This window comes from Pseudonocardia sp. DSM 110487, assembly GCF_019468565.1.
In the GTDB taxonomy this organism is placed as follows: domain Bacteria; phylum Actinomycetota; class Actinomycetes; order Mycobacteriales; family Pseudonocardiaceae; genus Pseudonocardia.
In genome coordinates, this window is sequence record NZ_CP080521.1 from 10,053,716 (window position 1) to 10,109,534 (window position 55,819).

Below are 55,819 nucleotides of genomic sequence, written 5' to 3' on the forward strand. Positions count from 1 at the left end.
CCGAGCGGTACGCCCTGCTCGAGGACGCGCTCGCGGCGCTACCGGTGCTGTGGGGGCCGGGAGGCAAGCCGTTCCGCGGGCGGGTGCTCGACCTGCCCGACACCTCCGGCTATCCACGGCCGCTCCAGGAACACGTGCCGATCGTGCTCGGCGGCGGGGGCGAGCGGCGCACTCTGCCGCTCGCCGCCCGCTACGCCGACGTCGCCAACGTGCTGGGTGACCTGCCGTCGGTCGCGCGCAAGGCCGCCGTGCTCCGCGAGCACTGCGCCCGCACCGGCCGCGCCGTCGAGCTGTCGCACCTCACCACCGCGCTGGTCGGCTGGGATAGCGCCGAGGTGGCCGCGCTCGTCGAGGCACACCGGCCACGGGCCGTCGACCCCGGCCGGTACGCGCAGCAGGTGCATGCGGGCACCGTGGCCGACCAGGTCGGACGGTTCCGGGAGCTCGCGGAGATCGGCGTGGCGGAGGTTGCGGTCCGCCTGCCCGACCTGCGCGACCCGGCCCCGGTGGCCCGGATGGGCGAGGTCATCGCCGCGTTCAAGGTGTGAGCACGAGGCGCCCCCGCAACCCGCCGGACGCCACCATTCGGTAGGCCGTTGCGGCGTCGTCGAGCGCGTGCACGCCGGCCACCCTCGTCCCGATGACCCCGTCCTCGACCATGCCTGCGAGCCGGCGCAGCCGGTCACCGTCGGCGCTGACGAGCACGGTGTGCACGCGGATGCCACGCAGCGGCGCGGGCGGCGGGGTGGCCACGAGGTGGGCGAATCCGCCCCCGTTGCGCACGGCCTCCTGCGCGGCGACCCCGACGAGCGCGGCGTCGACGACGCCGTCCACCCCGCCGGGCACCAGCTCCCGCACGGCGGTGGGCAGGTCGGCGCCCCGGGGGATGACGTGCTGCGCACCCAGCTCGCGGACGAGCGCTTCGTCGGCCGCGGCAGCGCCGGCCACGACCTCCAGCCCGCGGTGCCGGGCCAGCTGCACGGCGTACCCACCGACCGCGCCAGCGGCGCCGGTGACGAGCAACGTGGCTCCGGCCGGGAGCGCCAGTGCCTCGAGCGCCTGGTCTGCGGTGAGGGCGTTCAGCGGGATCGTCGAGGCCGCGACCGGGTCGAGGTCACGCGGGGCCGGCGCGATCGCCGAGACGTCCAGGACGACGTGCTCGGCGTGGGTCTTCAGTGGCCTCCCGAGCAGGTCGGACAGGCCGATCACCGCGGTGCCCAGCGGAATGTCCACGCCCGCGCCGACCGCCTCGACCGAGCCCGCCACGTCCCAGCCGAGACCGAGTTGGTCGCGCGGCGGCGTGAGCCCGATCCGGACGAGTCCGCCGCTCGCCGTGCCCACGTCGACCGGGTTCACCGCGGCAGCGGCCACCCTGATCCGGACCTGCCCCGGTCCCGGGTCGGGAACAGGGGTCTCGATCAGCTCGACCGCATCCGGCCCGTCGAGCCGCCGGGCCACAAGTGCACGCATGCGACCACTATCGGAGAGCTACTCTCCAACGTGAAGAAGGCACCTGGAAGTGCGTACCGCACCCGGAGGAGAGATGGCCACCCGAACCGCGAGTGAGCGCCGCGCGGAGGCGGCGCGCCGGTACGACGCGTACATCGCGTCCTGCCCCACCCGCCAGCTGCTGGACCGGATCAGCGACAAGTGGGTGACGCTCGTGCTGTCGGCGCTGGCGGACGGGCCGCGGCGGTACTCGGACCTGAGCAGGCGCATCGCGGGCGTCAGCCAGAAGATGCTCACCCAGACCCTGCGCTCGCTCGAGCGGGACGGGCTGGTCAGCCGGGCCGTTACGCCGTCGGTGCCGGTGCGCGTCGACTACACGCTCACCCCGCTCGGCGGCACGCTCATGCCGTTGCTGGCCCACATCAAGGAATGGGCGGAACACCACATGGACGAGGTCGCCGCAGCCCGCGCAGGCCACGACCGCCCTAGTTCCTCCGCGCCAGCCCCGTGAACACCGTCAGAGCGACGAGAACAAGCACGACGGTGCCGGTCAGCGCGGTGATCCCGACGGCGCCGGTGAACGCGGCGCGCGCCGAGTCCAGCAGCTCGGCCGCGGGCACCCCGGTGAGCCGGTCCGCGACGCCGACCGCTCCGCCCAGCGTCTCGTGGGCCGTCGCGGCGTAGGTCGGTCCGACGCTGCTCGGCACCTCCACGCCGGCGCGGTACACCGCCGAGAGCACGCTGCCGAGCACGGCCGTGCCGAGCACCGCACCGATCTCGTACGCCGTCTCGGACACGGCCGACGCGGCGCCGGCCCGGTCGGCGGGAGCCGCGGCGAGGATCGCGTCGTTCGTGACCGTCTCCGACAGCCCGATCCCGGCCCCGACCAGCACGCTCGCCGCCAGCAGCACGGCGACCGAGTGGTCGGCGCCCATGAGCGTGCACAGCAGGTACCCGGACGCGGCCAGCAACAGCCCGGCAGGGACCAGCGCACGCAGCGGGAACCGGCGGCCCAGCCGCGCGGCCGCCAGTCCGGCGAGCATCGTCATGACGAACCCGGGCAGCAGCACCAGCCCGGCGTCCATCGGCGTCAGCCCCCGCACCAGCACGAGATACTGCGCGGAGAAGAAGAGTAGGCCTGTGAGGGCGAACATCGTGGTGGCGTTGGCCAGCGCCGAGAGCCGCAGCACCGGGGAGGCGAACAGGGTGACGTCGAGCAACGGCTCCTCACCCGCGGCACGCCGGGCCTCCGCGCGGCGTACGAAGAGCACACCCGCGACGATCGCGACGAGCAGCGCGAGCGCCGCGATCGGGGTGATGCCGTCGTGTGCGACGAGCTTCACCGCGAGCACGGCGGGTGCCATCGCGAACAGGGAGAGCAGCACACCGAGCGGGTCGAGCCTTCCGGGGTGCGGCATGCGCGACTCCGGGAGCAGCGCAGGGGCGAGCCCGAGCAGGACCAGCATCACCGGCACGTTGACCAGGAACACCGAGCCCCACCAGAAGTGCTCCAGGAGGAGCCCGCCGACGATCGGGCCGAGCGCAGATCCCGCCGCGAACCCGGTGGCCCAGATCGCGACGGCGAACCTGCGCTGGGCCCGATCCCGGAAGAGGGTGCGCAGCAGCGCGAGCGTGGCGGGCATCAGCATGGCGCCGAAGAACCCGAGCAGGGCGCGGGCGGCAACGAGGTGCGCCGCGTCCGTGGCGAAGGCGGCGAGGAGCGAGACAGCGCCGAACCCGGCCACACCGACCATCAGCGTGCGGCGCCTGCCGACCCGGTCGCCGAGCGTGCCCATGGTCACCAGCAGACCCGCCAGCACGAGCGGGTAGACGTCCACGATCCACAGCAGCTGCGTCGCCGACGGCGACAGCGCGGCGCTGATCGCCGGCAGGGCGAAGCCGAGCACGGTGTTGTCGATCGTGACGAGCAGCGTGGGCAGGAGCAGCACGGCGAGCGCTGCCCACTCGCGGCGGCCGGCACGGGTGGGGCGGGGAGCGATGACGGTCAACGGTGTTCCTCGGAGTAGCGGGCCCTTCGACTGTACCGTCTAGACGGTTTGGAACGCCTGGTCATTCCCATCACGGCCGGCGGCCTAGACTCGCCGGGTGCCGAGCGCCCGTGACCGCGTGCTGGACGCCTACGAGACGCTGCTGATCGAGCACGGCGGTGCGGCCGTCACCCTCGATGCCGTCGTCGCGGCGGCAGGCGTGTCGAAGGGCGGGCTGCTCTACCACTTCGCGTCGAAGGAGGCCCTCGCCGCAGGCCTGCTCGGCCGGCTGCGTGAGCGCAGCGCGGCCGATGCCGAGGCGATCCGCAGCGCACCGGACGGCGCCGTCGCGTACTACGTCCGCACGTCAGCGCCCGGAGGCGCATCCCCCGGCGGCCTCACCCGCACCTACCTCGCCGTCCTCCGGCTCGCCGACAGCACCGCGGCCGGGCAGGCCGTCCGGGACGCACTCGCCGAGGTGGACGCCGACGGGTACGCCGCCCTGCTGGACGAGCTGCACGACCCGGTGCTCGCCTGGCTCGCGCAGCTCGTGGGCGACGGGCTCTACCTGCGCACGCTCACCGGCACCCCGCTGCCAACCGACCTGAGTGTGGACGACCTACTGGCCCGCATGCGCCAGTACGCGCCCAGGCAGGCGTAGCCGCGGACGAGGGATGCGTCGGAGGGCGGGCAGGGGCGCTCGCACACCGATTTCGGTGGCGGCACACCGACTGCTGTCGCTGTATGAGCGCAGAAGTCGGTGTGTGAGCCTCGCTACCGGGGCGCCAGCGGCGTCCTTCTGCATCTCGGATCGATCACCGGCGGCTGATCCCGTCCGCGCGCCCGCACCTGCTCGGGGCCGCGCCTGACCTGCAGAATCAGCGGCCCGCGACGACGGCCTCCCGGGCGATCACCGGGAGCGGGATGGGTAGCCGGTGGACCGTGACGTTCCAGTACCGGCCGTCCGGATCGCCGGCCCGCCATGCGTTCGCCAGCCGGGTGGTGGCGTCGGCGTCCACGCGGCGACGCGGCCGCGGACGCATGCCGCAGCGCCTTCGCACCTCTCGGTCCAGCGCCCGCCACGCGTCGTCCGCCGTGCTGTGCACGCTGACGGTGGCGGCTTCGTCCGCGTCCCCTACGAGCAGGGTGTATGCGCTCACAACCTCGAACGACACTCCTCGCCCCTTCCCGGTCCTACGACCCGGCGACGACGTCGGCGCTCTGTCGTCGAAGTAGTCAACGCCAAACCGGGCACTGCGGATGCTCGTTGGGACCGCGACGCGCCGACCGGTGCGCCGAGCGGGGTCGAACGGCTGTTCCCGCGGTGACGCCCGCCACGTCGGCTAGGCCGTTCGGGCGAGCCGCCGTTCGGCGATTCGTCAGCGCCCGAGCGACACCGACGACATGTTGAACTCCGGAACCCGGGCCGGCGGCATGGCCGTGCGCGTGAACCAGTCCTTCCACTCCCGCGGGATCGTGCGTTCGGTGGCGCCGACCTCGGTGGTGCGCCGCACCACGTCGAGCGGCGAGTAGTTGAAGCGGAAGTTGTGGTCGACCTCACCCACCACCTCGCCGCGCTCCACGAGGTAGACGCCGTCGCGGGTGAGCCCGGTGAGCAGCAGCGTCGTGGGGTCGACCTCCCGGATGTACCAGAGGCAGGTGAGCAACAGGCCGCGCTCGGTGCGGGCGACGAGGTCGGCGATCGAGTCCGTCGAGCCGCCGGTGAGGAGCAGGTTCTCGCCCGCAGGCGTGAACCGGGTGCCGAACTCCGCCGCCTCTGCGCGGGAGTAGACCAGCTCGCCGATCGTGCCCTCGCTGACCCACTCCGTGCGCCGGGTGGGCGCACCGTTGTCGAAGACCGAGATGCCCTCGCCGGAGCGGGTGGCGGTGACGAACGGCTCGTACTCGAGGCCCTGCGCGGACGGATCGCTGGCGAGCGTGAGCGGCAGGGCGGTGAGCTTCTCCCCGACGCGCGGCCCGTCCGGTCCGGCCAGCGCGCTGCGCCCCTCCTGCGCGGGCCTGCCCTCCATCGACCAGACGAGGTACACCATCAGGTCCGCGACGGCCGACGGCGGCAGCAGGGTCTCGTACCGGCCTGCCGGCAGGGTGACGCGCCGGGTGCTCCATGCCAGCCGCCGGTCGGCCTCCGCGGCGAGCGCGCGCACGTCGACGTCGGTGAAGTCGGCGGTGGACACCCCGGTCCACGCCGAGCCGTTCAGGTCATGGGTCTTCGCGTTCAGCTCCACGGAGCCGGTGGGCTGCACCCAGCGCCTGCGGACGCCGGTGGACGTGCCGAGCCACACCGTGGAGAGCTGGTGGGAGGCGAAGCCGTACTGGCGGTGCGGGCCTGCCAGCACGTCCGCCAGCCCTTCGGCGAACGCGCCGAACACCCCGATCGACGTCTCGACCGCGGGGTCCTCCCACGACGGATCGCCGCCGTCGGGGGCCGGCAGCGGTGCGGCGTCCTTCGCCGGCCCCGCGTCCCGCGCCGCGGCCTCGGCTGCGCGCACCAGCTGCTCGAGCTGGACCTCGTCGGTCACCGCGACGCTCGAGCTCACGACGCCGGCCGCGATGCCACCCTCGACCGCGACGAACGCGATCACGGTGGTGCGCCGGGATGTGGTGTGCCCGTTCGTCGTCATCGTCGAGTTGGCCCACCGCAGTGCCGCCTCGCTCGACTCGCGCACGAGCACGGCGCACCCGTGCAGGTGCCGCGCCGCGGACAGGGTGCGCTCGACGACCTCATGGGCCCTCACCGGCCCTCCTCCTGTGTGTTCAGCACGTTCACGCCGCGGAACCGGGCGGCAGGGCACCCGTGGCTCACCGCCGCGACCTGCCCCGGCTGGGCCTTCCCGCAGTTCATGGCTCCTTGCAGCTGCCAGGTGGACGGTCCGCCGACGGCGTCCATCGAACCCCAGAAGTCGGTGGTCGTGGCCTGGTAGGCCACGTCGCGCAACTGCCCGGCGAGCTTCCCGCCCTCGATGCGGAAGAAGCGCTGGCCGGTGAACTGGAAGTTGTAGCGCTGCATGTCGATCGACCACGACTTGTCGCCCACGACGTAGATGCCGCGGTCGACGCCCGCGATCAGCTCGTCCACGCTCGTGTCCCGCTCCGGGTCGGGCTGCAGAGACACGTTCGCCATCCGCTGGATCGGCACGTGGTGCGGCGAGTCGGCGAACGCGCAGCCGTTGCTGCGGTCGAGCCCGAGCCGCGGTGCGAACGTGCGGTCGAGCTGGTAGCCGACCAGCACGCCGTCGCGGACGAGGTCCCACCGGGTGGTGGCGACGCCGTCGTCGTCGTAGCCGATGGTGGCGAGGCCGTGCGGGACCGTCCGGTCGCCGGTGACGTGCATGAGCTCGGAGCCGTAGCGCAGCGTGCCGAGCTTGTCGGGCGTGGCGAAGCTGGTGCCCGCGTACGCCGCCTCGTAGCCGATGGCGCGGTCGTACTCGGTGGCGTGGCCCACCGACTCGTGGATGGTGAGCCACAGGTTCGTCGGGTCGATCACGAGGTCGTAGGCACCCGGCGCCACCGATGGCGCCTTCACCTTCTCGGCGAGCAGCTCGGGCATCCGGGCCAGCTCGTCGTCGAAGTCCCAGCCGGTGCCGGTGAGGTACTCCCAGCCGCGCCCGGCGGGTGGGGCCAGCGAGCTCATCGTCTCGAAGCCGCCCGCCGCGCGGTCGACGGCGGTGGCGACGACGGACGGACCGATCCGCACCCGCTGCTGGACGATGCTCGTACCCGCGGTGTCGGCGTAGAACTTGTTCTCCCGCACCTGCGATACGGCCGCGTGCACGTGGTCGACCCCGTCGGACGCGAGCAGCCGCCGCGACCACTCCGTGAGCAGCGCGACCTTGTCCCGCACGGGGACGGTGAACGGGTCGACGTCGTAGGCCGACACCCACTCCGCGCCTGCGTACACCGGCTCGTCGGCCCGCACGACCCGCTCGACGGCCACCGGCGCGAGCGTGCGCGCCACGTCGACCGCGCGCTCCGCGGTGGCGGCGGCGCGCTCCGGCGTGAGCTCGACGTGGGAGGCGAAGCCCCACACCCCGTCGACGATCACGCGGACCGCGAGGCCGACGGTGGTCGTGTCGCTGACGCCGGTGACGGAGCCGTCCCGCAGGTCGATCCCCTGGGACCGGATCCGTTCGACGCGCAGGTCGGCGTGCTGGGCGCCAAGCGCTCGGGCACGGCTCAGTGCGGCGTCGGCCAGCGCGGACAGCGGGAGCGCGCTGAAATCCTCCGGGATGATGCGATCGGCGGGCACCTGACCAACCTACTGATCTCCCGGGTCGTCGGGAGCGGAGAACCAGCCGCCCACCGGCTGCTCGCGGACGGTGGCATCCGGGCCGATCCGCAGCACCTGGTCGGCGAAGCGGTCGCCGTCGAGGTCGATCGCGACCACGAGATCGATGCCGTCGACGGTGACGAGGGTGTCCGGTGCGCCGTCGCCGTCGGTGTCGAACCCGGCACCGACCTCTGCTCCGATTTCCGGGGCCTCGTCCGGCACCCGCCCCGGCTCATCCACGGCTGCCTGCCCTCTCGGCGGCGAGCGCCGCCAGCTCGCGGTCGACGGCGGCGCGCCTGCGGAGCACGGCGGCGTCCAGCGCGGCGGAGGCGCCGGGTTCGAGCTCGACGAGCCTGCGGTCCAGGTCGGCCTCGATCGCGGCGGCCGCCGCCCCGACGACCTGCTCGAACCTGCGGTGCAGGCGGTCGCGTTCCGCCGCGATCCGCCGGGCGCGGGCCGCGACGACGAGCACGGTGAGGGCCACGCCGACGGCGAGCGGCGCGAGCGCGGGACCACCGAGCGCCGGCAGCCCGACGAGCGGCAGGACGGCGATGGGGAGAAGGGCGAGCCGCCCGAGCGCCGCCGCATCGATCACGCCGGCGAGGAGCGTGGGGCCGGATGGCGCGGGATCCGGGGGTGGCGGCGGACCCGGCGGACGCGGCGCGGGCAGGCGAGGCCAGCCGGGCTCCATGTCGAGCCCGCGCTCGGTGGCGATACGGCGCAGTGGCGGGCTCAACTCAGCCGCCCATCGGGCCGCGACCGTCGCCGCGATCGTGTTCACCGCCGCCGTGACCTCCTCGAACAGCCGGTCCCGCGCGCTCCGATCACCGCGCCGGACGTGCTCGGCGGCCTCCCGCCGCAGCGCCGCGAGTTCGCCGGAGGCGTCGCGCGCGGCCGCGAGGCGGCTCAGTGCCAGGCAACTCCGCAACTCGCCGCGGTGACCACCGGCGAGCCGCTCTCGCAGTTCGCGCAGCTCGCGGCGGCGGGCCAGCACGGCGTCGGCGTAGCGGTCCGGCATGGCAGGCAGGCTGCCAGCCGCACGCGGCGTCGGGGCGGGATCGGGCCGGAACGTGTGCGGGTGCGAACGCTTTCCCCTACCTCGCGGCGTCGGGTTCGGCTTCGGCTTCGGCCACGAGGCGGGCGTACCGGGTTCCGGCCGCGAGCAGGACGAGGCCCGCACCGAGGAACGCCGCCACGCGTGCCAGCCCGTCGAGTGCCACGAGGTCGAACAGCACGAGCTTGGCCACCGCGGCCGCGACCAGCACCATTCCGGCGACCCGCAGCGCGGGCCTGCGGATCCCCCTGGCGAGCAGGACGAGCGCCATCACCGTCCACGACACGCTGACGAGCGCGTGGCCCGCGGTGAAGCCGGTGCGGTCGTCGGACACGAGCAGGGCGAGCGTGACCACGAGCGAGGTCGCACCGTAGAGACCCACGAGGCCGACCGGCACCCACAGCGGGGCGGATGCGGGATCCGAGCGCACCAGCCCGGCCCGTGCCCCTGCCACCAGCAGTGCCACCGCGAACACCAGCACGAGTGCCGACACCGCGACGCCGACGACGAGCGGACCGGTGCCCGGGCCGGCATAGGCGAACGCCGGGTGGTGGACGAGGCCCTCGAGCGGGGCGTCACGGCCGAGTGCGATCAGCACCGCGACCACGCCGTACGCCGTGCCGATCGCGAGCGGCAGGCGGGCCCGCAGCTGCGCCGCCAGCACCGTGGCGACGATCGCATGGCCGAGCAGCACGACCGTGGCCGTGGATCCATCGAGGGCGACGAGCGTGGCCTGGAACAGCGCCACCGCGGCGGCGGCGATGGCCACCACCCGCACCGAACGGCTCGTTCCCGGCACCGCAGCGAAGGCGGCGAGCGCGACCACCGCGACCGCGGCGACGGCGGCGCCGCTCCACCCACCCCGCACGAGCGAGCTCACCAGCACCGGTATCGGCGCCGCTGCCACCAGCGCGCCCACCGAACCGGCCGGCAGCACCCGTGCCGCGGGTAGCGCGGTGGCGAGGGCGGCCACGAGCACACCGATCGCGACGGCGACGGTGGGCACGCGTTCCGGCTCGTCCGCAATGGCTCCCACGACCGCCCCGTACAACACCGGGCCTGCCGCCGCGACGAGCGCGAGCACCGACCAGCGCCGCCGCAGCACCACCGGCAACGCCGCGAGCTGCAGCGCCAGCACGAGCGCGACCAGCAACCAGCCCCACACGAGGACGGGGGCGAGCACAGCGGCACCGACCACCACACCGCCGCCGAGCAGCTGGGCCTGCCACCGGTCGGCGAGCCCGAGCCCGCCGGCCGCAACCACGAGCGCCACCAGCAGCGCGGGCGTCGGCGCCAGGAACCCGTATAGCGCGGTGGCGGCCGCCACCGTGAGGTAGAGCGTGGCGAAGCCGGTGCCGGCCAGTGCGAGCGCACCGACGCGGGCATCGACCTTCCGATGCAGGCGCAGCGCGAGACCGATCAGCACGCCACCGAGCAACGCGCCACTCGTCACCCGGCCCTCCGGGCTGAACCAGCCCCTGGACGCCGCGAGCGCAAGCAGCAGGACGACGCCGAGCAGCGTCACGCCGCCACCGGTCCAGGCGAGCACCCGGGCGCCCGACATCTGCGATCGCGGTCGGGGCGCCCGCGGCCCGCCCCCGGGGGCCGCGGGCGCCTGTACCGACCCGCCCGTCCCCCACGGGCCGGGCCGTCCATGGGCGACCGGCGCCGTCGCGCCTGGCGCGGGCGGCGCGGACCAGCCGGGTGCTCCGGGGAACCCCTCCGTCCCCGGAGCACGCGTCGCGTCCACGGCCCGCAGCCGCAGCAACTCGGCGCCCAGCCCGTCGAGCCGCCTGCCCAGCAGGTTCAGCTCGGCCGCCAGCGCCATGTACGGATCGGTGCCCATGGCGAGAATCATTCGCGCTCGGGCAGCCCGGCGGATTCCGTAGCGCTACCTGCCCCGGGTCACGAAACGGTAACGGCAACTGGGGGTCGGCGGCGCGTCCTCAGACCCCGCACGAGCCCCAGCGGGCACAGTTACGGGGAAGACCAGCTGCTCCCCGCGCCGCCACCCGCCCGAGTGACGACGTCGCGCTGGGTGCGGGGCCGCGCCGCGCGGGGGCGGCGCGGCCCACTCGGCAGAGCGATTCGAAGAAAGGGGCAACCACTCAGCGCTTCCGTGCGTCATCAAGAACGTGACCACGGTCCAGCGCACAGCGACGACCCACCGGAGCGACAGCCCATCCGGGCGACCCGCTCCCCATGACCCGCAACCCGTGCGGGACGGCCTCGTTGTCCCGTTGGAGCGGACCCGTCTGGAGGATGTGTGAGCGCCGTTTCATCCGCCCGTGCGGCCGCCTACGGCGGCCCGGCTCCCTCCGAGCTGCACGCGCAACGCCCGACACGCGTGCCGCGGCCGCACGCGCAGCGCAGCCGCACGCCGTTCCCCACCGTCTCGGTGGTCGTCCCCACCCGGAACGAGGCGCGCAACCTCGAGATCGTGCTCCCCGCGATCGCAGCGGTGCGTCCCACCGTCCACGAGATCATCGTTGTGGACGGCGATTCCACCGACGGCACGGTGGAGACGGCCAAGCGGGTGCTGCCGTGGGTCCGCGTGATCAAGCAGACGCGCAAGGGCAAGGGCAACGCCATGGCCTGCGGGTTCACCGCTGCTACTGGTGACGTCATCGTCATGTTTGACGCCGACGGGTCCGCCGACCCGTCCGAGATCCCGGCGTTCGTCGCGGCACTGGTGGCGGGCGCGGACTTCGCCAAGGGCAGCCGGTTCACCCCGGGTGGCGGCAGCGACGACATCACGCTGCTGCGCAAGAGCGGCAACGCGGGTCTCAACGGCGTCGCCAACGCGCTGTTCGGCACCAGCTACACCGATCTCTGCTACGGCTACAACGCCTTCTGGGCAGACCTGCTCCCGCTGCTCGACCTTCCTCCGATCGACGCACCCGCTCCGGCCGACGGAATGCTCTGGGGCGACGGCTTCGAGATCGAGACGGTGCTCAACTGCCGGGTCGCCGCGGCCGGACTGAAGATCACCGAGGTGCCGTCGATCGAGCGGCAGCGGGTGTTCGGGGATACCAACCTGCGCACCTTCGCCGACGGCGCGCGCGTGCTGCGTACCCTTCTGGCCGAGCACCGGCGGGCAGACCGCCGGAAGTCCGACCGCCGCAGCTGAGCCGCGGTCGCCCGGTAGGAGGAGACCACCCGTGGAAAGTCCGGCCGTCACGGCGACCGTCGTGGTCTGCGTGTACACCGAGAAGCGGTGGGACGACATCGTCGCTGCCGTCGCCTCGGTCGCAGCGCAGGACGTGGCGGCGGCGGAAACCCTCGTGATCGTCGACCACAACCCGGCACTGCTCTCCCGCGCGCAGGAGGAGTTCGGTGCGCACGGCGTCCGGGTGCTGCCGAACGCCCACAAGCAGGGGTTGTCCGGCGCGCGCAACACGGCTATCGCCGAGGCGGTGGGCGACGTCGTGGTGTTCCTCGACGACGACGCGGCGGCCCGGCCCGGCTGGCTCGCCGCGCTCCTCGCGCCCTACAGCGACCCGACCGTCAAGGCCGTGGGCGGGGTGGCGCACCCGCGCTGGCCGGTCAACCGGCCACGCGTGCTGCCCGGTGCCGCGCCGTACGACCCGAACGCCACCGGCGAGCTCGACTGGATCGTCGGCTGCACCTACACGGGCCAGCCGGTGCGCCAGGCCGAGGTGCGCAACCTCATGGGCTGCAACATGTCGTTCCGACGCGAAGTGTTCGAGCGGGTCGGCGGCTTCGCGGAGGACATCGGGCGCATCGGGAAGAACCCCCTCGGTTGCGAGGAGACCGAGCTCTGCATCCGCGCCCGGCAGCACTACCAGCGGGCGGGCGAGAAGGTCCGGATCGTGTTCGAGCCGGCCGCGGTCGTCGACCACCGGGTGAGCCCCGATCGCGTCGAGTGGGCCTACCTGCGCCGCCGCAGCTGGGCGGAAGGCCTGTCGAAGGCAGCCGTCTCCAAGCTCGTGGGCAGCGACGACGCTCTGTCCACCGAGCGGAGCTACGTGTCGAGGGTGCTGCCCATCGCCGTGCTGCGCGAGCTCAAGGAGGGCCGCGTGTCGTCCGCTGCCGCCGTCGTCACCGCGCTGGCCTGCACCACCGCAGGCTACGTGCGCGGCAAGCTCCCCGGCGCCACGTCCGGCGTGCGGCTGCCCGCCGCCGCCCCGCGTACCGGTGGCTGAGGCGCCACACCGGCCGATCCCCAGCTTCGTCCACCACCGCAGCCGCCTCACCGAGGGCCAGCAGCACGCGTGGGACCGCTGGTGGCCCGAGCGCGGCCGCGACGTCGGCGACATCCTGAGCGACGCCGAGCCGTACGACCCTCCAGCCTGGTTCGGGCGCACGGCCCCGCTGGTACTGGAGATCGGCTCCGGGATGGGGGAGTCGACGGCCGCGCTCGCCGCGGCCGCACCGGAGCGCGACCACATCGCCGTCGAGGTGTACGAGCCGGGGCTCGCCCAGCTGCTGATGCGGCTCGCCGACGCGGGGCTCACCAACGTCGCCCTGCTGCGCGGCGACGCCGTCGCGCTGCTGCGGGAGCGGGTGCCGCCCGCGTCGCTGGCCGGGATCCGGATCTTCTTCCCGGACCCGTGGCCCAAGCGTCGCCACCGCAAGCGCCGCCTCGTCCAGCCCGGCTTCATCGCGCTCGCGGCGTCCCGGCTGGAACCCGGCGGCCTCCTGCACCTGGCCACCGATTGGGACGACTACGCGGCGCAGATGCGCACCGTGTGTGACGCCGAGCCTGCGCTCGAGAACACGGCAGCTGATCAGCCCGGTGGCTGGGCACCGCGCCCGGACTGGCGGCCTGTTACGAAATTCGAGCAGCGGGCGCACCTCGAAGGGCGGACGGTGCGTGACCTCCTTTACCGCGTCCGTCACGCGGAAGCACGTCGCGGCAACACACCGTAACCGTGTAGGAAGGTCGACGGCCCCTATTCGGGGGCCCCGATTGAGGGGTCGGCTGGAGAAGGGCTGCGGGTTGACACTGATCGCAACGAACGCTGCAGTCCCCTCGCCTCGCACAGATCAATGCCCCGTCACCCACACCCCGCCCACCCCCTGCGCCGTCGACCCGGCGGAGGCGCAAGAGTTTCTGACCCAGTTCCACGCCGAGACCGAGCCGTCCGATCCGCTCGCCAGGCGGGTCTGGCAGATCCGGGATGAGATCGACGCCACCGGCACCTACGCGCACACCCCCGAGGAGCTGGCGTTCGGCGCCCGGCTGGCGTGGCGCAACGCCGCCCGCTGCATCGGCAGGCTGTACTGGAAGAGCCTCTACGTGCGCGACCGCCGCGACGTCACCAGTCCCGCAGCGATCGCCGCCGAGTGCGGCGAGCACCTGCGGGCGGCCACCCGCGATGGCCGGATCCGCTCCACGATCACCGTGTTCGCCCCTGATCGGCCCGATGCTCCCGGCCCGCGCATCCACAACGACCAGCTGATCCGCTACGCCGGGCATCGGACGCCCGCCGGTGACGTGCGCGGCGACGGCAAGTACGCCGATTTCACCGACCGCGCCGTCGCCCTCGGCTGGCCACGGCCCGATCCCCCGGGCAGGTTCGACGTCCTGCCGCTGATCGTCTCCGCGGGCGACGGCGAGCCGCAGGTCTTCGAGGTCCCGCCCGACGTAGTGCTGGAAGTTCCGCTGTCCCACCCGGACCACGAGTGGTTCGCCGAGCTGCGACTGCGCTGGCACGCGGTGCCCGCGATCAGCAACATGCCGCTCGAGATCGGCGGCGTGACCTACCCCGCCGCCCCGTTCAACGGCTGGTACCTCGGCACCGAGATCGGCGCCCGCAACCTCGCCGACGTCGACCGCTACGACCTCCTGCCGGTCATCGCGGAGCGGCTCGGCCTCGACACCAGCTCCGAGCGGACGCTCTGGCGCGACCGCGCGCTCGTCGAGATGGTGCGCGCCGTGCAGCACTCGTTCGACGCGGCGGGCGTGACGATGGCCGACCACCACAACGAGTCGCGGCGGTTCCTCACCCACGTCGAGCGCGAGGAGCGGGCGGGCAGGCGCTGCCCCGCCGACTGGAGCTGGATCGTGCCCCCCGTCTCCGGCGGCCTCACGCCCGTCTACCACCGCTACTACGACGACCCCGACCCCGCCACCCGCCCGGCCTTCCTCCTCCCGGCCCCTCGTCCCGCCACCTGATGCGCATCCACAGCGCGACTCGCGCGCACTCACGGCGCGACTCGCGGGGCGGTCTCAGGGCGGCGGTGGCAGGCCGGGGACCTGGCGGGTGCGGCCGCGGAACTCGGCCACCGGCTGGTCGCCATCGCGGATGGTGACGTCGTAGAGCCCCGACCTTCCGACAAGGGCCCGCTCGACCGCCTCCGCGATGAGCTCGGCGCCGAGCGCGACGGGACGCAGGAACGTGATGTCCGCGCCCACCGCGACGGCCGACGTCCCGTAGCTGTTGCCCGCGTAGGCGAGCGCGGCGTCGGCGAGGAAGAACAGGTATCCGCCATGGCAGATGCCGTGCCCGTTGACGTGCCGCTCCTCGACGGTCAGCGCCACGCGCGCCCGGCCCGGTCCGACGTCGAGCAGGCGCACGCCCACCCCGCGGCCCGCGGCGTCGGCCCGCTCCATCGCCGCGGCGGCCTGCCGGGCGACATCGAGCTCGTCAGCCATGTCGGATTGCCTCCGCCTCGGTCCGTCGGGGCTCGCGGGCCTTCACGGCACGCTCACCGGGGTGAGATCCACGTCTCGTGCAGGTGCCGCGACCGCAGGCCGTACGGCGCGCCGGCGTGCGGCTCCAGCAGCACGGTGCTGCGCCGGCCCGTCCGGCCGGCAGGCCCGTCCTGCCACTCCTCGTACGTGACGACGACCCCGCCGCCATCGGCGTGGACGAGCGCGACCTCGGAGATGCTGATGCGCAGGCCAGGAGCGGTGCCGTACGCGCCCTCGAAGCCGGGCAGCAGCTCGTCCACGCCGAGCAACGCGCCGTCGGGCGCGACCATCGTGAAGCCGGGGGCGTGCGCGTCGGCGAATGCGGCGAACGCGGCAGGGGTCCGCGGTAACCGCCCACCGAGCCAGTCCTCGATCACCCGATGCAGATCGCCGATCTGTGCGGCGCAGCGATTGCGCAGCTCATCCATCACCGCCGGATGCTATCCGGATAGGGTCGTCCGATGATCCCGACCGCGACGGTGCCCCCGGCACCGCGCGTGCTCCTCGTGTGGGACGCGCCGAACATGGACATGAGCCTCGGCTCGCTGCTCGGGGCCCGCCCCACGGCGGCGTTCCGGCCCCGGTTCGACGCCGTCGGCCGCTGGCTGCTCGAGCTCGCGGGGCCGGACGCGGTGGCAGAGGCCACCGTGTTCACGAACGTGGCGCCGGGCAGCACCGAGGTCGTGCGGCCATGGGTCGAGGCGCTGCGCAACGTGGGCTTCGCGGTGTTCGCGAAACCGAAGCTCGCCGACGACTCGGACGTCGACGACGACATGCTCGCCCACATCAAGCTCCGCGCCTCGGAGGGCGGACTGCAGCGGCTCGTGGTCGCCTCCGGCGACGGCAGGGCGTTCCGCGAACCACTCGAGGAACTCGACGCCACGGGTACGGCCGTCACGGTCATCGGGTTCCGCGAGCACGCGAGCTTCGCGCTCAACTCCGAGGTGATCGAGTTCGTCGACCTCGAGGACATCGACGGCGTGTTCCGCGAGCCGCTCCCACGCATCACGCTCGACACGCTGCCCGACGGCGGGGCATGGCTGCCGCCGTTCCGCTCGCTGCGCTCGCTGCTGGAGCCCCGGCGGTGACTCCCACCCGGCTCGTCGCGCCGGTCGTGCTGCCGTGCGATCCGCGTTGCTCGGTGCTGCGCAACGCGGTGGTGGATGTCGACGAGGACGGCCGGATCGCGTACGTCGGGCCGCGCGCCACCGCGCCGGACGGCACGGGCCCGGTGCGGATGCTGCCGGGCGCGCTGCTCCCCGGCCTGGTGAACACCCACGCGCACACCCCGATGATCGCGCTGCGCGGCATGGGTGGGGACCTCCCGCTGCTGCGCTGGCTCCAGGACGTGATGTGGCCCGCGGAGGGCCGGCTCGAGGCGGCGGACGTCCACGTGGCGATGACCTCGGGGTGCGCCGAGCTGCTGCGGACCGGCTGCACCACGAGCGTCGAGATGTACTTCTTCACCGACGCCGTGATCGACGCGGTGTCGGCCGTGGGGTCACGGGTTGTGCTGACGCCGGGCATCATCGCCGCGCCGGGATGGGATCGCCTCGGCACATGGGAGCAGATGCGCGACGACGTGTCCGCGCGGATCGACGCGGTCGGCGTCCGGTCCGGGCCGGGCGAGCGGATCGAGCTCGGCTACGGCCCGCACGCGGCGTACACGCTCCCGCCCGATGCGCTGGCCTCCGTGGCCGAGCACGCGCGCGCCCGCGACGCCCTGATGCACATCCACGTGGCCGAGACGGCGGAGGAGGATCGCGCGCAGCGCGCGTCGCACGGCTCGGTGCCCGCCCTGCTCGACGACGTCGGCGCACTCGGCGGGCGAGTACTCGCCGCGCACGGCGTGCACCTCTCCGAGGTCGACATCGCCCTGCTCGCCTCCAGGGGCACCGCGGTCGCCCACTGCCCTGGGTCCAACGCCAAGCTCGCCGCCGGGGTCGCCCGTGTGACCGCGCTGCGCCGGGCCGGGGTGCGCGTCGGTCTCGGCACCGACGGCCCGGCGTCCGGTGACGACCTCGACATGTGGGCGGAGGCGCGCCTCGCCGGCCTGCTCGCCCGGGTCGGCAGCGGGGACGCCGCGGCCCTGACCGCCGCCGAGCTGCTGTTGATGTCCACGCGGGACGGCGCAGCCGCCATCGGCCGCGAGGACCTCGGGGCGATCGAGGCGGGGCGCTGGGCCGACATCGTGCACGTGGACCTGGACGACCCGGCCTTCGTAGCCCCCGATGACGACGCCCAGCTGCTGTCCAACCTCGTGTGGGCAGGCGGGTCCCGCCTGGTGCGGGACGTGTGGGTGGCAGGGGAGCAGGTGCTCGCCGACGGCGAGCCGACGCGGGTGGACCGGCGAGCCGCCACCGTCGCGCTGCGGGACGTGGCGGCCCGGATCCGCGGCTGACGGGACACCCTGCCGCAGGTGAGTTTCCGGTGGTCGCTATCGCACCCGGCGGTGCCGGCCCGTCTCCGGGAGCTCACGGCGGCTGCGGGGCGGCACGCTCGGGATCGGAGCGGTGAGCGGCTCGCTGTCGAACTCGTCGGCCGGATCGGCCTCGTAGGCGGGTTCGTGCTGCCGGCTGCGCCAGCCGCCGCGCGTCAGTGCATGGAAGATCGGCGTCAGCTCGGCGTCCTCGTTGTGGGCGTGCCGGCCTGAGACCGGTCCCCACTCCTCGTCGGCGCTCGGATAGCGGGTGGCCGCCCACCAGTCGAGGTCCGTCACCAGCTCGGACACACGCCACCTCCGTCGTGGTCTCCATGCACCGGGAATCCTGACTCCGGCCTCACCCTGCTGGGCCGTTCAGCGCATCTACCACCCACAACGGGGACCCCCATGAGGGGAAACGGTTGGATCATGCCCGTTACAGCGACGGGAGGCGATTCCGCTCGATCGGGTGGATCCGGCGTGTCGAGCCCCTCGGCCGAGTAGTCGGGCAACACGCGCAGCGTTCGCGGATCAGGCAGCCAAGAATCAGGCGGCGGTGTCGAGCTCCTCGACGGTGTCGAGGTCCAGCGGGAGGGAGGCCGCTGCGACGTTCTCCTCCAGGTGCGCCACGTCGCTCGTGCCCGGGATCGGCAGCATCACCGACGAGCGCTGGAGCAGCCACGCCAGCGCCACCTGCGCCGGGGTGCCGCCGAGCCGCCGTGCGGTGGCGTCGAGCGCGCCGCCCGGCTCCGCGAGCCGTCCGGCCGCGATCGGCGCCCACGGGATGAACCCGATGCCCTGCTCGGTGCAGAAGCGCAGCACGTCGTCGCTGCTGCGGTCGGCGATGTTGTACCGGTTCTGCACGGTGGCGACGTCGACCACGAGGCGGGCCGCCTCGATCTGGTCCACACCGACCTCGGACAGCCCGACGGCGGCCACCTTGCCCTCCGCCTGCAGCTCTGCGAGCGCGCCGAACTGCTCGTCGGCGGGCACCTGGGGGTCGACCCGGTGCAGCTGGAACAGATCGATCCGCTCGACGCCGAGCTTGCGCAGGCTCTGGTCGCACTGCTGGCGCAGGTATTCCGGTCGGCCGTAGGCGTGCCACTCGTTGGGGCCGGTGCGCAGCAGGCCGGCCTTCGTCGCGATCGTCAGCCCGTCGTACGGGTGCAACGCCTCGCGGAGGATCTCCTCGGCCACGTCCGGGCCGTAGGAGTCGGCGGTGTCGAACAGGTCGACACCGAGGTCGGCCGCGCGCCGCAGCACGGCCACCGCGGCGCCGCGATCGGCAGGCGGACCCCACACGCCGGGGCCGGTGAGCCGCATCGTGCCGAGGCCGAGACGGTGGACCGGGCGCCCCTGCTCGCCGCCCAGCCGGAAGCGGCCGGATGCGGCGGCGGGGCGGGTGTCGGAGAGAGTGCTCACCCGGCACACCATTGCACTGAGCCGGACCGGCCCGCCGCAGAACGTGACAGGCGCCTCGCCGAGGGTCATAACGGTCACCCGGTGGTGCCACATGCCGGAATGAGAGCGCCGTCGATTGCCGGGCCGGGACGAGCGCACTACCGTTCCGGCGTGGCCAAGATCGTGCCGTTGCCGCAGGCCGTGTCCGAACTCGTGCACGACGGCGACACCGTCGCGCTCGAAGGGTTCACGCACCTCATCCCGTTCGCCGCAGGCCACGAGATCATCCGCCAGCACCGGCGGGATCTCACGCTGGTGCGGATGACGCCCGACCTCGTCTACGACCAGATGATCGGGGCGGGCTGTGCGTCCAAGCTGGTGTTCTCCTGGGGCGGCAATCCCGGCGTCGGGTCGCTGCACCGGATGCGCGACGCGCTCGCCAACGCATGGCCCGTCCCCCTCGAGATCGAGGAGCACAGCCACGCCGGGATGGCCAACCGGTACGTGGCGGGCGCCTCCGGCGTGCCGTTCGCGGTGCTCCGCGGCTACAGCGGAACCGATCTGCCCAACCACACCGACACGATCTCGACGGTGCAGTGCCCGTTCACCGGTGAGCGGCTCGCCGCCGTCGCCGCGCTCAACCCCGACGTCGCGATCGTGCACGCCCAGCGTGCAGATCGAGACGGCAACGTCCAGCTGTGGGGCATCACCGGCGTGCAGAAGGAGGCCGTGCTCGCATCCCGCCGGTCGCTGGCCACCGTCGAGGAGATCGTCGACGAGCTGACGCCGGTTCCCGGTGCTGTGGTGCTGCCAGGGTGGGTACTCGACGCGGTGGCGACGGCTCCCGGCGGCGCCGCGCCGTCGTACGCGCACGGGTACTACGAACGTGACAACGCCGCGTACCGGGCGTGGGACGCCATCAGCCGCGACCGGGAGGCGTTCCTGCGCTGGCGACGCACGATCGAGGAGGAAGCGGCATGAGCGCCGACGTTCGTTTTCCCGCGGAGGCGCCAGCATGACCGGTACCGCAGAGCCCGTCGCCGGGACGCAGCAGGCGCCGACGTGGACCGCCGACGAGATGATGAGCATCGCGGCCGCCCGAGCACTCCGCGACGGCCAGGTCTGCTTCGTCGGGATCGGCCTGCCGTCCACGGCCGCCAACCTCGCCCGCAGGCTGCACGCCCCGCGGCTGGTGCTGGTCTACGAGTCGGGCACCCTCGATACCAAGCCCGCGGAGCTCCCGCTCTCCATCGGCGACGGCATCCTCGCCGACTCGGCGCTCGCCGTCGTCGGCGTGCCGGAGATCTTCAACTACTGGCTGCAGCCGGGCCGCATCGACGTCGGGTTTCTCTCGGGCGCCCAGGTCGACCGGCTCGGCAACATCAACACGACGGTGATCGGCGAGTACGACGAGCCGAGCGTCCGCCTGCCCGGCTCGGGCGGTGCCCCCGAGATCGCCGCATCCTGCCGCGAGGTGATCGTCGTGATGCGGCACCGGATGCGGGCCTTCGTCGAGCAGGTCGACTTCGTGACCTCCGTCGGACACGGCAGCGGCCGCGGCGACCGGGAGCTGCTCGGCCTTCGGGGCGCAGGCCCGGTTCGCGTAATCACCGATCTCGGTGTGCTGGAACCGGACCCCGACACGGCGGAGCTGGTGCTCACCGCGCTGCACCAGGGCGTGACCGTGGAGCGGGTGCGCGCCGAGACCGGGTGGCCGCTGCAGGTCGCCGCCGATCTCGTCTTCACGGCGCCGCCCAGCACGACCGAACTGGAGACGCTGCGCGGGATGCGCACCGTCGGCGAGAAGGAGACTTCGTGAGCGTCGACCTGCATTACGTCGACGAAGGCCCTCGCGACGCGCCCGTGCTGGTGCTGTCGGGCTCCCTCGGCTCCACGCTGGAGATGTGGCAGCCGCAGGTCGCGCCGCTCACCGAACGGTTCCGCGTGATCCGGGTGGACCACCGCGGGCACGGTGGCTCTCCGGTGCCTCCCGGGCCGTACGCCATCACCGACCTCGCGGGCGACGTACTCGCCCTGCTCGACCGCCTCGGCCTGGAGCGGGTGGCGTGGTGCGGGCTCTCGATGGGCGGGATGGTCGGGATGTACCTGGGCTCCGAGGCGCCGGAGCGCGTCACGAGCCTCACGCTGTGCTGCACGACCTCGAACTTCCCGGACACCACGGTCTGGAAGGAACGCATCGCGGCGGTCTCCTCCGGTGGCACCGCGCCGCTCGCGGAGGGGATCGTGTCCCGGTGGTTCACCCCGGACTGGGCGGCGGCACACCCCGACACGGTCGCCGAGGCGGCCGCATGGGTGGCCGGCACCCCGGACGATGGTTACCTCGCCTGCTGCCAGGCCCTCGAGGTGTGGGACCACCGCAACCGCCTCGGCGCGATCACCGCCCCGACACTCGTGATCGCCGGGGCGGCCGACCCGTCGACGCCCGTCGAACCGCACGCCCGCACGATCGTCGAGGGCATCCCCGGCGCCCGGCTGGAGGTGCTGGAGGCCGCCCACCTCGCGACGATCGAGGCGGCGGACGAGGCGACGAGGCTGATCACGGAGCACGCGGCCGCCCACCGGGCCTGACGCTAGTGTCCCGAACCGAAAGTCCGGTTCGGGGCACTAGGCGGCGGGCCGACCGGCCAGCACCTCCTCGTACGTCGGCGCCTTCTTCACCAGGCCGCTGTCCAGGTGGAACGTCCGGGCGGTGTCGTAGGAGGCGCGCTCGACCTGCGGGGTACGAGGGACCTCCCGCCCCAGGATCGGGACGAGCGCGTCCAGCGCGGCGGCATCGGTGTTCTCGAGGTACCGGCCGAGCAGGTCGCGCGCCTGCCCGGCGTCACCGTGGATGTCGGACAGTGCCCTGCCGATCGCCCGGTTGAACGCCGCGAGCTCGGCCGGCTTGCGGTCCAGCAGCTTCTGGGTGCTGAACACCACGCCGTGCAGGGCGCCGCGCAGCGTGGGCACGTCGCCACGAACCGGCGAGATGTAGGCCTTCCCGATGTTCGCGGCCTCCACCTGCTGGGCGATCGGTTGGAAGAACGCCAGCGCGTCGACCCGGCCTGCCATGAGCGCCCCGATCGCCGCCGTCGCGGCGCCGCCCAGGTTGACCAGCGTCGAGTCGACCGCCGCGTTGCGGCCGATGCTCGTGAACAGGTGGTTGACGAGCGCCTCCGTGCCGCTGCCCGGACCGGTGATCCCGATCTGCTTCCCGACGAGCGCGGCGATCCTGTCCTCGAGCGTGGCCGGCTCCTCGAACGACCGGGGTACGACGATGTCGACGTAGTACTCGGTGACGAGGCTGGTCACGATCCGCGTACCATCGTCGATCTTGGCCAGGTTGAAGGCGTCGGTGATGACCCCGGCACCGAGGTCGATGCTGCCGCCCTTCAGCGCGGCGGCCACCTTCGCACCGGTGCCCAGCCGCGGCCGCTCACCGAGTTGCACACCCTCCGCCGCGAAATATCCCTTCTCCTCGGCGACGAACAGCGGGAAGAACGCCACGGAGTTGCTGATCTGGCCGATGTTGAGCACGCCCTGCGGGGTGGTCGACTGGCGCGTGGCACACCCGGCCAGCAGCAGCGGCGCCGCGGCAGCGGCCTTGAGGATGGTCCGCCGGCTAGTCATCGGTCGGCTTCCACCGGTTGACGCGCCGCCCGATCAGGCCGACGAACACGTTCAACACGCTCGCGATCACGCTGAGCACCACGAGGGTGGCGAACACGCCCGCGGTGTCGAACTGCGCCGCGGCGTCGTTGATGAGGTAGCCGAGCCCGCGGTTGGACGCCACGAGCTCGCCGATCACCGCACCGATCAGGGCGTAGGGGATCGACACCTTCAGTCCGGTCAGCACCCCGGTCATGGACGCAGGCAGCACCACCTTGCGGGCGATGTCCCGGCGGGTGCCGCCCATCAGGCGCACCGCGTCGATCAGGCCGCGGTCCACCTCGCGCACCCCTGCTGCGGTGTTGAGGAACACCAGGAAGAACACCGTGACCGCGGCGAGCAGCACCTTCATGTGCATGCCGATCCCGAACCACACGATGAACAGCGGCGCGAGCGCGACCTTCGGGATCGAGTACAGGGCCATCATGAACGGGTCGAGCACGCGGTACAGGAGGCTCATCGACGCCAGCACGAACCCGGCGAGCGCGCCGGCGGCGGCGCCGAGGAGGAACCCGTAGACGATCTCCTGGACGGTGATCCACGTGTTCGTCCACAGGGTGCCGTCGGCGCTCCACTCGGCGAGCCGGCCGACGATGTCGCTCGGCCTGCTGATGAACGTGCTGTCGATCCACCGGTCGGCCGCGATCTCCCACAGCACCAGCAGCACGGCGAGCAGCCCGATCCGGGTGGTCCAGACGACGGTGGTGGTGCCGTACCGCTGCCACCACGTGCGTTCCAACCCGACGCGTACCGGCCCCGCGTCAACGGCAACCGTCATGGCTGCTCCTCCTCGGGCGACTCGTTCTTGAGTGCCGTGGACAGCTCCCTGTGCAGCGCCACGAACTCCGGGTCGACCCGCAGGTCGTCGGCCGAGCGCGGACGGGCCAGCCCGATCTCGCGGTCGAGCAGGATCCGGCCGACCCGCCCGAGCACCACGACCCGGTCGCCGAGCAACAGCGCCTCCTCGATGTCGTGCGTCACGAACACCACGGTCTGGCCGCTGCCCTGCCACAGCCGCAGCAGCTCCAGCTGCAGCTCCATGCGCAGCTGCGCGTCGAGCGCGCCGAACGGCTCGTCCATCAGCAGCGTCTCCGGGCTGCCCGCGAGCATGCGCGCGAGGCCGGCCCGCCGCCGCATCCCGCCGGACAGCTCGCGCGGGTAGTGCTTCTCGAACCCGGCGAGGCCGACCCGCTGCACGAGGTCGGTGGCGACGGCCCGCCGCTTCGCGGTGTCGACGCCGCGGATCTCCAGCGGCATCTCGACGTTGCGCAGGACGTCGCGCCACGGCATCAGCGTGTCGTGCTGCGTGAGGTAGCCGATCTGGATATCCGGCCCGGCCAACCTGCGGTCCCGGTACCAGATCTCGCCGGTGCTCGGCGGGGTGAGCCCGGCGAGCATGTTGAGCAGGGTCGACTTGCCGCAGCCACTGCGCCCCAGGATCGTGACGAATGTGCCCTCCGCGATGCTCACGCTGAGCTCGCGCAGGGCGACGATCGCCTCGTCGCCCTTGGCGAACCGCTTGGTCACAGCATTGGCTGTGAGGACCGCGGTCACCGCTGGTCTCCCGGTGCGTCGGGCAGCGGGTCTGCCCCGACCAGCCAGCGGCTGTTGTGGACGGTCATGAGCCGCACCTCGTCGTCGGTGAAGCCGGCATCCAGCAGCCGGTCGGCGGCCAGCGCGAGACCGTCCTCGACCGGTGGGTTGAACGGTTGGCCCAGGTCGCTGGAGATCACCGAGTGCCGCGGCCCGACTTCGCGGATGTTGCCGAGCCACACGTCCCAGGACACCTTGCCCGTGTACGGCGTTGTGTAACAGCGTTCCAGCAGAGCGCCCTTCTCGGCGAGCGCACGCTGCCGCTGCACACCGATCCGCTGGGAGGTGAACTCCGGATGCGTCACGACGATGCGCCGCACGCCTTCGTCGAGCGCCGCGTCGATGACCGCGACGGACTCGTCCTGGTGCACGTGCCCGGTGGCGAGCGTCATGTCGTGCATGGCGACGAGCCGCAGCACCTGCCGCGTGCGCTCCAGCACCTTGCCGTCCGCGTCGAGCACGTCCACCGGGTCGGCGGCCATGCCGGCCGCGGCGAGGTCGGCCTGCAGCTGCGCCCACATCGGCGGCTTCGCGCCCTCCGGCTCCTCGGCATGGCAGGCACGCTGATTCGCGCTGTCGACCGTGGGCAGCCACACGAACCGCGCGCCACCTCGGCCCGCGATCTCCACCGCGATCGGGTTGAGCCCGCCGACCGACGCGTTGAGGGTGATGGCACCGAGCGCGTCGACGCCGGGGCGGGCCCGCCGGACCACCTCGGCACGTTCGGCCGTCGACGTGTAGTGGGACTTGAGGACGAATCCCGCCATGCCGACGGCTGCGAACCGCTCGGCGAGGGTGACGTCGTCGATCCGCCGCCGCATCACGTCGGGAGCGACGTGGATGTGCACGTCGTAAGCGCCTCGCACCAGCTCGCGCGCATGGGCCGATGGCTCTGGGTGCTCGGTCATGGAGCTCCTTCGCTTCAATTCTCGCCAAAATTGTTGACAATCATGGTGGCAATGTCAAGGCTCGGCGGGGAGGAGAGGAAACCGATGAGAGCAACCATCGCCGTGCTCGGCCTCGGCGAGGCCGGGGGCGCCTTCGCGCGCGACCTCGTCGCCGCAGGCGCGGCCGTACGGGGCTACGACCCGGCCGTCCCGGCCCCGGACGGCGTGCTCGACACCGGTTCCGAGGCCGAGGCCGCCAAAGGCGCCGACCTCGTGCTGAGCGTGAACAGCGCATCGGCCGCGCTCGACGCGCTCGAGGCGGGCCTCGCCACGGCCGCGATGTGGGCCGACCTCAACACCGCATCGCCCGGCACGAAGCGCAGGCTCGCCGAGATCGCGGCGGCGCACGGTGTGCCCTTCGCGGATGTGGCGATCATGGCGCCCGTTCCGGGGCACGGGCTGCGGGTTCCGATGCTCGCCACCGGCCAGGCGGCCCACCAGGTGACGGAGATCCTTCGCCCCTTCGGAGCATCGGTCGAGGTCATTACCGGACCGGCCGGCCTGGCCGCCGAACGCAAGCTGCTGCGCAGCGTGTTCTTCAAGGGAATGGCGGCCGCCGTAGTGGAGGCGCTGACCGCGGCCCGGGCCGCCGGGTGCGAGGACTGGCTCCGGGAGGTCATCGAGAACGAGCTGGCCCGGGTGGACGCCGCCACTGTGGAGCGGCTGGTCAGCGGTTCCCACCGGCACGCCGTGCGGCGCACGGCGGAGATGGCCGCGGCGGCCGAGATGCTCGGCGAGCTCGGAGTGCCCGCGGACGTCGCCGCCGCGGCTCGCGATCACCTCGCCCGACTGTGACGACCGTCACCCCACCCGCATGACAAGAGCCGGTGAGCGGTTCCGACCCCTCCACATGAGTCAGCTACTGAGGGTCCAGAACTTCACCGTCTCACGCGACGGCTTCGGCGCAGGCGAGGGCCAGAGCCTCGAGCGGCCATTCGGCCATGCCGATCCCCGGGAAATGATCGCCTGGGCCGGCGCAACCGCGAGCTGGCCCAACCGGACCGACCCCGGTGGAAGCCGCGGCCTCGACGACTACTTCACGAGGGACTTCACCAACAACATCGGCGCCGAGATCATGGGCCGCAACAAGTTCGGCCCGCAGCGCGGTCCCTGGCGCGACCACGAGTGGCTCGGCTGGTGGGGTGACGAGCCTCCGTTCCACACGCCGGTGTTCGTGCTGACCCACCATGAGCGTCCGTCGTTCACGCTCTCCGACACGACGTTCCACTTCGTCGACGGCGATCCGGCCACGGTGCTCGAGCAGGCGAAGGAGGCGGCGCAGGGCAAGGATGTCCGGCTCGGTGGCGGGGCCACCACCATCCGGGAGTTCCTCGACGCCGACCTCGTCGACACCCTGCACGTGGCGGTCTCCCACGTCGAGCTCGGATCCGGGGTGCGGCTCTGGAAGTCGCCCGACGAGCTGCTCAACCGGTTCCACCTCGAGGTCGTGCCCAGCCCGAGCGGCGTGACCCACCACCTGTTCTGGCGCCGGTAGCCGTCAGCTCGGCTGATCCGCAGCGGGGCGCGTCCACCACACCGCCTCGCCTCGGGTGAGGCCGGGGAGGGTGCGCTGCACCGCGTCGAGCCGGCGGGCCGGAACCGTGCCCGCGAGCCGCCACCGGGCGGCATCGCCCGCGGTCTCCGCGATGCGCGCCCCGAGCACCGTGATCCGCGCGACGACCTCGCTGAGCACGTCGGCCGGGATCTCCAGCTCGAACGCGTGGTACGGCTCGTACACCCGCGTGCCCGCCCGCTCCAGCGCCCTGGCCAGCACCAACGCGGTGAGGCACCGGAAGTCGGCGGCCACGCTCGTCGGCGCGTCGAAGCCGGAGCGCACGAGCGTGACGCGGCAGTCGGTCACCGCCCACCCCTGCGGTCCCCGTCTGCTCGCGAGGTGCACGGTCTCCTCGATCGCGGTGTGGAACGCCCGCGGGAGCGCCCCGAGCTCGGTCTCGTACCGGAACGTGACACCGCTGTCCCGGGGCCCGGGCTCGACGCGCAGCCCGACCGTCGCCCAGTAGCGGCCCAGCGCCGGCCCGCGCCTGCCGAACTCCTCGACGGCCTCACCCACGCCCACCGGCCGTTCGACACACACGATCCGGCTCGGCGTGAACTCCGCTTCGACACCGTGCTCGATGGCGAGCCGCTCGGCGATGACCTCCTTCTGCACCTCGCCGTACAGCAGCACCTCCGTGGCGCCGCCCGGCACCACATGCGCGTGGATCAGCGGATCCTCGTCGGCCAGGCTCGTGAGCGCGGCGTGCAGGCGGCCCGCGTCGGCCGGGTCGCGGGGACGGACGGTCGTGCGCAGGGTCGGGCGAGCGAAGCGCGGGCCCGCCTCGTCAGCAGCGACGCCGCCGAGCCGGTCGCCCACCTTCGGCTCCAGCCCGCCGAGTCGGCCGATGTCGCCGGCCACGAGCCGCTCGGTGCCGTTGCGCCCGACCACCCGGAGGGACGTGACCTGTGCGGGCAGCTCATCGCAGCCTCCGTCCTGGCGGCGCCTGCGGATCACCACACGCTGCCGCGGACGGACCTCACCGGCGAAGAGCCGCACGTAAGCGAGCTTCTGCCCGGACGGCTCCCGCTCGACGGCGAAGACGGTGCCCCGCGGCCCGGCGGCCGCCACGACCGGCGCGGGAGGGAGCAGTCGCACGATCCCGTCGAGCAGCGCCGGGATGCCGGCCCCGCTCAGCGCCGAGCCTGCGAACAGGGGCTGGACCCGCCCGGCCGCGGTGCCCGCGGCGAGTGCGTCCGCCACCTCGGCGGCCGTCGGCGGCGGCCCCTCCACGACGCGCGCGAGCACGCGGTCGTCGGTCTCGGCGAGCACCTCCGCGATCTCCGGCCGGTCGAGCGGTTCGGCAACCGCGGAGGCCACCCGTGTTCCGAGTGCGGCGATTCTCGTCATCTTGACTACATTCGGGGCGATCGTGCGCCTGACCTCGGCGAGCAGCTCGTCATCGCGGGCACCTCGCCGGTCGATCTTGTTGGCGAACAGCAGGGTGGGCAGCCGCATCTCGCGGACCGTGCGCATCAGCACGCGCGTCTGCGCCTGCACGCCCTCGACGGCGGAGAGCACGAGCACCACCCCGTCGAGCACGCCGAGCGCGCGCTCGACCTCGGCGATGAAGTCCGGGTGGCCGGGCGTGTCTATGAGGTTGACGTGGGTGGCGCCGACAGTGAACGCCGCCACCGCCGAGCGGACGGTGATCCCCCGTTGCCGCTCGATGGCGCCGGTGTCGGTCTGGGTGTCGCCGCCGTCGACGCTGCCGAGGCGCGCGATGGCGCCGGTGTCGTAGAGCAGGCGCTCGGTGAGGCTGGTCTTACCGGCGTCGATGTGAGCGAGTATCCCGATGTTGAGGGGCATGGGTGACGAAGTCCTCGAATACCACGATGCGATGGGGACGCTGGGGTGTTCCGAGGAGTTCGCGCATCGAAGGGCTCCCGCCGCCGGTCGTTCGGACCGGGGGATCGTGACGAGGCGCTACCGACCGGGCAAGCGAATTAGCCGTGGGCCAGGTCGGAGAAGCGGCTGTAGTGCAGCTGGTGGGCCACGGTGATGGTGCTCGTGGGGCCGTTGCGGTGCTTGGCCAGGATCAGGTCGGCCTCGCCCGCCCGCGGGTCGTCGCGCTCGAACGCGTCGGGGCGGTGCAACAGGATGACCATGTCCGCATCCTGCTCGATCGACCCGGATTCGCGCAGGTCAGAGAGCTGCGGGCGCTTGTCGGTGCGCTGCTCCGGGCCACGGTTCAGCTGGCTCATCGCCACCACAGGCACTTCGAGCTCCTTGGCCAGCAGCTTGATCTGCCGGGAGAACTCCGACACCTCCTGCTGCCGGGACTCGACCTTGCGCCCGGACGTCATCAGCTGCAGGTAGTCGAGGATGACGAGCTTGAGGTCGTGGCGCTGCTTGAGCCGGCGCGCCTTGGCGCGGATCTCCATCAGCGTGAGGTTGGGCGAGTCGTCGATGAACAGCGGCGCCTCGCTGATCTCGCTCATGCGCCGCGCCATGCGCGTCCAGTCGTCGTCGCTCATCCGACCGGCGCGCATGTCGGCCAGCCGGATCCGCGCCTCCGCCGACAGCAGGCGCATGACGATCTCGGACTTGCTCATCTCCAGCGAGAACACGACGCTGGTGAGACCGTGCTTCACGGAGCACGACCTGGCGAAATCCAGTCCCAGGGTACTTTTCCCAAGCCCAGGCCTAGCAGCCACGACGATCATCTGGCCCGGGTGCAGGCCGTTGGTGACGGCGTCGAGGTCGGCGAATCCCGTTGGCACGCCGAGGGCCACGCCGCCGCGCGAGGCGATGGCGTCGATCTCGTCCATCGTGGGCTGCAGCAGCTCCTCGAGCGGGACGAAGTCCTCACTGGTGCTGCGGTCGGTGACCTCGTAGATGGCGGCCTGCGCGCGGTCGACGACGTCGTTGACCTCGGCTCCGTCGGCCCCGTGGTACCCGAGCTGCACGATGCGCGTGCCGGCCTCGACGAGCCGGCGCAGGATCGCCTTCTCCGCGACGATCTCGGCGTAGTAGGCCGCGTTGGCGGCGGTGGGCACGGTGGCGATCAGCGTGTGCAGGTACGGCGCGCCGCCGAGCCGGATCAGCTCACCGCGACGCTGCAGCTCGGCGGACACGGTGACGGCGTCGGCAGGCTCCCCACGGCCGTAGAGGTCGAGGACGCAGTCGTAGACCGTCTGGTGGGCCGGCTTGTAGAAGTCGTCCGGCCGCAGGATCTCGACGACGTCGGCGATGGCGTCCTTGGACAGGAGCATGCCGCCGAGCACCGACTGCTCGGCGGTGAGGTCCTGCGGCGGCTGCCGGTCGAACATGCCGGATGGGTCGGCCCCGTCACCCGCCGGGCGGACCGAGCGCGGCCTCCCCGTCGCCGGTCGGTCGTCAGCCAGAGCCATACGCAGCGTCACCCCCTGCCGCCATTGTATCGAACAAAGGTTCGATAAGCTCGACGACGTCCGGATGACCTCCCGGAAAACGGGAACTGTCGGCCGGGTCGAGTCCTCGTACCCCGGAGGCAGGTTAAGCGCCTCGTCCGACCCGACCAAACCGGACTGTGCGCGAGGCTGTGGACCGCCTGGGGACGGATCGGTGCCGGCCAGGGAACATGTAATGAGCAACCTGTGGAAGACGTGGGGACAACTCGTCAATCAACCACTTATAGGCAGGTCAGGGCACTATAGGAAGGTGTGGACAACTTTCTCCCGCGACACGCCGGACACGAACGGCTCGGCGTGTCGCCACCCCGCGGAGATCGCCCACTCGCCGCGTCCGACCGATCACTCGGCGATGCCGGCGTCACTTCTCGGCGCGCCACCTGGACGAGTGATCCAGCACCTCTCACCCGGGTGCAGAAACGTGAACGGGGCGGAACCTGGATCTCGGATCCGGGTTCCGCCCCGTTCACAGTGAGTGATTGCGGATCAACCGCTCATGATCGCCAGAACCGGCGGGCCGTGAAGGGCGCCGGCACGTAAACGAAAGCGAGCCGTGTCCGCGGAAATCGCGGACACGGCTCGCTCACTGGCACGATGCCGTGGTCAGTTCGCGACGACGGTCAGGTCCAGTTCGGTGGTGACCTCCGGGTGCAGCCGCACGGTGACCTTGTGGGTGCCGACGGTCTTGATCTGCCCCGACACCTCGACGGCGCGCCGGTCGAGCGCGGGCCCGCCGGCCGCACGGACGGCCTCGGCGACGTCAGCGGACGTGACCGAACCGAACAGGCGTCCGGAGTCACCCGCTGCCTTCGCCCTGACCGTGAGGCTGAGCGCGGCGAGCTGGCCCGCAACCTCCTTGGCGTGGCCGAGGTCGCGGATCTGGCGGGCGCGCTGTGCGCGCTGGATGGACGCCACCTGCTTCTCGGCTCCGCGAGTGGCCACGACGGCCAGCTTGCGGGGGAGCAGGAGGTTGCGGCCGTAGCCGTCCTTGACCTCGACGATGTCGCCCGGTGCGCCCAGGTTGGGCACATCGGCGGTGAGGATGAGCTTCATACCGGTACTCCCCCTCAGCGCGCGGTCGAGGTGTAGGGCAGCAGCGCGACCTCGCGGGAGTTCTTGACCGCGACCGCGACGTCACGCTGGTGCTGACGGCAGTTGCCGGTGACCCGGCGGGCCCGGATCTTGCCGCGGTCGGAGATGAACTTCCGCAGCAGGCCGGTGTCCTTGTAGTCGATCTCCTGGGCCTTGTCCTTGCAGAACGCGCACACCTTCTTCTTCGGCTTGCGCAGGACGGGCTTCGCCATTGGTGGTTCTCCTGGTTGTTGCTATGCGTGAGGTCAGAAGGGGGGCTCGTCGTCGGCGACGGGGCCACTGCCGGCAGGCGGCGCGGATCCCCACGGGTCATCGGCGGGAGCGCCGCCGGAGTACCCGCCGCCGCCACCGCCGCCACCGCCGCCGCCACTGCCGCCGCCGTAGCCCCCGCTGCCGCCGCCCCGGTTGACCTTGTTGACCTTGGCCGTGGCGTAGCGGAGCGACGGGCCGACCTCGTCGACCTCGAGCTCGACGACGGTGCGCTTCTCGCCCTCGCGGGTCTCGAACGACCGCTGACGCAGGCGCCCGGACACCATCACGCGCATCCCGCGCGTGAGCGACTCGGCGACGTTCTCCGCCGCCTGCCGCCAGACGTTGCACCGCAGGAACAGCGCGTCGCCGTCCTTCCACTCGCCGGACTGGCGGTCGAAGTTGCGCGGGGTGGACGCCACCGTGAAGTTGGCGACCGCGGCCCCGGACGGGGTGAAGCGCAGCTCGGGATCGGCGGTGAGGTTGCCGATCACCGTGATGACGGTCTCGCCGGCCATCTCGCGCGCGCCCTCAGCCCGCGGTGGCGGGCGTGGCCCGCTTCGGCTCGGTGGCGGGAGCAGCAGGTGCAGCAGCACGCGCTGCGCTCTTCTTCGGCTCGCGCCGCATGACCTTCGTGCGCAGCACGGACTCGTTGAGGCCCAGCTGGCGGTCGAGCTCGGCAACGGTGGCCGGCTCGCAGGTGACCTCGAGGACGGCGTAGATGCCCTCCGCGTGCTTCGCGATCTCGAAGGCGAGGCGGCGCTTGCCCCACACCTCGATCTTCTCGACGGTGCCCTTGTCTGTGCGCACGACGTTGAGGAACGTCTCAAGGGACGGCGTCACAGTGCGCTCGTCAAGGCTCGGGTCGAGGATGACCATCAGCTCGTAATGACGCATGAGAACCACTCACCTCCTATGGACTGGAACGGCCGCGGTCCTTCCGCGACAGGAGGTTCTCATCGGACCCCGACAGAATCGCCGCCATCGGCGGCGCACACGGCGCTCGGCGAGCGCCGGTCGGGGTGACGCATCGAGGCTACCAGCGCGAACGCCGCGGCCCGTGCGCGGGACCGCCGTTCCCGATCGCACACGCACCCATGGCACCGCTGTCGGGGCTGGTCACTACTCTGGCTCGCATGCTCATCGGGGCACACGCTCGCGAGGACGACCCGCTCGTCTCGGCAGCGGAACGCGGAGCCGACATCGTGCAGCTGTTCCTCGCCGACCCGCAGAGCTGGAAGAAGCCGCCGAGCCATCCACAGGCCGCGCAGCTGCGGGAAAGCGATCTCACCGTCGTCGTGCACTCGCCCTACCCGGTCAACCTGGCCTCGCTCAACAACCGCATCCGCATCCCCTCGCGGAAGATCGTGGTGCAGCACGCGGAGCTCGCCGCCGAACTCGGCGCGATCGGGCTCGTCGTCCACGGCGGGCACGTCACGCAGGGCGAGGACGCCACGAAGGGCTTCGAGAACTGGCGCAAGTTCATCGAGCGGCAGATGGACGAGGGCGGGTTCGCGGTCCCGATCTTCATCGAGAACACGGCTGGCGGGGAGAACGCGATGGCCCGCCGGTTCGAGGACATGGCCCGCCTGTGGGACGCGGTGGGCGAGTTCGGTGTCGGCTTCTGCCTCGACACCTGCCACGCGTTCTCCGCGGGCGTGGAGCTGGTGGACGTCGTCGACCGCGCAAAGGCCATCACCGGCCGGATCGACCTGGTCCACCTCAACAACTCGCGTGACGAGTTCGGCTCCTCCCGCGACCGCCACGCCAACATCGCCGACGGCACGATCGACCCCGAAGCCCTGGTGGCCGTGTGCGCCGCGGCGGGCGCACCTGTCGTGGTCGAGACGCCTGCCGATGGCCAGGCCGCCGACATCGCCTTCCTGCGTGAGCGGCTCGGATCGTGACGCCGGTCGTGGCGGAGCCCGTCAGCGGGTCGGGGCCGTGACCGGCGCCGCGGTGAGCACCGCGCCGGGCGAGCAGGTGGCGGCCGCTGTGCACCCGGTGGCCCGCACCGGGCGCATCGTGCTGGCGGTGCTCGTGCTGCTCACCGGCATCACGCTGCTGCTCGGCTTCGCGAACAAGGCCCGCTGCACCGGCCCCGAGTTCGACGAGACCGGCCGCAGCACCCCCGACTACGGGGTCCGCATCGAGCGCGACGTCTGCTACTCCGACATCCAGCACCTCTGGATCGGCCGCGACATCGACCACCACGTCTTCCCGTACGTCAGCGGGTCGATCACGGCAGACGGGCAGCTCCTCGGCGGCTCCGTGGAGTACCCGGTGCTCACCGGGCTGCTGATATGGGGGGGCGCGCTGTTCGCCCACACCGACGCCGGCTTCCTGCTCGGATCGGCGCTGCTGATGGCGCCGTTCGGGCTGGTCACCGGATGGCTGCTGGGCCGGCTCGCGCGCTGGAGGGCGCTGCTGTGGGCGTTGGGGCCGCCCCTTGTGCTCTACGCGTTCCACAACTGGGACCTCCCGGTGGTGGCCTGCGCCGCGGCCGCCGTGTTCGTCGTGCACGGCTGGCGCACCGACCGCACGCTCGCCCAGCGCGGCACCGTGGCGGGCGTGCTGCTGGGGCTGGGCTTCGTGTTCAAGCTGTACCCGGGCGCGTTCGTGCTGCCGCTCGCGCTGTACGTACTCGCGACGGCGCGGCCCGGCCGGTTGGACTGGCGGGCAGCGGTCCGCGTGCCGCTCGCGACGGCGGCCACCGTGGTGCTGGTGAACGTGCCGTTCATGCTGGCCGGCTACGAGGGCTGGCGGGCGTCGTTCACCTTCCAGCAGCTGCGCAAGGTCGACTTCACCACCAACTCGATCTGGTTCTGGGGGTTCCGTCCCGAGTCCGACCCCGACAACGTCGACTTCCAGTCGACGATGGACTGGCTCTCGCCCACGCTGGTACTGCTGTCGTTCGCGGTGGCCGCCGCGGTGGGCTGGTGGCGGTACCGCCGCGACGGGATCTACCCGTGGGTCGGGGTGAGCGCCGCGATGCTGTGCGGCTTCCTGCTGCTGCACAAGGTCCACTCGCCGCAGTACACGCTGTGGCTCCTGCCGTTCTTCGTGCTGGTGCAGGTGCCGTGGTCGCTGGTGGTGGCCTACCTGCTCACCGACCTCGCGATGGGGATCGGCATCTTCCGCTGGTACTACCAGCTCCACAACGACATCCCCTCCGGCATCTACGACGGATTCGCGGCACAGGCCGTCACCATCGGGGTGTGGGGCAGGGCGGCGTTGTTGGTGGCGTTGTTCGTCGTGTTCCTGCGCATCCCCGACCGGCTCGCCGCCGTGCCGCCGCCGCGGCGCACGCCACAGGCCGAGTCGGTGCCGACCGCGGGGGACGCTAGAGCTCTTTGAGGGTCTGCAGCACGGGCGTCGTCTCGATGGCGCGGATGGCGTCGAGCTCAGCGACCGCGATCCTCGGTGCTGTCTTCCTTCGCGGCCTCGGCGACCCTCCCGCGGCGACGACCGCCGTCGAGCGGACATTCTGGATCGCGCTGGCGCTCACCGCCCTCACGGCCGTCCCTGACATGATCATGGTCGCCCCCGCACACCCGATCGTCGCCAGTCCCGGTCGGCGACGGCGTTTCGCCGCCGGAATGTCGGTCCCTCGCGGTACGGTGCGAACCACAACATCTAGTGGCGATGTCACGAGAATCACCTAGATGTGGCATCGGAAAGGAAAATCGGCCCGTTCATGGCGCTTCCCGAACGCACCAGCGACCCAGCCCCGTCGGCACGGCAGCGGATGCCCCGCTACCGCCGAGGTACCACGACCTCGTTCGAGGTCGCCGGCACCGAGTTCTGCGTCATCGCCAATGCTGACGAGCACGGGTCGCTCGGCGAGGTGTTCGCGAGGTTCGGCAAGGAGGGCTCCACGACGGCCGGTCTCATGGACCTGCTGTCGATCGCCATCTCGCTCGGCCTGCAGCACGGTGTCCCGCTGGAGACGTTCGTGACGAAGTTCCGGAACCAGCGCTTCGAGCCGATGGGGATGACGGACGACCCCGAAATCCCCCACGCCACCTCCGTGGGTGACTACCTCGCCCACCGGTTGGCCCGCGACTGGCTGGATGTCGACTCCCGCAAGGAGCTCGACCTCCTCACCCCCGACGAGGAAGCCGAGCTGCCCGCCGACGCCTACGCACCCACCCCGCTGCGCCGCCCGGCACGGGTGACGCGGCCGTAACGCCCTGTCCGCTCTACCTCCAGGCGAACACCGGCTGCTCGAAGTGGGCGACCCGGGTCGCGCGGCCACGTAGCACCACCTCGCGGAACTGGTGGAGCACGGCGGCCGTGGGCGCGTGCACGCTCCGGCCGAGGATCGGAAGCTGGATCACGGGCGCGTCCGACTCGGCGATCGTGACGAACCGCGGCTCCACGTCGATCACGTCGAGCGGCACCCGGTGGACCTCGGACACCTCCACCGGGTTCGGCCGGAGCACCGGCTCGGTGCCCGCCCACAACACCACCGGGGTGATCAGGTATCCGGATCGGGTGGCGTAGTCGTCGAGGAGGCCGAGCTCGGCGTCGGCGTCCAGCACGAGGCCGAGCTCCTCGGCGAGCTCGCGGCGGGCCGCTGCCCCCGGGGCCTCACCCGGGTCGGCGCGGCCGCCCGGCAGCGCCCACTGGCCGGCGTGCCCGCGCAGGGTCGCCGCGCGCCTCGTGAGCAGGAACGCCGCACCGTCCGCGACGACGGTGATCCCGACGGCCGCCTGCTTCAGGTCCGGCCGATCGAGCGGCCTGCGGGCGAAACGGCGCAACGCGGCGTCGGCCTGATCGCGGGTGAGGAGCACACCGGCAGCCTGCCAGCCATCAGCGGGTCGCGCTGACCACCTGCGACGATGGTGTGGGCACGGCAGCAGGCCAGTCCGGATCCGCCTCCGGCCGCCTACCCGGCGCCGCGCGCACCGGGTCGGTGTCCGGGCGGAGCACCGAGCGCACCACCAGCACGCACAGCAACACCACGAACGCGTCCCGGACCACGACGGTGCCGAGGAACCAGTCCGGTGGCAGGCCCTTGTTCGCCGGGGTGAGGTAGTAGTACATCCGCGGGGCCCACACGAGGGCATCCACCGCCATCCACGCCAGCAGCAGCCGCCAGCGGGGGAGCGCGAGCACGGCAAGCGGCACGAGCCACAGGGAGTACTGCGGGCTCCACACCTTGTTGACCAGCAGGAACGTCGCCACCGTGAGGAAGGCGAGCGACGCCACCCTCGGCGGCTGCGGTGCGCGCAGCGCGACCACGCAGATGCCGACGCAGCACAGCACGAAGAGCACGGCCGACACGGCGTTGAGCACAACGGGTTGTTCACCGTCGGCGAGCTTGCCGTCGAAGCCGGCCCAACCGGTGAAGTACTGCACGACGAAGTAGAGCGAGTCGGGGTCGGCAGGACGGGTGCGGTTGAGCCGGAAGAACTCCGCCCATCCCGTGGGGTACAGCAGCGCAACCGGCGCGTTGACGAGCACGAACGCACCCACGGCCGCGCCGATCGTGCGCAGGGCAGTGCCGATCCGGCGTCTGCGTACCGCCACGAGCAGGACGGGAAGGAGCAGCATCAGCGGATAGAACTTGAAGGCGCCCCCGATGCCGAGCAGTACGCCCGCGAGCAGCGGTCTGCGGCGGGCGAAGGCGAGCATCCCCGCCGTGGCGCAGGCGACGGCGAGCGCGTCGAAGTTGGTGAACACGTGCACCGCGACGAGCGGGGAGAGTGCGACGAGCGCAGCGTCCCACGGCCGGTTCGGCCGAAGCGCGCGCACCGCCCACACGACCACGAGCCACGCCAGCGCCAGCCACGCGGCACTGATGTCGAAGTACACGACGACGGGCAGCGCCGTCGGCAGGATCGGGACCACGCCCGCGGCCCACACCCACGCGTCGGCGAGCCGCGCGTTGGCGTACTGGAAGTACCCGGTGAGCACCGGGTACTCCATGTACCGCACCTGCTCGTCGTCGGTGCCCTCCCCGTCGATCCACGGATCGCGGTAGGGAACGGCACCGCGGTCGAGCCCCTCGATCCCCCAGAGCGGGACCGTGTCGGAGTAGCACATCGCGACGTACTGGCGGTTGTTGCGCCAGTCGAGCGCGACGGTGCCGTCATCGGTGGTGTACTGCTGCAGGCACGGTGCCTTGCCCAGCCAGCCCAAGGCCAGCACCGCCACCGCGAGCAGCAGGACCACGCGCAGCGGCGTCCAGAACCGGCTCCGGCCGACCAGGGCGTGCCGGCCGAGCGGCCCGCCGACCACCCGGCTCGCGGCGGTGGCGAGCGGCTCGGTCCACGTGGGGATGACGCGCGCGGGCGGGGCGTCCGGCTCCCGAACCCGCGGACTCACCCGACGGGACCGCTGTCGGAGGTCTCGTTGAGCGCCGAACGGTTCGACTGCCCGCGGTTCGACGACGACCCCGACGTGCCCGTGCCGGAAGTGCCACTGTCCTGCGTGCCTGCGGACGTGGGCTGGTCATTGCTGCCGCTGCCGCTGCCGCTGTCGTCGTCGCCACCGGAGCGGCCCGAACGGGAGTTGTTGTCGCTGGAGGAACCGTTGTCGTCGTCGGACGACCTGTTGGAGTCGCTGTCGCGGTCCTCGTCGCTGTCGCTGTCGGAGTTCTCGTCCTCGTCCTCGTCGTCGGGCGAGGACGATTCATCGGAGACGTCGCTGGTCGGCGGCGTGCCCATCGGCAGGAAGGTGGAGAACGGCTCCGTCGGGTCGTCCTCGGTGGCCGTCTTCATGAACTCGTGCCAGATCTTGCCGGGCAGGCCACTGCCGAAAATCGGCTGCTTCTGGGCGTCGCGGATCGGCTCGCTCTTGTCCGTGCCCACCCAGACAGCCGTTGCCTTGTTCGGGGTGAACCCGACGAACCATGCGTCCCGGTTGTCACGGGCGCTGCCCTCGAGCTGCGCGGTGCCCGTCTTGGCCGCGACCTGCTGGTTGGGAAGGGCGTAACCCTTCTTGGGAGCCACCCCGAGCATCGCCTCGATGACGTTGCGCGCCACCTGCTGCGACATGACCTGCCGCCCGTCGTCGCCGGATCGCTCGTACAGGACCTCGCCGTCGGCCGCCTCGACGCGCGACACGATGTAGGGCTCGTGGTAAATGCCTTCCGCGGCGAACGTGGCGTAGGCGGATGCCATGTCGATCGGGTGCACCTCCTTGTCGCCCAGCGAGACACCGCCGTTCGCGTTCTGCAGGAGGTCGTCCGGGATGCCGGCCTGGTGGGCCGCCTTGACGACGTTGTCGATGCCGGTCTGGATACCCAGCTCGTAGAACCAGGTGTTGATCGACTCGGTCATCGCGTACTCGGCGCCGCACAGGGTGCAGCTGACGCCTTCGACGTTGCGCACCACGCCGGCCCGGCCTGGGAACGCCCGCGGTCCGCTGCCGTCGAGCTGGGTGCCCAGCCCGAAGTTCGGTTCGTTCTCCAGCGCGGCGGCCAGCACGAAGGGCTTGAACGACGACCCGGGCTGGCGGAAGGCCTCGCCCGCGTAGTCGAGGGCCAATCCCTCGGTCCCGCCGTAGTAGCTGATGATCGCCCCGGTCTTCGGGTCGATGGAGACCAGCCCGGAGCGCAGGTTGTCGGGCTGTCTCGCCATCTGCTTCTTCACGGTGTCCACGGCCTCGGCCTGCAGCGGCTGCTGGACCGTGGTGGTGACCGTGACGCCGCGGGTGTTGATGACGTCCGAGGTGATGCCCTTCGCCTCGAGCTCCTTCAGGGCGCGCTCGTAGATGTGGTACCGGTCGTCATCAGGGATGCCGCCACCGGTCTGGTCGGGGATCTCGGGAAGCTGCGGGAACGTCTGCGCTGCCCGCTCGCCGCGGTCGAGCCAGCCCTGCTCGACCATTCCGTCGAGCACGAAGTTCCACCGTTCCTGCGAACGCTCGGGGTTTTTCGCCGGGTCCCAGCGCGACGGGGACTGGATCACCCCGGCGAGCATGGCGCCCTCCGACACCGTGAGCTGACCGACGTCCTTGTTGAAGTACGCCTTCGCCGCCGCCTGGATGCCGTACGCACCCCGGCCGAGGTAGATCGTGTTGAGGTAGTTCTCGAGGATCTCGTCCTTGGTCTTCTCCCGGGAGATCTTGACCGCGAGGACGACCTCCTTGTACTTGCGCCACGCGGAGAAGTCGTCCTCTCCGGTGGAGACCTTGATGTACTGCTGGGTGATGGTCGAACCGCCGCCGACTCCACCGGTCAGCTGGTTGTAGACCGCGCGAGCGATGCCGACGAAGTCGAAGCCGGGATTGGAGTAGAAGGAACGGTCCTCCGCGGACAGCACGGCGTCGCGCACGTGCTTCGGCACCTTGTCGAGTGTGACGGCGACCCGGTTCTCGTTCTCCGGGCGCACGGTGGCGAGGTCCTCGCCGCGCGCGAACTTGAACGTGGCCACCTGCGCGAGCGCCACGTCCTGCGACGACGGCACGGGGAACATGAACCAGCCGACGACGAACGCGACGAACGGTCCGATCAGCAGCAGCCCGAGCACGACGTAGGAGATCCGGCGCACCCGCCGCCACGGCGAGACCTTCTTCCGGCCACGGCCCGCAGCGGAGGGCCGGCGCGGGCGTTCGGCCACCGCGGTGCGGGCACCGTGACCGGACACGACGGCCGTGGGATCACCGTCGTCGTGGGTGAGCAGAGGTACCGCCGAGTTGGTGTCCGGCGTGCGCCTGCCGGACGCGACCGGCGGACCATCGGCGCGGTAGCGCTGCGGGGTGCCACGGGAATCCGGTGGCGGTGCCTGCCGGCGCTGCGGGCCACCCGGCCCGCCGGGGCCGCCATGGCGGGGCGGCGGGCCGCCGTACGGTTGCCGGGGGCGGCCCCTCGGCGCGTCGAACCGGGGGTCGCGCTGATCACTCACCGCTGCTCCGGGGGTTCGGGGGAAGGGTTTGCGGTCACTCGGCGGCGGTCCTGCGTCGGTCGGACCTGCGGCTGTGGGGAGCGTCGCCCGTGCCCATCACGTAGGACAGGACGAGATGATTCCAGCTGCAGGTGCGGCAGACCTCCACCACGTACACGGAGAAGTCGGCGTAGACGTTCGCCAGCTGCTCGATCTCCTCGGGCTTGCGTGCTGATCCCGCGGCGTGCTTGAGCTCGTCGCCGAAGATCCACGAGACCTGGGTGAGTCGTTCCTTGCGGCAGACCGGACACGCGCGATCGGTGGCTTCGCCGTGGAAACGCGCTGCTCGGAGCAGGTACGGGCTCGCATCGCAAACCTCGGCGACACCGACCCGACCGGAGTGGACGTCGGCGAGCAGCGCACGGCGCTGCAACGCGTAGTCGACCACCTGCCGCTGGGTGCGCACCCGGTCAGGGTACGCGGAGAGCGCCGGCGATCGTGGAGAACGCCTCCAACCGGCCCGATCGATCGACGACGGGTCGTCCTGACGCGCTCTCGGGACTGCAGGCAGATGTATCGGCTCGATATACTGGGGCATGCTATCGGCGCGTGCCATCACAGCGCGGCAACGGAGGTGAGGTCGTCGTGCTCGAGCTGGCGATCCTCGGCCTGCTCCAGGAGGCGCCTGTCCACGGCTACGAGCTGCGCAAGCAGCTCGCGCTCCGGCTGGGCAGCTTCCGGCTGTTCTCCTACGGGTCGTTGTACCCGGCGCTGCGCCGACTCACCCGTGCCGGCCTGATCGTCGAGGATCCCGACCAGCCCCCGCCGGAGTCCGGCGCATGGCCGCGGCGGAGCCGGCGTGTGTATCGGATCACTGCCGAGGGCAAGGAGCGCCTCGCCGAGCTGCTGTCCGAGTCCGGACCCCACGCGTGGGACGACGAGGGCTTCGGCGTCCACCTCGCGTTCTTCTCCCGCACGCCGGCCGAGGTGCGGATGCGGATCCTCGAGGGCAGGAGGCGTGCCGTCGAGGAACGCAGGGAGGGGCTCCGCGCGGCCCTCGGCAGGGCCCGCGAGCAGATCGACAACTACACCCAGCAGCTCCACCAGCTCGGCCTCGACGCGTGCGAGCGGGAGGTGCGGTGGCTCAACGAGCTGATCGCCACCGAGCGTGCGGCGCGGGACGGGGTGGAACCCGCAGACCAGGAAGACGAGAGAAGGAGCCGCCATGAGTGAGGTCCGTGTCGCCGTCGTCGGCGTGGGTAACTGCGCGGCGTCGCTGGTGCAGGGCGTGCACTACTACGCGGACGCCGATCCGGCCACGCGCGTCCCCGGCCTGATGCACGTCGACTTCGGCGGCTACCACGTGCGCGACATCACGTTCGTGGCCGCGTTCGACGTCGACGCCAAGAAGGTGGGGCGCGACCTCTCGGAGGCGATCACCGCCAGCGAGAACAACACCATCAAGATCTGCGACGTCCCGCCGCTCGGCGTCCCGGTGCAGCGCGGCCACACGCTCGACGGCCTCGGCCGGTTCTACCGCGAGACGATCGACGAGTCCGACGACGAGCCGGTCGACGTCGCGCGTGTGCTCCGCGATACCCGTGCCGACGTGCTGGTGTCCTACCTGCCGGTCGGCAGCGAGGCGGCCGACCGCTTCTACGCGCAGGCGGCGATCGACGCTGGGGTGGCGTTCGTCAACGCGCTGCCGGTGTTCATCGCCTCCGACCCCGAGTGGGCGGAGAAGTTCCGCGTCGCGGGCGTGCCGATCATCGGTGACGACATCAAGAGCCAGGTCGGCGCCACCATCACCCACCGCGTGCTCGCCCGCCTGTTCGAGGACCGCGGGGTGCAGGTGGACCGCACGATGCAGCTGAACGTCGGCGGGAACATGGACTTCCTGAACATGAAGGAGCTGGAGCGGCTGGAGTCGAAGAAGGTCTCCAAGACCCAGTCGGTCACCTCCCAGGTCGACCGCGAGCTCGGCAAGGACAACGTCCACATCGGGCCGTCGGACTACGTCGCGTGGCTCGACGACCGCAAGTGGGCCTACGTGCGGCTCGAGGGAAGGGCGTTCGGCGACGTGCCGCTGAACCTGGAGTACAAGCTCGAGGTCTGGGACTCGCCCAACTCCGCGGGGATCATCATCGACGCCGTGCGGGCGGCCAAGCTGGCCAAGGACCGGGGCATCGGCGGGCCGGTGCTCTCCGCGGCGAGCTACTTCATGAAGTCCCCTCCCGAGCAGTACAGCGACGACGTCGCCCGCCAGGCGGTGGAGGAGTTCATCCGCGGCGAACGAGAGCGCTGACACCGCTCCGCGTACGTCGGCCCCGGCCGTGGCCCTGTCGCCACGACCGGGGCCGATTCGTTTGCAGACCACCAACCTTTCCGAAAGCACCGGATCCGTTCCATTATGGAAGGGGTTTCACTCGTCTGCTCCAATAACGAACGCATCACGGCACATCTCGTGTCGCAGGTCACCGGGTTGCACAGATCAACTCGTTGATGGAGCAGTACGAGCGTCCGGGACGTGCCCTATTCGGTGCAGTGAGCGGTGAGCAGGTTCACCGGATAGCGCCTGCATAATTGAGATGTTCGTCATGGCTGGGCATCGAAATGCGTTCGTAATGTGCCAGACGGCCCTGCGCCACCGACGCTCAACCAGGGCGGCGGGCGCAGGGTCACCGCCGGACAGGCGGGATGCGGCACGGCCCGGATGCCAAACCAGGGGCCGTGCACGGCGCGTCCCGCCGGCTCCGCGGGCTTCCCCCGGCCCGCTGGGACCCCGTCCGTCGGTGCTACCCCGAGGACCACCGTGCCCAAGCATCTCCCCGCTCTAGCGCTTCGCGTCGCCGTCGTGACCACCACTGCTGCCGCCGCCTCCGTCTTCGCGGTGCTCCCCGCCACCGCCGAGGGCACCCCTGCCGCCCCCGTTGCGCTGGCCGTCACCCCGGTCGTGAAGACCGCGCCCTCCCTCGTAGAGCCCGCCGTCGCGGGCGCGCCGGCCGCCGCGACGCGGGCCGCGGCTGTCGACCTCGCCAAGAGCAAGGTCGGCTCGCCGTACCGGTACGGGGCGACCGGTCCGAACGCCTTCGACTGCTCCGGCCTCGTATCGTGGGCGTTCAAGAAGGCGGGCAAGTCGCTGCCGCGTACCAGCCGGGCACAATCGAAGGTCGGTACGCCGGTCTCGCGCGACGAGCTGCAGCCCGGTGACCTCGTCTTCTTCTACAAGCCGGTCAGCCACGTCGGCATCTACATCGGCGACAACAAGATCGTGCACGCGAGCACCCGCAAGAGCCCGGTCAAGATCTCCGACATGAGCCGGATGAAGTTCAACTCCGCGCGCCGCATCTAGTGGCCCCCGGCCGGACTTCGTGATCATCGTCTGATCACAGGACTCGGGGAGCATCCCGGTACGGCGGAGCAGCCGGCGCATCCCGTGTCGGTCGACGCAGCCGGTCGCGGTGCGTTCCGCGGAACGCACGGGCGGCCCTGCCTCGGCGCCGTACCACTTCAGATCATGGAAGCGAAGATCGCGAATAGCGGTTGTCCATGGCTGCCGGCACAGCCATGAGCAACCGATACTTCGGATCATGGGCGAGGATGCCGCCACCTCTGCTCAGCTCGGCCATGAGGCTCCCGTCGCCGGCGCAGCGCAGCTGTTGCGCAACGCGTCCGGTGCGGGCGCCGGGCCACTCGGACAGGCACGAACCGCACGGTGGTCTCGAGCCCCACCGGGCCTACCCCCAGTGCCGCGCAGCTGCGTACATCGAAGGGGCCAGTCCCGGATCTGTCGGCAGATCGATGCTCGATACCACCTGCGCTCGTACCATCGGCTGGGTGAGCTCCGAGGCCGACCGCAGCCGCCTGCGCATCTCCGACGCCGACCGCGCCGCGACGGCCGAGCGGCTGCGGATCGCGCTCGACGAGGGCCGGCTCGACCTCACCGAGTACGACGACCGGGTGCGCTCGGCGTACGCCGCAACCACCTACGGCGAGCTCGAGCCCATCACGGCCGACCTGCCACCGGTGACCGTGCCGGCGGTGAAGGAACCGGCCGCGCCCGTGGAACGCCAGAAGTGGCTCAACGAGTGGCGCGAGTGGCTCGGCGGCGCGGTCATCATGATCGCCATCTGGGGCACGACGTCGCTGGTGTCCGGGTCGCTGCACGCGTTCTGGCCCGCGATCCCGCTCGGGATCTGGGCCGCCGTCCTCCTCGCAGGTGCGCTCGGCAACAAGGAGAAGGACGCCTGAGGCGCTATCGCGCGGCGTCGGCGGCGATCGCCAGCAGCGAGAGCGCGTCGTGATCCGGCGTGCCCTGCGCTGCTTGGTGGACGATGATCCGCGTGCTGCCGTCGCCCGTGCGGAGCACCTCCCACGTCAGGGAGATCGTCCCCACCGTCGGGTGGTGGAGGACCTTCTGCGCGCCGATCTTGCGACGGACGTCGTGACGCTCCCAGAGCGCTGCGAACTCCGGACTCGCCGCGGACAGTTCCTCGACCAGCGCGGTGACGTCGGGCGCGTCCGGGTCGCTGGCGAGCACGGTCCGCAGGTCGGCCACCGCTCCCGCCGCCGAGGACCGCCAGTCGTCGAACAGCGCCGGGGCGTCCCGGTGCCGGAACATGTAGCGGATCGTGTTCCGGCGGGCAGGCGGCCACTCCGCGAATCCGTGGTAGAGCGCGAGGCCCTCCGCGTTTGCGGCGAGGACGTCGCTCGTGCGGCTCAGCACCAGCGCTGGGCAAGGCCGCAGGTTCTCCAGCAGCAGGCGCATGCTCGCCGTGACCGTCCGGTCCGGCGGGTGGTGCACCGGCCTGCGCCGGGCGACGTGGTCGGCGAGCCCGAACAGGTGGGCCCGCGCCTCGTCGTCGAGCTGCAGCGCGCTGGCCAGCGCTCCGAGCACCGCGCTGCTCGGGTTCGTCTCCTTGCCCTGCTCCAGCCGTATGTAGTAGTCGACGCTCACCCCGGCGAGCGCGGCCAGCTCCTCCCGCCGCAGGCCGGGCGTGCGCCGCAGGCCCACACCGACGGGCAACCCAACATCGTCGGGCCGGATCCGGGCCCGCCGAGCCCGCAGGAAGGCGGCCAGCGCTGTAGAGCTCACGACACCCATCGTCCCAGCCACCCGGCTGCGGTGGGTGGCCCTGACACTGCCACCGGCACGGCAACCAGGAACGACGCACCCTGAACGACCGGCGGCGCCGCGGGCACGGTGGGAGCCATGACGACTTCCGTGCCTGAACGACCCGCAACGGCCCGGGCCACCGGTCCGCGGCGCTGGAAGATGTGGGTGCTTCTGACCTGCACGATCTACCCGCTGATCCTCGTCATCGTCACTGTGACGGATCCGTTCGTCCACGCGCTCCCCGCCCCACTGCGCTTCCTCGCCGTCGTACCGCTCATGACCGCATCGGTGGTGTGGGCCGTGCTGCCGCAGATCCAGCGCTGGTTCGGCCGCTGGCTGACGCGGTGAAGCATCGCTGATTGGCAAGAACTGGCCTGGTGCAGGGCACTGCGATCCCCGTACGGTCGCACGCATGCTCGGGGGGATCGGCGGGCGCCTGCGCACGGCCGCTGTCGCGCTCATGCTCACATTCGGTGTCACGGCAGGGGCGGCGGGCTGCGGACTTCTCGGTGGGTCCGAGCCGGAGCCGGCCGCGGAGGGCGCGCCGCCACGGCTCACGGTTTCCATCATGCCCACCACCGACCTGGCCCCGTTCCACCTCGCCGTGCAGAACGGGTACTTCGACGCCGAGGGTGTGCGGGTGGAATCCGTGCCGGCGCCGAGCGGGCAGGCCTCGCTCGCAAAGCTCATCGGCGGTGAGGTGGACATCGCCTACAGCAGCTACACCCCGTTCTTCGTGGCGCAGAGCCAGGGAGCCGCGGACCTGAAGTTCGTGGCGGACGCCTCTTCTGCCGCCCCGAACACGACGATGATCGTGGCCTTGCCCGGCTCCGGGGTGCGATCGGTCGCCGATCTCGCGGGCAAGCGCATCGCCGTCACCGCGACCAACACGATCTCCGACACGCTCGTGAAGGCGGTGATGCGGGAGGCCGGCGTCGACTTCTCGGGCGTGCAGTGGATCAGCGTCCCCTTCCCGGAGACGGCCCCCGCGCTCGCCCGTGGTGACGTCGACGCGGCCTTCCTCACCGAACCGTTCATCACGCTGGCGGCTCGGAGCGTCGGCGCGGCGCCGATCGTCGACACCGCGACCGGACCGACGGCGGAGCTGCCCACGGCGGGGTATGCCGCTCTCGCAGGGTTCGCCGACGAGAACCGGGACGCGATAGCCGCCTTCCAGCGGGCGATGGCGAAGGCCACCGACGAGGCTGCTGACCGAGCCAAGGTGGAGCCGCTGCTCGTGGCGAACTCCGGGATCGACGCCGAGACGGCCTCCGCCACCGCACTGCTGACGTTCCGCTCGGCGCTCGACGCTCGCGAGCTGCAGCGGGTCCCCGACCTGCTCCTCGAGTTCGGGGTGCTCCGGGAGCGGGTGGACGCATCGGCCATGATCAGCCCAACGGCCTAGTGTCGGCGGTGCGGAGCCTTGCCGGGCTGCTCGCCGTGCTTGCGTTGTGGGAGGGCAGTACCCGAGTAGGACTGGTGGACGCCCGGTTCGTGCCGCCGCCGTCGGTGGTCCTCGTCCGGGTGGCCGAGCTACTGGGCAGTGAGGCGTTCCTGCGCGACGTGATCGCCACGGTGCTGGCGTGGGCGATAGCGCTCGGCATCGCCGTGGCGATCGCCGTGCCGGCGGGCTTGGTGCTCGGCAGCGTCCGAGCCGTGCGCATCGCGACGCGGGCACTCGTCGAGCTGCTCCGCCCGATCCCGTCCGTCGCGCTGATCCCGCTGGTGATCCTGCTCGTCGGCGGCGGCCCGGAAGCCAAGATCACGCTCGCGGTGTACGCCTCGATCTGGCCGATCCTCTACAACACCGTCTACGGACTCGACGAGATCGACCCGCTGCTCACCGAGACCGCACGGGCCTGCGGCACGCCGCGACTGCACATCGCCACATCGGTCGCCCTTCCCTGTGCCGCGCCGTTCATGGTCACCGGCGTGCGGCTCTCCGCCGCCATCGCGCTCATCGTGGTGGTGAGCACCGAGTTCCTCGCGGGTGCGAGCCGGGGTATCGGCAGCGCGATCCTCCAGGCGAGCAGCGGTGCCGGCCGCATGGACCTCGTCCTCGCGGCCACGTTCGTCGCGGGCGCGATCGGATTCGCGATCAACGAAGGGCTGGAACGGCTGGCTAGGCGCGCCTTCCCGTGGAGCACCGTGGCGAGCGCGGCGTGAACGGACTGCTGCTCCGATCTTCGGTTCTCGTTCCGGCCCTCGTCGCATGGGAGGCCGCCACGCGCTCGGCTGGCAGCGCGTTCTTCCCCCCGCCGAGCGCGATCGCCGCCGCGGCGGCGCGGCTGTGGTTCAGCGGACCTGCCACCCAAGCGTTCCTGGCCGACACCGTCTTCGAGGACGTCCTGCCCAGCGTGGTCCGCGTGCTCACCGGCTGGCTCATCGCCGTCGTGCTCGGAGTCACGGCAGGTGTCGCACTCGGCCGGTCCCGCGTCGCACTCGACTACGTCGGCCCTCAGCTCGCCTTCGCACGTGCGGTTCCCCCGCCCACGCTCATCCCGGTGTTCCTGGTGCTGTTCGGCATCGGAAGCACCATGCAGATCGCCACGATCGTCTTCGGTGCGCTGTGGCCCGTCCTGCTCAACGCCGCCGATGGAGCCCGCTCGCTCGACAGCGTGCAGGAGGACACGGCCAGATCCCTGCGCACCCCACTCGCATACCGGATCACGATGGTCGTGCTCCCCGCGGCCCTGCCGAAGATCTTCGCCGGGCTGCGGCTCAGCCTGTCGATCGCCGTGCTTCTCATGGTCGTGTCCGAGCTGGTCGGCGCCGCCAACGGGATCGGCTACGAGCTGATCTTCGCCCAGCGCCAGTTCGACTTCCCGGTCATGTGGGCCTGGATCGCCCTGCTCGGCCTCTTGGGGTACGGGCTCAACACGATCCTGCTCGTCGTCGAGCGGCGGGTGTTGCGCTGGCAGCCGTCTCGTGCGTCCCGGAAGGCCACGGATGTCCCTGCTTGAGGTGAGAGAGCTCGGCCATGTGTTTCCCGGCGGGCATCGGGCCATCGCGGAGCTCAGCTTCACGGTGGACGCGGGCGAACTCGTGTGCGTGGTCGGCCCGTCCGGATGTGGGAAGTCGACGCTGCTGCGCGCCGTGGGCGGGCTCCTCCCGCCGTCGAGCGGGGAAGTCCGGCTACACGGCGATCCTGTTCGCGGGGTGCCGGTCGATCTCGCCGTCGTGTTCCAGGACTACAGCCGCTCGCTCTTCCCCTGGCTCTCGACCCGCCGCAACGTCGAGTTCCCGCTGCGGTGGCGCGGGCTCGACCGCGCCGAGCGCCGCGAGCGGGCCACTGAGGCCCTGAGCGCCGTCGGGCTCGCCGATGCGGGGGAGCGGTTCCCGTGGCAGCTGTCCGGTGGGATGCAGCAGCGGGCGGCGATCGCTCGTGCGCTCGCGTGCCGACCCGCCGTGCTGCTCATGGACGAACCGTTCGCGTCGGTTGACGCGCAGACGCGACTCGAGTTGGAGGACCTGCTCCGTCAGGTGCAGCGGGAGCCTCGGGGGATGGAAGCCGGCGGAGCTTGCGGAGCCGGCGGGGCGGGTAAGCACTGCACCGTGCTCCTCGTCACGCACGACATCGACGAGAGCGTCTATCTCGCCGACCGGGTGCTGGTGCTCTCCCCGTCCCCGGCGACGATCGTCGCGGACCTGGCGGTCGGCCTGCCGGCCGACCGCGACCAGATCACGACGCGCGAGTCGCCGGAGTTCGTCGCGCTGCGCGGCGAGATCGCCCGGCTGCTCCGCGGACCGGCCGGAGTCAGATCACCACGTTGACCAGCCTGCCGGGCACCACGATCACCTTGCGAGGCGCCCGGCCGTCCAGCGCCGCGACGACCTTCTCGTCGGCCAGCGCAGCGGCTTGCACCTGGTCGGGCGAGGCGTCGGCCGGCACCGTGACGCGTGAGCGCACCTTGCCGTTGATCTGGATCGGGTACTCGACCGTGTCGGCCACCAGGTACCGCTCGTCGGCCACCGGGAACGGGTGATAGGCCAGCGAGCCATCGTGGCCCAGCAGCGACCACAGCTCCTCGGCGATGTGCGGCGTCAGCGGCGCCATCATCAGCACCAGCGGCTCCGCGACGGAGCGGGGCACGCCGACCGCGCCGTAGACCTTGGTCAGGTGGTTGTTCAGCTCGATCAGCTTGGCGGCGGCCGTGTTGTAGCGCAGCGCGAAGAAGTCGCTGTGCACGCCGGCGATCGCCCGGTGCAGCACCCGCAGCGTCTCGGTGTCGGGCTCGTCATCGGTGACCCGGACCGCGCCGGTCTGCTCGTCCACCAGGTTGCGCCACACACGCTGCAGGAACCGGTGCGAACCGATGACGTCACGGGTGGACCAGGGCCGGGACACCTCCAGCGGGCCCGTCGACATCTCGTACAGGCGGAAGGTGTCGGCGCCGTAGCGGTCGCACATCTCGTCGGGCGTCACCACGTTCTTCAGCGACTTGCCCATCTTCCCGTACTCCTGGCGCACGGGTTGGCCGTTCCACGTGAAACGCCCCTCTTCGTCCTCGACCACCTCCTCGGCCGGGACGTAGGCGCCGCGGGCATCGGTGTAGGCGTACGCCTGGATGTAGCCCTGGTTGACCAGCCTGCGGAACGGCTCCTCCGAGCTCAGGTGGCCCAGGTCGTGCAGGACCTTGTGCCAGAACCGCGCGTACAGCAGGTGCAGCACCGCATGCTCGACGCCGCCGACGTACAGGTCGACACCGCCGGGGTCGCCCGGTCGCGACGGGTCCTTGCCCAGCCAGTACTGCTCGACGTCCGGATCGACGAACCGCTCGTTGTTCTCCGGGTCCAGGTAGCGGATCGGGTACCAGCACGAGCCGGCCCACTGGGGCATCGTGTTGGTTTCACGGCGGTAGTGCCGCAGGCCGTCCCCCAGGTCCAGGTCGACCTCCACCCATTCGGTGGCGCGCGACAGCGGCGGCTCCGGCTCGGTGTCGGCGGCATTCGGGTCGTAGGTCTTGGGGGAGACGTCGTCGACGTCGGGCAGCTCGACCGGCAGCTGGTCGGCGGGCAGCGCGACCGGACCGTCCTCGTCCCAGGCGATCGGGAACGGCTCGCCCCAGTACCGCTGGCGGGAGAACAGCCAGTCGCGCAGCTTGTACTGCACCACTGCCTCGCCCGCGCCCCGCGCGGCCAGCCAGTCGGTGATTGCCCGCTTCGCCTCGGCGACGCCCATGCCGTTCAGGCTGATCTCGGCGTTCGCCGAGTTGATCGCCGGACCCTCCCCGGTGTACGCCTCGCCGTCCCAACCCTCGCTCGGCTGGACAGTGCGCACGATCGGCAGGCCGAAGGCCTCTGCGAAGTCCCAGTCGCGCTGGTCCTGCCCCGGCACGGCCATGATCGCGCCGGTGCCGTAGCCCATCAGCACGTAGTCGGCGACGAACACGGGGATCCGCTCGTCGTTGACCGGGTTGATGGCGTACGCACCGGTGAAGACGCCGGTCTTCTCCTTGTACTCCTGGCGGTCCAGCTCGGACTTGCGCTCCGCCGCAGTCCGGTACGCGGCAACCGCCTCCCGCGGATCGGCCGCTCCACCGGTCCACCGGGGGTCGACGCCGGCCGGCCACTCCTGGGGGACGATCGCGTCGACCAGCGGATGCTCAGGGGCCAGCACCATGTACGTGGCGCCGAACAGCGTGTCCGGCCGCGTGGTGAAGACCTCGATCGCCGTGCCGTCGATGGGGAAGCGGACCTGCGCGCCCTCGGAGCGACCGATCCAGTTCCGCTGCATCGTCTTGATCGAGTCCGGCCAGTCCAGCCGGTCCAGGTCGTCGATCAGGCGGTCGGCGTAGGCCGTGATCCGCATCATCCACTGCTTCAGGTTGCGGCGGAACACGGGGAAGTTGCCCCGCTCGCTGCGCCCGTCGGCGGTGACCTCCTCGTTGGCCAGCACCGTGCCCAGCCCGGGGCACCAGTTGACGGGCGCCTCGGAGATGTAGGCCAGCCGGTAGCCGTCGATCACAGCCCGCTGCTCGGCCCGCGTCAGCTCGCACCAGCCGCGCCCGTCAGGCGTGCGCCTCTTGTCCTGCGCGAACTCCGCCTCCAGTTCGGCGATGGGCCGCGCCTTCTGCTGCTTCTCGTCGTACCAGGAGTTGAAGATCTGCAGGAAGATCCACTGGGTCCAGCGGTAGAACTCGACGTCGGTGGTGGCCACCGAGCGGCGCTCGTCGTGGGCCAGGCCCAGCTGCCGCAGCTGCGCCTTGTAGCGCTGGATGTTCTCCTCGGTGGTCGTGCGCGGGTGCGTGCCGGTCTGTACCGCGTACTGCTCTGCCGGCAGGCCGAACGCGTCGAAGCCCATCGCGTGCAGCACGGTGCGGCCGTTCATCCGCAGGTAGCGGCCCAGCACGTCGGTGCCGATGAAGCCCAGCGGGTGGCCGACGTGCAGTCCCGCACCGGACGGGTAGGGGAACATGTCCAGCAGGTAGACCTTCTCGCGACCGATGGCCTCCGGGTCGGCCCACGGCCCGGACGGGTTCGGCGCGTGGAACGTGCCCTCGTTCTCCCACCGGTCCTGCCAGCGACGCTCGATCCGCGTGGCCAGCGCGGCGCCGTACCGGAACGGTGGGGCGCCGTCGTTGCTGGGAGCGTCGGCCCGCTCCGGCGCGGCTGCGGTCGTGTCCGTGCTCATGTCCCGCTCCTGGGAAGTCCGTGGGTGGCCCGAAAAACCAGAAGACCCCCCTGCTCGAGGCAGGAGGGGTCGGCCGCGCCGGGGCGTGTGCGACACGCTCAGTGCGGCGCGGCCTCGAGAAGGAGTCGGCGGGCCACGTCCCCAGGGTAGCGCCGCCGGTCCGAGCTGCGCGATCGGGTACGCGAGCGCGCCGCCTCGAAGGTCCGCGAGCGGAGCGGAGGCCATCGGCCCCGCGTAGCCTGGCCGCCGTGCCGCTCCCCATCCGCCTCGCCCTGGGTGTCCTGCTCGTCGTGCTCGGTGCCGCGCTTCTCACGATCGCGGTCCTCGGCCTGCGCCGGAAGCTGCGGCGCAACCGTTGGGCCGGCGTGCGCACGGTCGCGAGCCTGCGCTCGGACGCGGCGTTCGCGGTGGCCAACCAGGTGGCCGCGGCCCCGCTCGCCGCGGCGGGTGGCGTGGCCGCCGTGGGCGGCGCCGTCCTGCTGGCGGGAGCCACGGGCGTGCTCGGCTGGACTCTGGTCGTCGTGAGCACCATCGCCGTCTTCGTCCTCACCGGCGTCGCGGGTGTGGCGGGGGATCGCGCGGCCGGTGCCGTGCCGACGCCGGCTACCGGGCCGTCGGCGTGCGGCGGGGCGTGCGCGGGCTGCGACCTCGTCGCGGGCTGCCGCACCGCAGTGACCGGCGCGCCGCAGCAGGGCTAGTTGTTCCTCAGATCGAGCGGGTAGGTCGCGAGCAGCGAGAGCGGCATGCCCTGGCGCCGCAGCACGTGGCCCCACAGGCGGCCGTCGTGGCGGGCGAGCACGTCGTCCGGGATGGCGGGCACGACGATCCAGTCGCCCCGCTCGATCTCACCCGCGAGCTGTCCGGCGTCCCAGCCGGAGTAGCCGGCGAACACGCGCAGGCCGCGCAGGCTCGGCGCGATCGTCGCCGGGTCGGAGTCGAGGTCGACGAGCGCCACCGGCCCGCGCACCCTGATCAGCCCGTCGACCGCGTTCGGATCCTGCCCGGTGCGCACCGCCGCGAGGCAGAGGGCGGTCTCGCTCTCGACCGGACCGCCGACGAAGACCGAAGACGGCTGCGACGACAGCGGAGCCCACGACGGAAGGACGTCGCCCACCGTGACCTCGCTCGGCCGGTTCAGGACGACGCCGAGGGTGCCCCGGTCACGGTGCTCGATGATGTAGATCACAGTGCGCCGGAAGTGGGGGTCGAGCAGGCCGGGAGCCGCCACCAGCAGCGTGCCTGGCGCCACCTCCGAACCGGGAGCCGAACCAGAACGGGAGCGCTCGTCCACCACACGCCCATCGTCGCACCCCGCTCGGCGCAGTAGCCTCCAGCCGTGCCGTCTTCGGGCCATGGGCTGCCATCCGCCGCTGCCGCGGTCCCCGGCGCGACGCCGGGTGTGCGACTCGGCCTCGTCCGGCTGCTGCGCACCCCGGGCTTCCGCAGGCTGCTCGCCGTGCGCTTCGCCACGCAGTGGGGCGACGGCATGTTCCAGGCCGCCCTCGGCGGGGCCGTGCTGTTCAACCCTGAGCGGCAGGCCGACCCGCTCGCGGTGGCGGCGGGGCTCGCCGTGCTCCTGCTGCCCTACTCGCTGATCGGGCCGTTCGCCGGCGCACTCATCGACCGCTGGGACCGCAGGCGGGTCCTGCTCGGCGCGAGCCTCGTGCGCGCTGCGCTCGTCGTCGCGGTCGCGGCGGTGGTGCTGTCCGGTGGGGCCGGCATGGCGCTCTACCTGCCTGCGCTGGCCGCGGCGGGGGTGAACCGGTTCGTGCTCGCCGCGCTGTCGGTCGCGCTGCCCCACGTCGTGCCGCGCCAGCACCTGGTGGAGGCCAACACCTTCGCCGTCACGGCGGGCGCCGCTACGGCCGCGATCGGCGGGGCCACGGCGATCGGGCTGCGCGAGCTCGTCGGCACGGGCGACGCGGGGTCGGGCGCGGTGACCCTCGTGGGGATCGCCGGTTCCCTGACGGCCGCGGTGCTCGCCGCGCGGTTCCGGCGCAGGCAGCTCGGGCCAGACCGCACCGACGGCCACCGGTCAACGGTCAGCAGCGTGCTGCACGGTTTCGGCGACGGGGCGCGGGCGACGATCGCCACCCCGTCGGTGGCCGCGTCGTTCCTCGCACTCGGGACGCACCGGCTCGCGTTCGGCGTGTCGACGCTGCTCTCGTTGCTGCTGTTCCGGTACGCGTTCACCGACGCGGGCCCGCTGCGCGCCGGCATGGCGGGCCTCGGCGAGGCGGTCGTGCTCGCCGCGGCCGGACTGGGCACGGCGGCCCTCGTCACCCCGTGGATGGTGCGCCGGTGGGGCCGGCCGCGGACGGTGCGGGTGTCGCTCGTGGTCGCCACGGTCACGCAGCTCACTCTCGCGGCGTTGCTCTCGCTGCCCACCGTCATGGTGGCGGCCTTCGTGCTGGGGCTCACCGGTCAGATCGTCAAACTCTGCGCCGACGCCGCGGTGCAGGGCGAGGTTGGCGACGAGGTGCTCGGGCGCGTGTTCGCCCTCTACGACATCGTGTTCAACGTCGGCTACGTGCTGGCGGTGGCCGCTGCCGCCCTGCTCAGCCCGCCCGACGGGACGGCCCCGTTGCTCTTCGCCACGGCCGCCCTGCTGTACGTCCTCGGCCTCGTGGGCCACGACCTGCAGCTGCGCCGCGCCCGCCGGCTCGAGGCAATGTCAGCGAGGCCACCTTCCTGACGTCAGCTGACAGGAAGGTCGCCATGCTGACACTCAGCCGAGGTTCTCCGCCGCCCATGCCCGCAGCTCGGCCTCGGCCTCCTCGTAGGACATCGGGCCGCGCTCCATGCGCAGGGCCAGGAGGTGCTTGTATGCCTTGCCCACCTGCGGACCCGGCGGGATGCCCAGCAGCCGCATGATCTCGTTGCCGTCCAGGTCGGGGCGGATGGCGTCGAGGGTCTCCTGCTCGCTCAGGCGGGCGATCCGCTCCTCGAGGGAGTCGTAGCTGCGCTGCAGCGCGGCGGCGCGACGGCGGTTGCGGGTGGTGCAGTCGGAGCGCACCAGCTTGTGCAGGCGATCGAGCAGCGGGCCCGCGTCGGTGACGTAGCGGCGGACCGCGGAGTCGGTCCACTCGCCGCCCGAGTAGCCGTGGAAGCGCAGGTGCAGGAACACGAGCTGGGAGACGTCGTCCACGATCGCCTTCGAGTACTTCAGCTCGCGCAGCCGCTTCCGGGTCATCTTCGCGCCGACCACCTCGTGGTGGTGGAAGCTCACGCGCCCGTCCGGCTCCTTGCGCCTGGTGTCGGGCTTGCCGATGTCGTGCAGGAGCGCGGAGAGCCGGAGCACGAGGTCGGGACCGTCGGTCTCGCGCTCGATCGCCTGCTCCATGACGACGAGCGAGTGGGTGTAGACGTCCTTGTGCTGCATGTGCTCGTCGATCGCGAGCCGCATGGCTGGGACCTCGGGGAGCACCTGCTCGCACAGTCCGGTGTCGACCATCAGCTCGATGGCGCGCCGCGG

58 protein-coding genes (2 of these 58 cut by a window edge) are annotated in these 55,819 nt (G+C 71.9%); 28 read left to right on the plus strand and 30 right to left on the minus strand.

The genetic code is table 11. From position 1 onward, the window contains the following. On the plus strand, positions 1-548 hold the 3' portion of the coding sequence (locus K1T35_RS46985) for a TIGR03560 family F420-dependent LLM class oxidoreductase (RefSeq protein ID WP_220258083.1). 895 nt of this gene lie to the left of the window's left edge; the window shows 548 of its 1,443 coding nt (coding positions 896-1,443); the start codon falls outside the window, past its left edge; the stop codon is at positions 546-548. Here the strand turns inward: K1T35_RS46985 and K1T35_RS46990 are convergent. Further along, positions 538-1,470, minus strand: coding sequence for an NADP-dependent oxidoreductase (locus K1T35_RS46990; protein ID WP_220258084.1), 933 nt, complete (start codon positions 1,468-1,470; stop codon positions 538-540). The two genes, K1T35_RS46985 and K1T35_RS46990, sit on opposite strands and share 11 nt — an antisense overlap. Before the next feature lie 73 nt (positions 1,471-1,543). On the opposite strand from K1T35_RS46990, the gene K1T35_RS46995 reads away from it, so the two are divergent. Next, a complete protein-coding gene (locus K1T35_RS46995; RefSeq protein WP_220258085.1) occupies positions 1,544-1,960 on the plus strand; it encodes a helix-turn-helix domain-containing protein in 417 nt (138 codons plus the stop codon). Here K1T35_RS46995 and K1T35_RS47000 read toward each other — a convergent pair. Beyond that, positions 1,935-3,458, minus strand: coding sequence for an MFS transporter (locus K1T35_RS47000; RefSeq protein WP_220258086.1), 1,524 nt, complete (start codon positions 3,456-3,458; stop codon positions 1,935-1,937). The two genes, K1T35_RS46995 and K1T35_RS47000, sit on opposite strands and share 26 nt — an antisense overlap. Before the next feature lie 97 nt (positions 3,459-3,555). Between K1T35_RS47000 and K1T35_RS47005 the strand changes: the two genes are divergently transcribed. Continuing rightward, on the plus strand, positions 3,556-4,098 hold the full coding sequence (locus K1T35_RS47005) for a TetR/AcrR family transcriptional regulator (protein ID WP_220258087.1): 543 nt from the start codon (positions 3,556-3,558) through the stop codon (positions 4,096-4,098). Between the two features lie 217 nt (positions 4,099-4,315). Here K1T35_RS47005 and K1T35_RS47010 read toward each other — a convergent pair whose 3' ends face one another. From K1T35_RS47010 to K1T35_RS47035, 6 genes are all read right to left on the minus strand, one after another. Next, complete coding sequence (locus K1T35_RS47010) at positions 4,316-4,597, minus strand: hypothetical protein (RefSeq protein WP_255621408.1); 282 nt, start codon at positions 4,595-4,597, stop codon at positions 4,316-4,318. A gap of 219 nt (positions 4,598-4,816) precedes the next feature. Next, entirely contained in the window at positions 4,817-6,193 is a 1,377-nt protein-coding gene (locus K1T35_RS47015; RefSeq protein WP_255621409.1) for a metallopeptidase TldD-related protein, read from the minus strand. After that, positions 6,190-7,704, minus strand: coding sequence for a TldD/PmbA family protein (locus K1T35_RS47020; RefSeq protein WP_220258089.1), 1,515 nt, complete (start codon positions 7,702-7,704; stop codon positions 6,190-6,192). The genes K1T35_RS47015 and K1T35_RS47020 overlap by 4 nt, the downstream gene beginning before the upstream one ends. Positions 7,705-7,713: 9 nt before the next feature. Continuing rightward, positions 7,714-7,965 (minus strand): hypothetical protein, encoded by a 252-nt coding sequence (locus tag K1T35_RS47025; protein ID WP_220258090.1) that lies wholly within the window; start codon positions 7,963-7,965, stop codon positions 7,714-7,716. Further along, positions 7,958-8,743, minus strand: coding sequence for a hypothetical protein (locus K1T35_RS47030; RefSeq protein WP_220258091.1), 786 nt, complete (start codon positions 8,741-8,743; stop codon positions 7,958-7,960). Before K1T35_RS47030 ends, K1T35_RS47025 begins: the two co-directional genes overlap by 8 nt. Positions 8,744-8,819: 76 nt before the next feature. Then, positions 8,820-10,625: a DUF2339 domain-containing protein gene (locus tag K1T35_RS47035; RefSeq protein ID WP_220258092.1), complete on the minus strand. Its 1,806-nt coding sequence runs from the start codon at positions 10,623-10,625 to the stop codon at positions 8,820-8,822. 420 nt (positions 10,626-11,045) lie between these two features. Here K1T35_RS47035 and K1T35_RS47040 point away from each other — a divergent pair, with 420 nt between their 5' ends. From K1T35_RS47040 to K1T35_RS47055, 4 genes are all read left to right on the plus strand, one after another. After that, complete coding sequence (locus K1T35_RS47040; RefSeq protein ID WP_255621410.1) at positions 11,046-11,909, plus strand: glycosyltransferase family 2 protein; 864 nt, start codon at positions 11,046-11,048, stop codon at positions 11,907-11,909. Positions 11,910-11,940: 31 nt separating this feature from the next. Continuing rightward, positions 11,941-12,945, plus strand: a complete 1,005-nt coding sequence (locus tag K1T35_RS47045; RefSeq protein WP_220258093.1) for a glycosyltransferase family 2 protein — start codon at positions 11,941-11,943, stop codon at positions 12,943-12,945. Next, a complete protein-coding gene (gene trmB / locus K1T35_RS47050; protein WP_220258094.1) occupies positions 12,938-13,672 on the plus strand; it encodes a tRNA (guanosine(46)-N7)-methyltransferase TrmB in 735 nt (244 codons plus the stop codon). Before K1T35_RS47045 ends, trmB begins: the two co-directional genes overlap by 8 nt. A 79-nt stretch (positions 13,673-13,751) precedes the next feature. Beyond that, positions 13,752-14,921 (plus strand): nitric oxide synthase oxygenase, encoded by a 1,170-nt coding sequence (locus tag K1T35_RS47055; RefSeq protein ID WP_255622793.1) that lies wholly within the window; start codon positions 13,752-13,754, stop codon positions 14,919-14,921. A 54-nt stretch (positions 14,922-14,975) separates the two neighbouring features. On the opposite strand, the gene paaI is transcribed toward K1T35_RS47055, so the two are convergent. Continuing rightward, positions 14,976-15,401: a hydroxyphenylacetyl-CoA thioesterase PaaI gene (paaI, locus tag K1T35_RS47060; RefSeq protein WP_220258095.1), complete on the minus strand. Its 426-nt coding sequence runs from the start codon at positions 15,399-15,401 to the stop codon at positions 14,976-14,978. A 53-nt stretch (positions 15,402-15,454) separates the two neighbouring features. Further along, entirely contained in the window at positions 15,455-15,871 is a 417-nt protein-coding gene (locus K1T35_RS47065) for a hypothetical protein (RefSeq protein WP_220258096.1), read from the minus strand. A gap of 30 nt (positions 15,872-15,901) precedes the next feature. Here K1T35_RS47065 and K1T35_RS47070 point away from each other — a divergent pair, with 30 nt between their 5' ends. Both K1T35_RS47070 and K1T35_RS47075 read left to right on the plus strand, forming a co-directional pair. Further along, positions 15,902-16,528 (plus strand): NYN domain-containing protein, encoded by a 627-nt coding sequence (locus K1T35_RS47070; RefSeq protein WP_220258097.1) that lies wholly within the window; start codon positions 15,902-15,904, stop codon positions 16,526-16,528. After that, positions 16,477-17,841: an amidohydrolase family protein gene (locus K1T35_RS47075; protein WP_220258098.1), complete on the plus strand. Its 1,365-nt coding sequence runs from the start codon at positions 16,477-16,479 to the stop codon at positions 17,839-17,841. The genes K1T35_RS47070 and K1T35_RS47075 overlap by 52 nt, the downstream gene beginning before the upstream one ends. 36 nt (positions 17,842-17,877) lie before the next feature. Here K1T35_RS47075 and K1T35_RS47080 read toward each other — a convergent pair whose 3' ends face one another. Together K1T35_RS47080 and K1T35_RS47085 are read right to left on the minus strand one after the other, a co-directional pair. Then, positions 17,878-18,171, minus strand: coding sequence for a hypothetical protein (locus K1T35_RS47080; protein WP_220258099.1), 294 nt, complete (start codon positions 18,169-18,171; stop codon positions 17,878-17,880). Positions 18,172-18,408: 237 nt separating this feature from the next. Continuing rightward, positions 18,409-19,284, minus strand: a complete 876-nt coding sequence (locus tag K1T35_RS47085) for an aldo/keto reductase (protein WP_255621412.1) — start codon at positions 19,282-19,284, stop codon at positions 18,409-18,411. A gap of 150 nt (positions 19,285-19,434) precedes the next feature. Here K1T35_RS47085 and K1T35_RS47090 point away from each other — a divergent pair, with 150 nt between their 5' ends. The 3 genes from K1T35_RS47090 to pcaD are packed head-to-tail and all read left to right on the plus strand — an operon-like array spanning position 19,435 to position 21,852. Next, positions 19,435-20,244: a CoA transferase subunit A gene (locus K1T35_RS47090; RefSeq protein ID WP_220258100.1), complete on the plus strand. Its 810-nt coding sequence runs from the start codon at positions 19,435-19,437 to the stop codon at positions 20,242-20,244. A gap of 34 nt (positions 20,245-20,278) precedes the next feature. Continuing rightward, positions 20,279-21,082 carry a CoA-transferase subunit beta gene (locus K1T35_RS47095; RefSeq protein ID WP_220258101.1) on the plus strand — a complete coding sequence of 268 codons (804 nt, stop codon included), beginning with the start codon at positions 20,279-20,281 and terminating at the stop codon, positions 21,080-21,082. Continuing rightward, the gene (pcaD, locus tag K1T35_RS47100; protein WP_220258102.1) at positions 21,079-21,852 is read left to right on the plus strand and encodes a 3-oxoadipate enol-lactonase; all 774 of its coding nucleotides are present in this window, start codon (positions 21,079-21,081) and stop codon (positions 21,850-21,852) included. Before K1T35_RS47095 ends, pcaD begins: the two co-directional genes overlap by 4 nt. Before the next feature lie 36 nt (positions 21,853-21,888). Here the strand turns inward: pcaD and K1T35_RS47105 are convergent, their stop codons facing one another. The 4 genes from K1T35_RS47105 to K1T35_RS47120 are packed head-to-tail and all read right to left on the minus strand — an operon-like array spanning position 21,889 to position 25,433. Beyond that, positions 21,889-22,893, minus strand: a complete 1,005-nt coding sequence (locus K1T35_RS47105; protein ID WP_220258103.1) for an ABC transporter substrate-binding protein — start codon at positions 22,891-22,893, stop codon at positions 21,889-21,891. Further along, positions 22,886-23,710: an ABC transporter permease gene (locus K1T35_RS47110; protein ID WP_220258104.1), complete on the minus strand. Its 825-nt coding sequence runs from the start codon at positions 23,708-23,710 to the stop codon at positions 22,886-22,888. The genes K1T35_RS47105 and K1T35_RS47110 overlap by 8 nt, the downstream gene beginning before the upstream one ends. Further along, positions 23,707-24,486 carry an ABC transporter ATP-binding protein gene (locus tag K1T35_RS47115; RefSeq protein WP_220258105.1) on the minus strand — a complete coding sequence of 260 codons (780 nt, stop codon included), beginning with the start codon at positions 24,484-24,486 and terminating at the stop codon, positions 23,707-23,709. Before K1T35_RS47115 ends, K1T35_RS47110 begins: the two co-directional genes overlap by 4 nt. Further along, entirely contained in the window at positions 24,483-25,433 is a 951-nt protein-coding gene (locus K1T35_RS47120; RefSeq protein ID WP_220258106.1) for a DUF6282 family protein, read from the minus strand. Before K1T35_RS47120 ends, K1T35_RS47115 begins: the two co-directional genes overlap by 4 nt. 84 nt (positions 25,434-25,517) lie before the next feature. Here K1T35_RS47120 and K1T35_RS47125 point away from each other — a divergent pair, with 84 nt between their 5' ends. Both K1T35_RS47125 and K1T35_RS47130 read left to right on the plus strand, forming a co-directional pair. Then, the gene (locus K1T35_RS47125; protein ID WP_220258107.1) at positions 25,518-26,267 is read left to right on the plus strand and encodes an NAD(P)-dependent oxidoreductase; all 750 of its coding nucleotides are present in this window, start codon (positions 25,518-25,520) and stop codon (positions 26,265-26,267) included. Between the two features lie 55 nt (positions 26,268-26,322). Continuing rightward, positions 26,323-26,967: a dihydrofolate reductase family protein gene (locus tag K1T35_RS47130; protein ID WP_220258108.1), complete on the plus strand. Its 645-nt coding sequence runs from the start codon at positions 26,323-26,325 to the stop codon at positions 26,965-26,967. Positions 26,968-26,970: 3 nt separating this feature from the next. Here K1T35_RS47130 and K1T35_RS47135 read toward each other — a convergent pair whose 3' ends face one another. The 6 genes from K1T35_RS47135 to rpsF all read right to left on the minus strand — a co-directional run bounded on the left by K1T35_RS47135 (position 26,971) and on the right by rpsF (position 32,657). After that, positions 26,971-28,836, minus strand: a complete 1,866-nt coding sequence (locus K1T35_RS47135; protein ID WP_220258109.1) for a translation factor GTPase family protein — start codon at positions 28,834-28,836, stop codon at positions 26,971-26,973. Positions 28,837-28,973: 137 nt separating this feature from the next. Beyond that, complete coding sequence (gene dnaB / locus K1T35_RS47140; RefSeq protein WP_220258110.1) at positions 28,974-30,380, minus strand: replicative DNA helicase; 1,407 nt, start codon at positions 30,378-30,380, stop codon at positions 28,974-28,976. Between the two features lie 642 nt (positions 30,381-31,022). Next, positions 31,023-31,472, minus strand: coding sequence for a 50S ribosomal protein L9 (rplI, locus tag K1T35_RS47145; protein ID WP_220258111.1), 450 nt, complete (start codon positions 31,470-31,472; stop codon positions 31,023-31,025). A gap of 14 nt (positions 31,473-31,486) precedes the next feature. After that, positions 31,487-31,723, minus strand: a complete 237-nt coding sequence (gene rpsR / locus K1T35_RS47150; protein WP_013678623.1) for a 30S ribosomal protein S18 — start codon at positions 31,721-31,723, stop codon at positions 31,487-31,489. 33 nt (positions 31,724-31,756) lie between these two features. Continuing rightward, positions 31,757-32,278 (minus strand): single-stranded DNA-binding protein, encoded by a 522-nt coding sequence (locus K1T35_RS47155; RefSeq protein WP_220258112.1) that lies wholly within the window; start codon positions 32,276-32,278, stop codon positions 31,757-31,759. Positions 32,279-32,291: 13 nt separating this feature from the next. After that, positions 32,292-32,657, minus strand: a complete 366-nt coding sequence (gene rpsF / locus K1T35_RS47160) for a 30S ribosomal protein S6 (protein ID WP_220258113.1) — start codon at positions 32,655-32,657, stop codon at positions 32,292-32,294. Positions 32,658-32,896: 239 nt separating this feature from the next. On the opposite strand from rpsF, the gene K1T35_RS47165 reads away from it, so the two are divergent. The 3 genes from K1T35_RS47165 to K1T35_RS47175 all read left to right on the plus strand — a co-directional run bounded on the left by K1T35_RS47165 (position 32,897) and on the right by K1T35_RS47175 (position 35,949). Further along, a complete protein-coding gene (locus K1T35_RS47165; protein WP_220258114.1) occupies positions 32,897-33,667 on the plus strand; it encodes a deoxyribonuclease IV in 771 nt (256 codons plus the stop codon). Between the two features lie 97 nt (positions 33,668-33,764). Further along, a complete protein-coding gene (locus tag K1T35_RS47170) occupies positions 33,765-35,117 on the plus strand; it encodes a glycosyltransferase family 87 protein (RefSeq protein ID WP_370645548.1) in 1,353 nt (450 codons plus the stop codon). Between the two features lie 340 nt (positions 35,118-35,457). Continuing rightward, entirely contained in the window at positions 35,458-35,949 is a 492-nt protein-coding gene (locus K1T35_RS47175) for a hypothetical protein (protein WP_220258116.1), read from the plus strand. Positions 35,950-35,962: 13 nt separating this feature from the next. Here K1T35_RS47175 and K1T35_RS47180 read toward each other — a convergent pair whose 3' ends face one another. The 4 genes from K1T35_RS47180 to K1T35_RS47195 are packed head-to-tail and all read right to left on the minus strand — an operon-like array spanning position 35,963 to position 41,060. Next, a complete protein-coding gene (locus K1T35_RS47180; protein ID WP_220258117.1) occupies positions 35,963-36,556 on the minus strand; it encodes a CoA pyrophosphatase in 594 nt (197 codons plus the stop codon). Between the two features lie 19 nt (positions 36,557-36,575). Next, entirely contained in the window at positions 36,576-38,093 is a 1,518-nt protein-coding gene (locus tag K1T35_RS47185) for a glycosyltransferase family 87 protein (protein WP_220258118.1), read from the minus strand. Then, on the minus strand, positions 38,090-40,615 hold the full coding sequence (locus K1T35_RS47190; RefSeq protein WP_220258119.1) for a transglycosylase domain-containing protein: 2,526 nt from the start codon (positions 40,613-40,615) through the stop codon (positions 38,090-38,092). Before K1T35_RS47190 ends, K1T35_RS47185 begins: the two co-directional genes overlap by 4 nt. A 34-nt stretch (positions 40,616-40,649) precedes the next feature. After that, positions 40,650-41,060: a DUF5318 domain-containing protein gene (locus tag K1T35_RS47195; protein ID WP_220258120.1), complete on the minus strand. Its 411-nt coding sequence runs from the start codon at positions 41,058-41,060 to the stop codon at positions 40,650-40,652. Positions 41,061-41,239: 179 nt separating this feature from the next. Here K1T35_RS47195 and K1T35_RS47200 point away from each other — a divergent pair, with 179 nt between their 5' ends. The 4 genes from K1T35_RS47200 to K1T35_RS47215 all read left to right on the plus strand — a co-directional run bounded on the left by K1T35_RS47200 (position 41,240) and on the right by K1T35_RS47215 (position 44,845). After that, the gene (locus tag K1T35_RS47200; protein WP_220263306.1) at positions 41,240-41,827 is read left to right on the plus strand and encodes a PadR family transcriptional regulator; all 588 of its coding nucleotides are present in this window, start codon (positions 41,240-41,242) and stop codon (positions 41,825-41,827) included. Further along, positions 41,820-42,899 (plus strand): inositol-3-phosphate synthase, encoded by a 1,080-nt coding sequence (locus K1T35_RS47205; protein ID WP_220258121.1) that lies wholly within the window; start codon positions 41,820-41,822, stop codon positions 42,897-42,899. The genes K1T35_RS47200 and K1T35_RS47205 overlap by 8 nt, the downstream gene beginning before the upstream one ends. 549 nt (positions 42,900-43,448) lie before the next feature. Next, entirely contained in the window at positions 43,449-43,946 is a 498-nt protein-coding gene (locus tag K1T35_RS49560; RefSeq protein WP_370645284.1) for a C40 family peptidase, read from the plus strand. A gap of 485 nt (positions 43,947-44,431) precedes the next feature. Beyond that, on the plus strand, positions 44,432-44,845 hold the full coding sequence (locus tag K1T35_RS47215) for a DUF1707 domain-containing protein (protein ID WP_255621414.1): 414 nt from the start codon (positions 44,432-44,434) through the stop codon (positions 44,843-44,845). A gap of 4 nt (positions 44,846-44,849) precedes the next feature. Here K1T35_RS47215 and K1T35_RS47220 read toward each other — a convergent pair whose 3' ends face one another. Further along, entirely contained in the window at positions 44,850-45,689 is an 840-nt protein-coding gene (locus tag K1T35_RS47220) for a helix-turn-helix domain-containing protein (RefSeq protein WP_220258123.1), read from the minus strand. 117 nt (positions 45,690-45,806) lie between these two features. Between K1T35_RS47220 and K1T35_RS47225 the strand changes: the two genes are divergently transcribed. The 5 genes from K1T35_RS47225 to K1T35_RS47245 all read left to right on the plus strand — a co-directional run bounded on the left by K1T35_RS47225 (position 45,807) and on the right by K1T35_RS47245 (position 49,484). Continuing rightward, positions 45,807-46,058, plus strand: a complete 252-nt coding sequence (locus tag K1T35_RS47225) for a hypothetical protein (protein ID WP_220258124.1) — start codon at positions 45,807-45,809, stop codon at positions 46,056-46,058. A 64-nt stretch (positions 46,059-46,122) separates the two neighbouring features. Further along, positions 46,123-47,115, plus strand: a complete 993-nt coding sequence (locus K1T35_RS47230) for an ABC transporter substrate-binding protein (RefSeq protein ID WP_220258125.1) — start codon at positions 46,123-46,125, stop codon at positions 47,113-47,115. Then, complete coding sequence (locus K1T35_RS47235; protein ID WP_220258126.1) at positions 47,115-47,876, plus strand: ABC transporter permease; 762 nt, start codon at positions 47,115-47,117, stop codon at positions 47,874-47,876. Before K1T35_RS47230 ends, K1T35_RS47235 begins: the two co-directional genes overlap by 1 nt. Continuing rightward, complete coding sequence (locus K1T35_RS47240) at positions 47,873-48,673, plus strand: ABC transporter permease (RefSeq protein ID WP_255621415.1); 801 nt, start codon at positions 47,873-47,875, stop codon at positions 48,671-48,673. Before K1T35_RS47235 ends, K1T35_RS47240 begins: the two co-directional genes overlap by 4 nt. Continuing rightward, positions 48,660-49,484 (plus strand): ABC transporter ATP-binding protein, encoded by an 825-nt coding sequence (locus K1T35_RS47245; protein ID WP_220258128.1) that lies wholly within the window; start codon positions 48,660-48,662, stop codon positions 49,482-49,484. Before K1T35_RS47240 ends, K1T35_RS47245 begins: the two co-directional genes overlap by 14 nt. On the opposite strand, the gene leuS is transcribed toward K1T35_RS47245, so the two are convergent. Next, positions 49,468-52,344, minus strand: a complete 2,877-nt coding sequence (leuS, locus tag K1T35_RS47250) for a leucine--tRNA ligase (RefSeq protein WP_220258129.1) — start codon at positions 52,342-52,344, stop codon at positions 49,468-49,470. The two genes, K1T35_RS47245 and leuS, sit on opposite strands and share 17 nt — an antisense overlap. A gap of 248 nt (positions 52,345-52,592) precedes the next feature. Here leuS and K1T35_RS47255 point away from each other — a divergent pair, with 248 nt between their 5' ends. Beyond that, entirely contained in the window at positions 52,593-53,042 is a 450-nt protein-coding gene (locus tag K1T35_RS47255; protein WP_255621416.1) for an SdpI family protein, read from the plus strand. Here the strand turns inward: K1T35_RS47255 and K1T35_RS47260 are convergent. Continuing rightward, positions 53,039-53,593: a YqgE/AlgH family protein gene (locus tag K1T35_RS47260; RefSeq protein ID WP_255621417.1), complete on the minus strand. Its 555-nt coding sequence runs from the start codon at positions 53,591-53,593 to the stop codon at positions 53,039-53,041. The genes K1T35_RS47255 and K1T35_RS47260 overlap by 4 nt on opposite strands. A gap of 87 nt (positions 53,594-53,680) precedes the next feature. Between K1T35_RS47260 and K1T35_RS47265 the strand changes: the two genes are divergently transcribed. Continuing rightward, entirely contained in the window at positions 53,681-55,039 is a 1,359-nt protein-coding gene (locus K1T35_RS47265) for an MFS transporter (protein ID WP_255621418.1), read from the plus strand. 33 nt (positions 55,040-55,072) lie between these two features. On the opposite strand, the gene K1T35_RS47270 is transcribed toward K1T35_RS47265, so the two are convergent. Then, positions 55,073-55,819, minus strand: partial view of a CCA tRNA nucleotidyltransferase gene (locus K1T35_RS47270; RefSeq protein WP_255621419.1) — the 3' portion only. It continues 714 nt past the right edge of the window; 747 of the gene's 1,461 nt are visible here — the last part of the coding sequence; its start codon lies beyond the right edge, outside the window; the stop codon is at positions 55,073-55,075.

Bases quoted from the DNA above. Each gene is read 5' to 3' on its own strand.
- K1T35_RS47105 (WP_220258103.1), bottom strand. From the start codon at position 22,893: ATGACTAGCCGGCGGACCATCCTCAAGGCCGCTGCCGCGGCGCCGCTG.
- K1T35_RS46995 (WP_220258085.1), top strand. From the start codon at position 1,544: ATGGCCACCCGAACCGCGAGTGAGCGCCGCGCGGAGGCGGCGCGCCGG.
- K1T35_RS47070 (WP_220258097.1), top strand. From the start codon at position 15,902: ATGATCCCGACCGCGACGGTGCCCCCGGCACCGCGCGTGCTCCTCGTG.
- K1T35_RS47245 (WP_220258128.1), top strand. From the start codon at position 48,660: ATGTCCCTGCTTGAGGTGAGAGAGCTCGGCCATGTGTTTCCCGGCGGG.
- K1T35_RS47155 (WP_220258112.1), bottom strand. From the start codon at position 32,278: ATGGCCGGCGAGACCGTCATCACGGTGATCGGCAACCTCACCGCCGAT.
- rpsR (WP_013678623.1), bottom strand. From the start codon at position 31,723: ATGGCGAAGCCCGTCCTGCGCAAGCCGAAGAAGAAGGTGTGCGCGTTC.
- K1T35_RS47225 (WP_220258124.1), top strand. From the start codon at position 45,807: ATGACGACTTCCGTGCCTGAACGACCCGCAACGGCCCGGGCCACCGGT.
- rplI (WP_220258111.1), bottom strand. From the start codon at position 31,472: ATGAAGCTCATCCTCACCGCCGATGTGCCCAACCTGGGCGCACCGGGC.
- K1T35_RS47035 (WP_220258092.1), bottom strand. From the start codon at position 10,625: ATGGGCACCGATCCGTACATGGCGCTGGCGGCCGAGCTGAACCTGCTG.
- rpsF (WP_220258113.1), bottom strand. From the start codon at position 32,657: ATGCGTCATTACGAGCTGATGGTCATCCTCGACCCGAGCCTTGACGAG.
- K1T35_RS47230 (WP_220258125.1), top strand. From the start codon at position 46,123: ATGCTCGGGGGGATCGGCGGGCGCCTGCGCACGGCCGCTGTCGCGCTC.
- paaI (WP_220258095.1), bottom strand. From the start codon at position 15,401: ATGGCTGACGAGCTCGATGTCGCCCGGCAGGCCGCCGCGGCGATGGAG.
- K1T35_RS47075 (WP_220258098.1), top strand. From the start codon at position 16,477: ATGGCTGCCGCCGTTCCGCTCGCTGCGCTCGCTGCTGGAGCCCCGGCG.
- K1T35_RS47175 (WP_220258116.1), top strand. From the start codon at position 35,458: ATGGCGCTTCCCGAACGCACCAGCGACCCAGCCCCGTCGGCACGGCAG.
- K1T35_RS47030 (WP_220258091.1), bottom strand. From the start codon at position 8,743: ATGCCGGACCGCTACGCCGACGCCGTGCTGGCCCGCCGCCGCGAGCTG.
- K1T35_RS47120 (WP_220258106.1), bottom strand. From the start codon at position 25,433: ATGACCGAGCACCCAGAGCCATCGGCCCATGCGCGCGAGCTGGTGCGA.
- K1T35_RS47110 (WP_220258104.1), bottom strand. From the start codon at position 23,710: ATGACGGTTGCCGTTGACGCGGGGCCGGTACGCGTCGGGTTGGAACGC.
- K1T35_RS47165 (WP_220258114.1), top strand. From the start codon at position 32,897: ATGCTCATCGGGGCACACGCTCGCGAGGACGACCCGCTCGTCTCGGCA.
- K1T35_RS47095 (WP_220258101.1), top strand. From the start codon at position 20,279: ATGACCGGTACCGCAGAGCCCGTCGCCGGGACGCAGCAGGCGCCGACG.
- K1T35_RS47125 (WP_220258107.1), top strand. From the start codon at position 25,518: ATGAGAGCAACCATCGCCGTGCTCGGCCTCGGCGAGGCCGGGGGCGCC.
- dnaB (WP_220258110.1), bottom strand. From the start codon at position 30,380: ATGGCTCTGGCTGACGACCGACCGGCGACGGGGAGGCCGCGCTCGGTC.
- K1T35_RS46990 (WP_220258084.1), bottom strand. From the start codon at position 1,470: ATGCGTGCACTTGTGGCCCGGCGGCTCGACGGGCCGGATGCGGTCGAG.
- leuS (WP_220258129.1), bottom strand. From the start codon at position 52,344: ATGAGCACGGACACGACCGCAGCCGCGCCGGAGCGGGCCGACGCTCCC.
- K1T35_RS47130 (WP_220258108.1), top strand. From the start codon at position 26,323: ATGAGTCAGCTACTGAGGGTCCAGAACTTCACCGTCTCACGCGACGGC.
- K1T35_RS47205 (WP_220258121.1), top strand. From the start codon at position 41,820: ATGAGTGAGGTCCGTGTCGCCGTCGTCGGCGTGGGTAACTGCGCGGCG.
- K1T35_RS47135 (WP_220258109.1), bottom strand. From the start codon at position 28,836: ATGCCCCTCAACATCGGGATACTCGCTCACATCGACGCCGGTAAGACC.